Annotated in this window: 44 protein-coding genes and 1 pseudogene (1 of these 45 cut by a window edge); 17 read left to right on the top strand and 28 right to left on the bottom strand. The window is 71.9% G+C overall.

The genetic code is table 11. The features are described 5' to 3' along the window. Window positions 1-73 precede the first annotated feature (73 nt). Window positions 74-2,638 (top strand): annotated as a pseudogene (locus ABTZ99_RS17765) (ATP-binding protein); the annotation flags it as partial. Window positions 2,639-2,698: 60 nt separating this feature from the next. On the opposite strand, the gene ABTZ99_RS17760 reads toward ABTZ99_RS17765, so the two are convergent. The 3 genes from ABTZ99_RS17760 to ABTZ99_RS17750 are packed head-to-tail and all read right to left on the bottom strand — an operon-like array spanning window position 2,699 to window position 5,270. Beyond that, on the bottom strand, window positions 2,699-3,598 hold the full coding sequence (locus ABTZ99_RS17760) for a DUF4097 family beta strand repeat-containing protein (RefSeq protein WP_499612316.1): 900 nt from the start codon (window positions 3,596-3,598) through the stop codon (window positions 2,699-2,701). Next, window positions 3,595-4,317: an ABC transporter permease gene (locus ABTZ99_RS17755; protein WP_498782934.1), complete on the bottom strand. Its 723-nt coding sequence runs from the start codon at window positions 4,315-4,317 to the stop codon at window positions 3,595-3,597. The genes ABTZ99_RS17760 and ABTZ99_RS17755 overlap by 4 nt, the downstream gene beginning before the upstream one ends. A gap of 23 nt (window positions 4,318-4,340) precedes the next feature. Next, window positions 4,341-5,270 (bottom strand): ATP-binding cassette domain-containing protein, encoded by a 930-nt coding sequence (locus ABTZ99_RS17750; protein ID WP_499612314.1) that lies wholly within the window; start codon window positions 5,268-5,270, stop codon window positions 4,341-4,343. Between the two features lie 190 nt (window positions 5,271-5,460). Here ABTZ99_RS17750 and ABTZ99_RS17745 point away from each other — a divergent pair, with 190 nt between their 5' ends. The 6 genes from ABTZ99_RS17745 (at window position 5,461) to ABTZ99_RS17720 (ending at window position 9,853) form a co-directional block, all read left to right on the top strand. Continuing rightward, the gene (locus ABTZ99_RS17745; RefSeq protein WP_498782923.1) at window positions 5,461-6,573 is read left to right on the top strand and encodes a transporter substrate-binding domain-containing protein; all 1,113 of its coding nucleotides are present in this window, start codon (window positions 5,461-5,463) and stop codon (window positions 6,571-6,573) included. A 50-nt stretch (window positions 6,574-6,623) separates the two neighbouring features. After that, window positions 6,624-6,746, top strand: coding sequence for a hypothetical protein (locus ABTZ99_RS17740; RefSeq protein WP_499612312.1), 123 nt, complete (start codon window positions 6,624-6,626; stop codon window positions 6,744-6,746). Then, entirely contained in the window at window positions 6,743-7,963 is a 1,221-nt protein-coding gene (locus ABTZ99_RS17735; protein ID WP_499612311.1) for an ISL3 family transposase, read from the top strand. Before ABTZ99_RS17740 ends, ABTZ99_RS17735 begins: the two co-directional genes overlap by 4 nt. Further along, entirely contained in the window at window positions 7,885-8,325 is a 441-nt protein-coding gene (locus ABTZ99_RS17730; protein WP_499612320.1) for an ISL3 family transposase, read from the top strand. The genes ABTZ99_RS17735 and ABTZ99_RS17730 overlap by 79 nt, the downstream gene beginning before the upstream one ends. Window positions 8,326-8,396: 71 nt before the next feature. Further along, complete coding sequence (locus ABTZ99_RS17725) at window positions 8,397-9,104, top strand: GNAT family N-acetyltransferase (protein WP_499612309.1); 708 nt, start codon at window positions 8,397-8,399, stop codon at window positions 9,102-9,104. After that, window positions 9,053-9,853 (top strand): hypothetical protein, encoded by an 801-nt coding sequence (locus ABTZ99_RS17720; protein WP_499612307.1) that lies wholly within the window; start codon window positions 9,053-9,055, stop codon window positions 9,851-9,853. The genes ABTZ99_RS17725 and ABTZ99_RS17720 overlap by 52 nt, the downstream gene beginning before the upstream one ends. A gap of 55 nt (window positions 9,854-9,908) precedes the next feature. Here the strand turns inward: ABTZ99_RS17720 and ABTZ99_RS17715 are convergent, their stop codons facing one another. Continuing rightward, window positions 9,909-10,517: a TetR/AcrR family transcriptional regulator gene (locus ABTZ99_RS17715; RefSeq protein WP_499612305.1), complete on the bottom strand. Its 609-nt coding sequence runs from the start codon at window positions 10,515-10,517 to the stop codon at window positions 9,909-9,911. 85 nt (window positions 10,518-10,602) lie between these two features. Between ABTZ99_RS17715 and ABTZ99_RS17710 the strand changes: the two genes are divergently transcribed. Together ABTZ99_RS17710 and ABTZ99_RS17705 are read left to right on the top strand one after the other, a co-directional pair. Continuing rightward, the gene (locus tag ABTZ99_RS17710; RefSeq protein ID WP_498782917.1) at window positions 10,603-10,740 is read left to right on the top strand and encodes a hypothetical protein; all 138 of its coding nucleotides are present in this window, start codon (window positions 10,603-10,605) and stop codon (window positions 10,738-10,740) included. Continuing rightward, the gene (locus ABTZ99_RS17705; RefSeq protein ID WP_499612303.1) at window positions 10,737-11,201 is read left to right on the top strand and encodes a DUF2269 domain-containing protein; all 465 of its coding nucleotides are present in this window, start codon (window positions 10,737-10,739) and stop codon (window positions 11,199-11,201) included. The genes ABTZ99_RS17710 and ABTZ99_RS17705 overlap by 4 nt, the downstream gene beginning before the upstream one ends. A 15-nt stretch (window positions 11,202-11,216) precedes the next feature. Here the strand turns inward: ABTZ99_RS17705 and ABTZ99_RS17700 are convergent, their stop codons facing one another. Further along, window positions 11,217-12,320, bottom strand: a complete 1,104-nt coding sequence (locus ABTZ99_RS17700) for a winged helix DNA-binding domain-containing protein (protein WP_499612301.1) — start codon at window positions 12,318-12,320, stop codon at window positions 11,217-11,219. A 64-nt stretch (window positions 12,321-12,384) separates the two neighbouring features. After that, window positions 12,385-12,807, bottom strand: coding sequence for a VOC family protein (locus tag ABTZ99_RS17695; RefSeq protein ID WP_498782911.1), 423 nt, complete (start codon window positions 12,805-12,807; stop codon window positions 12,385-12,387). 96 nt (window positions 12,808-12,903) lie between these two features. Here ABTZ99_RS17695 and ABTZ99_RS17690 point away from each other — a divergent pair, with 96 nt between their 5' ends. Continuing rightward, window positions 12,904-13,875, top strand: a complete 972-nt coding sequence (locus ABTZ99_RS17690) for a helix-turn-helix transcriptional regulator (RefSeq protein ID WP_499612299.1) — start codon at window positions 12,904-12,906, stop codon at window positions 13,873-13,875. Between the two features lie 63 nt (window positions 13,876-13,938). Here the strand turns inward: ABTZ99_RS17690 and ABTZ99_RS17685 are convergent, their stop codons facing one another. The 7 genes from ABTZ99_RS17685 to ABTZ99_RS17655 form a co-directional block, all read right to left on the bottom strand. Beyond that, window positions 13,939-14,814, bottom strand: coding sequence for a hypothetical protein (locus ABTZ99_RS17685; protein ID WP_499612297.1), 876 nt, complete (start codon window positions 14,812-14,814; stop codon window positions 13,939-13,941). A gap of 40 nt (window positions 14,815-14,854) precedes the next feature. Beyond that, window positions 14,855-15,139, bottom strand: coding sequence for a MafI family immunity protein (locus tag ABTZ99_RS17680; protein ID WP_499612295.1), 285 nt, complete (start codon window positions 15,137-15,139; stop codon window positions 14,855-14,857). Window positions 15,140-15,153: 14 nt separating this feature from the next. Then, the gene (locus ABTZ99_RS17675) at window positions 15,154-15,564 is read right to left on the bottom strand and encodes a hypothetical protein (RefSeq protein WP_498782904.1); all 411 of its coding nucleotides are present in this window, start codon (window positions 15,562-15,564) and stop codon (window positions 15,154-15,156) included. A 71-nt stretch (window positions 15,565-15,635) separates the two neighbouring features. Further along, entirely contained in the window at window positions 15,636-16,037 is a 402-nt protein-coding gene (locus tag ABTZ99_RS17670) for a hypothetical protein (RefSeq protein WP_498782902.1), read from the bottom strand. Between the two features lie 269 nt (window positions 16,038-16,306). Then, window positions 16,307-16,585: a DUF6959 family protein gene (locus ABTZ99_RS17665; protein ID WP_498782900.1), complete on the bottom strand. Its 279-nt coding sequence runs from the start codon at window positions 16,583-16,585 to the stop codon at window positions 16,307-16,309. 655 nt (window positions 16,586-17,240) lie between these two features. Beyond that, entirely contained in the window at window positions 17,241-17,609 is a 369-nt protein-coding gene (locus ABTZ99_RS17660; RefSeq protein ID WP_499612293.1) for an immunity protein TriTu family protein, read from the bottom strand. Between the two features lie 11 nt (window positions 17,610-17,620). Next, entirely contained in the window at window positions 17,621-18,463 is an 843-nt protein-coding gene (locus tag ABTZ99_RS17655) for a Hint domain-containing protein (RefSeq protein ID WP_499612291.1), read from the bottom strand. A gap of 516 nt (window positions 18,464-18,979) precedes the next feature. Between ABTZ99_RS17655 and ABTZ99_RS17650 the strand changes: the two genes are divergently transcribed. Both ABTZ99_RS17650 and ABTZ99_RS17645 read left to right on the top strand, forming a co-directional pair. After that, window positions 18,980-20,278 carry a choice-of-anchor B family protein gene (locus ABTZ99_RS17650; RefSeq protein WP_498782894.1) on the top strand — a complete coding sequence of 433 codons (1,299 nt, stop codon included), beginning with the start codon at window positions 18,980-18,982 and terminating at the stop codon, window positions 20,276-20,278. A 121-nt stretch (window positions 20,279-20,399) separates the two neighbouring features. Next, on the top strand, window positions 20,400-21,272 hold the full coding sequence (locus tag ABTZ99_RS17645; RefSeq protein WP_499612289.1) for a DUF8832 domain-containing protein: 873 nt from the start codon (window positions 20,400-20,402) through the stop codon (window positions 21,270-21,272). Between the two features lie 135 nt (window positions 21,273-21,407). Here ABTZ99_RS17645 and ABTZ99_RS17640 read toward each other — a convergent pair whose 3' ends face one another. Next, window positions 21,408-23,168, bottom strand: a complete 1,761-nt coding sequence (locus ABTZ99_RS17640; RefSeq protein ID WP_499612287.1) for a hypothetical protein — start codon at window positions 23,166-23,168, stop codon at window positions 21,408-21,410. A 216-nt stretch (window positions 23,169-23,384) separates the two neighbouring features. Between ABTZ99_RS17640 and ABTZ99_RS17635 the strand changes: the two genes are divergently transcribed. Continuing rightward, entirely contained in the window at window positions 23,385-24,782 is a 1,398-nt protein-coding gene (locus ABTZ99_RS17635) for a DUF4241 domain-containing protein (protein WP_499612285.1), read from the top strand. Between the two features lie 93 nt (window positions 24,783-24,875). Continuing rightward, on the top strand, window positions 24,876-25,898 hold the full coding sequence (locus ABTZ99_RS17630) for an LLM class flavin-dependent oxidoreductase (RefSeq protein ID WP_498782882.1): 1,023 nt from the start codon (window positions 24,876-24,878) through the stop codon (window positions 25,896-25,898). A gap of 9 nt (window positions 25,899-25,907) precedes the next feature. Here ABTZ99_RS17630 and ABTZ99_RS17625 read toward each other — a convergent pair whose 3' ends face one another. Next, window positions 25,908-27,041, bottom strand: a complete 1,134-nt coding sequence (locus tag ABTZ99_RS17625; RefSeq protein ID WP_499612283.1) for an ARPP-2 domain-containing protein — start codon at window positions 27,039-27,041, stop codon at window positions 25,908-25,910. 1 nt (window position 27,042) lies between these two features. Continuing rightward, window positions 27,043-28,446 (bottom strand): hypothetical protein, encoded by a 1,404-nt coding sequence (locus tag ABTZ99_RS17620; RefSeq protein WP_499612281.1) that lies wholly within the window; start codon window positions 28,444-28,446, stop codon window positions 27,043-27,045. Window positions 28,447-28,884: 438 nt separating this feature from the next. Between ABTZ99_RS17620 and ABTZ99_RS17615 the strand changes: the two genes are divergently transcribed. Then, on the top strand, window positions 28,885-32,073 hold the full coding sequence (locus ABTZ99_RS17615) for a S8 family serine peptidase (protein WP_499612279.1): 3,189 nt from the start codon (window positions 28,885-28,887) through the stop codon (window positions 32,071-32,073). Between the two features lie 125 nt (window positions 32,074-32,198). On the opposite strand, the gene ABTZ99_RS17610 is transcribed toward ABTZ99_RS17615, so the two are convergent. Continuing rightward, window positions 32,199-32,786, bottom strand: coding sequence for a TetR/AcrR family transcriptional regulator (locus tag ABTZ99_RS17610; protein WP_498782874.1), 588 nt, complete (start codon window positions 32,784-32,786; stop codon window positions 32,199-32,201). 92 nt (window positions 32,787-32,878) lie between these two features. Between ABTZ99_RS17610 and ABTZ99_RS17605 the strand changes: the two genes are divergently transcribed. Further along, window positions 32,879-33,919 carry an NAD(P)-dependent alcohol dehydrogenase gene (locus ABTZ99_RS17605; RefSeq protein ID WP_498782872.1) on the top strand — a complete coding sequence of 347 codons (1,041 nt, stop codon included), beginning with the start codon at window positions 32,879-32,881 and terminating at the stop codon, window positions 33,917-33,919. 53 nt (window positions 33,920-33,972) lie between these two features. Continuing rightward, a complete protein-coding gene (locus ABTZ99_RS17600) occupies window positions 33,973-35,622 on the top strand; it encodes a serine/threonine-protein kinase (RefSeq protein WP_499612277.1) in 1,650 nt (549 codons plus the stop codon). An 86-nt stretch (window positions 35,623-35,708) separates the two neighbouring features. Here the strand turns inward: ABTZ99_RS17600 and ABTZ99_RS17595 are convergent, their stop codons facing one another. From ABTZ99_RS17595 to ABTZ99_RS17545, 11 genes are all read right to left on the bottom strand, one after another. Further along, window positions 35,709-37,118, bottom strand: coding sequence for an alkaline phosphatase family protein (locus tag ABTZ99_RS17595; protein ID WP_499612275.1), 1,410 nt, complete (start codon window positions 37,116-37,118; stop codon window positions 35,709-35,711). Continuing rightward, window positions 37,115-38,221 carry a metabolite traffic protein EboE gene (eboE, locus tag ABTZ99_RS17590; RefSeq protein ID WP_498782932.1) on the bottom strand — a complete coding sequence of 369 codons (1,107 nt, stop codon included), beginning with the start codon at window positions 38,219-38,221 and terminating at the stop codon, window positions 37,115-37,117. The genes ABTZ99_RS17595 and eboE overlap by 4 nt, the downstream gene beginning before the upstream one ends. Further along, window positions 38,221-39,078, bottom strand: coding sequence for a TatD family hydrolase (locus ABTZ99_RS17585; protein WP_498782867.1), 858 nt, complete (start codon window positions 39,076-39,078; stop codon window positions 38,221-38,223). Before ABTZ99_RS17585 ends, eboE begins: the two co-directional genes overlap by 1 nt. Beyond that, window positions 39,078-40,631: an EboA domain-containing protein gene (locus tag ABTZ99_RS17580; protein WP_499612273.1), complete on the bottom strand. Its 1,554-nt coding sequence runs from the start codon at window positions 40,629-40,631 to the stop codon at window positions 39,078-39,080. The genes ABTZ99_RS17585 and ABTZ99_RS17580 overlap by 1 nt, the downstream gene beginning before the upstream one ends. Beyond that, a complete protein-coding gene (locus ABTZ99_RS17575) occupies window positions 40,628-41,482 on the bottom strand; it encodes an SCO3242 family prenyltransferase (RefSeq protein WP_498782863.1) in 855 nt (284 codons plus the stop codon). The genes ABTZ99_RS17580 and ABTZ99_RS17575 overlap by 4 nt, the downstream gene beginning before the upstream one ends. Further along, window positions 41,479-42,636, bottom strand: coding sequence for an inositol-3-phosphate synthase (locus ABTZ99_RS17570; protein WP_498782861.1), 1,158 nt, complete (start codon window positions 42,634-42,636; stop codon window positions 41,479-41,481). Before ABTZ99_RS17570 ends, ABTZ99_RS17575 begins: the two co-directional genes overlap by 4 nt. Before the next feature lie 146 nt (window positions 42,637-42,782). Next, window positions 42,783-47,603, bottom strand: coding sequence for a ThuA domain-containing protein (locus ABTZ99_RS17565; protein ID WP_499612271.1), 4,821 nt, complete (start codon window positions 47,601-47,603; stop codon window positions 42,783-42,785). A 63-nt stretch (window positions 47,604-47,666) separates the two neighbouring features. Then, window positions 47,667-48,524 carry a sugar phosphate isomerase/epimerase family protein gene (locus tag ABTZ99_RS17560; RefSeq protein ID WP_499612269.1) on the bottom strand — a complete coding sequence of 286 codons (858 nt, stop codon included), beginning with the start codon at window positions 48,522-48,524 and terminating at the stop codon, window positions 47,667-47,669. 29 nt (window positions 48,525-48,553) lie between these two features. Then, a complete protein-coding gene (locus ABTZ99_RS17555; RefSeq protein WP_499612267.1) occupies window positions 48,554-49,735 on the bottom strand; it encodes a substrate-binding domain-containing protein in 1,182 nt (393 codons plus the stop codon). A gap of 23 nt (window positions 49,736-49,758) precedes the next feature. Further along, window positions 49,759-50,766: an ABC transporter permease gene (locus tag ABTZ99_RS17550; protein WP_498782853.1), complete on the bottom strand. Its 1,008-nt coding sequence runs from the start codon at window positions 50,764-50,766 to the stop codon at window positions 49,759-49,761. Next, window positions 50,763-51,123, bottom strand: partial view of an ABC transporter permease gene (locus ABTZ99_RS17545; RefSeq protein WP_499612318.1) — the 3' portion only. Its footprint extends 527 nt past the window's final position; 361 of the gene's 888 nt are visible here — the last part of the coding sequence; the start codon falls outside the window, past its right edge; it ends in the stop codon at window positions 50,763-50,765. The genes ABTZ99_RS17550 and ABTZ99_RS17545 overlap by 4 nt, the downstream gene beginning before the upstream one ends.

The raw sequence follows: 51,123 nt of genomic DNA, 5'->3' as shown, positions 1-51,123 counted from the left end.
CCCGGGCGCGGACCTCGCCCCGTAGCTCACCGCCGGGGCCGCCGCGCACCGGTGGGGGTAAGGTTGCGCGGTCGCGCTGTGGCGGGCGCTCGGCGGGGCCGGCCGCGACACCGAGGCCCTGCTGGTCTACGAGCGCACGCGCGAGGCCCTGGCCGACGCGCTCGGCGTCGACCCCTCGCCGGAGCTGTCCGCGCTGCACGTCGCGCTGCTGCGCGGCGAGGTGGGCCGGCGCGAGGAGGAGAACCGGAAGACCAACCTGCGCGCCGAGCTGACCAGCTTCGTCGGCAAGGACGACGACGTCGCCGTGGTCCGCGGGTTCGTCGCCGACCAGCGGCTCACCACCCTGATCGGGCCGGGCGGCTCGGGCAAGACGCGGCTGGCCGCGGAGACCGCGCGCACGCTGCTCGACGACCTGCCGGACGGCGCCTGGCTGGTGGAGCTCGCGGCGATCGGCGCCGACGGCGACGTGGCCCAGGCGGCGCTCGCCGGGCTCGGCCTCCGGGACGCCCTGCTCGGCGACACCTCGAACGCGGAGCCGACGGACCGGCTCGTCGCCGCGCTGCGCGACCGGGAGGCGCTGCTGGTCCTGGACAACTGCGAGCACGTGATCGAGGCGGCGGCGGCGTTCGCCCACCGGGTGCTCGGCGAGTGCCGGCGGCTGCGGATCCTGGCCACGAGCCGGGAACCGCTCGGCATCACCGGCGAGGCGTTGTGGCTGGTCGAGCCCCTCGGCCTGCCCGAGGAGGGCGCCGGCCCCGACGAGATCGAGGCGTCACCGGCCGTCCGGCTGCTGCGCGACCGGGCGGGCGCGGTGCGCAAGGACCTCGCGGCCGACGCAGGTGCGTCGGCGACGATGGCGCGCGTCTGCCGGGCGCTGGACGGCATGCCGCTGGCGATCGAGCTGGCCGCGGCCCGGTTGCGCACGATGTCGCTGGACCAGTTCGCCAACCGGCTCGACGACCGGTTCCGCCTGCTGACCGGCGGCAGCCGCACCGCGTTGCCGCGGCACCGGACGTTGCGCGCGATGGTCGACTGGAGCTGGGAGCTGCTCACCGACGCGGAGCGGATCGTGCTGCGCAGGCTCTCGGTGTTCTCGGGCGGCGCGAGCCTGGAGGCGGCCGAGCGCGTCTGCGTCGACGACGCGGTCGAGCCGGACGAGGTGCTCGAACTGCTCACCACGCTGGCCGAGAAGTCGTTGCTGGTCGCCGCGGGCGACGGCACGCCGCGCTACCGGATGCTCGGCACGATCAAGGAGTACGCCGCCCAACGCCTCGCGGAGGCGGGGGAAGCGGACCTGGCGCGCCGAGCGCACCTCGCGTACTTCACCGAGCTCGCCGAGACCGCGGAACCGCAGCTCCGGCGTGCCGACCAGCTGACGTGGCTGGCCGTGCTCAAGGCCGAGCACGACAACATCGGCGCCGCGATGCGTGGCGCGCTCGCGGCCGGCGACGCGCGCGGTGCGATGCGGCTCGCGGCGGGCGCCGGCTGGTACTGGTGGCTCGCCGGGCACAAGTCCGAGGGCATGGAGCTGATCCTCGCGGCCACCGGCACGCCCGGCGAGGTGCCCGACGACGTCCGGGCCATGGTGTACAGCCTCATGACGATGTTCCTGAACTCCGGTCTCGGCGACGAGCACCAGGCCGCCGAGTGGATCCACAAGGCGTACGAGGTGAGCGGGCGGCTGGAGCGGGGCAACCCGATCCTGGCGCTGGTCGTCCCGCTGGAACGGATGTTGCGGACGCCGGGCGGGTTCCTGCCCGCGTGGGAACCGTTGCTGGACAACGAGGACCCGTGGGTGCGCGCGCTGGCGCGGCTGCACCTGGGCAAGATGCGGGTCATCCTCGGCCACGGCGGGCGGGAGGCGGACGCGTACCTCGAAACGGCTCTCACTGAGTTCCGGTCCCTCGGCGAGCGGTTCGGGATCTCGTTCGCCCTGACCTCGCTGGCGGACCGCATCGCCACCCGGGGCGAGTTCGCCGCCGCGTGCGAGCACTACGAGCAGGCCGCCGCCGTCGTCACCGAGATCGGCGCGACCGAGGACGTCATCCGGATGCGGTCGCGACAGGCCCAGCTGTACTGGCTGATGGGGGACAAGGACTCCAGCGAGGCCGCCATCGCCGAGGCCGCGCGGTCCGCGGCCCGGGTCACCTGGCCGGACGCGCTGGCCGAGCTGGCGCTCGCGAAGGCGGAGCTCGCGCGGTGGACCGGCGACGTCGAGGAGGCACGCCGGCAGCTCGACATCGCGACGACCTCGTTGGGCGACAACGCGGAACGGCCGTACATCCGCGCGATCACCCACGACCTGCTCGGCTACCTCGCCGATGACCTGGACGAGTCGCGCGAACACCGCGCGGCGGCCTGCCAGGCGGTGTCCGAGGCCGGCCACCCGACCATGGTCGCGCTGGTGCTCGTCGGGGTCGCGGACCTGGCCCTGCGCCGGGGACGGCCCGAGCAGGCCGCCCGGCTGCTCGCGGCGAGCGCCGCCGTGCGCGGGCTCCCGGACCGGGCCCACCCGGACGCGGACCGGATCGAGCAGGGCGCGCGGAGCCACCTCGGCGACGAGCGGTTCGCCGAAGTGGCTCGGGAGGGCGCGGAGACGAGCTGGTCCGAACTGGTGACGGCCGCGCTCGACTCGTGAGCGTGGCCGTCACCAGCGGCTACCCGACGGACGCGACGCCGGCGGCGATCGCGTCGGGGGTCAGCCCGCCGCACGCTGGACGATGATGTCGCCGTGCCGCGTGCGGGCGCGGACGGTGACCTTGTCGTCGAACGCGCCCGCGTCTTCCCTCGGCGCAACGGAGTTGCGCATCGATCCGCGCTTGCTCTCCGCGTCCACCCGGGCCGCGGTGCCCTCGCCGATGCCGACCTCGATGTCGCCCGAGCGGTTCGACAGCTCCGCCTGACCGCGGGTCAGCCGGCCGATCCGGATGACGCCGCTGCCGGTCTTGGCGGTGACGCCGCCGTCGGCGCGGTCGACGTCGAACCCGCCGCTGCCGCTGTTCAGGTCCACGTCGGACGCGGCGTGCCCGATCCACGTCTGACCGCCCGAACTGGACAGTCTGACCGCGCCCACGACCTCCTCGATCCGCGCCGCGACCACGCTGCCGTCGATGTCGACGCGCCCGGCGACGTGGCCGATCGTGATCGCGCCCGCCGCGATGTTCGCCCGCAGCGCGTCCACGCGGTCCAGCTCGACCCGGCTCGACGCCGTGTGCAGCTCGCACTCGCCGAACGAGCCGTCCGCGCGGACGCTCGAATTCGCCAGGTACGTGACCAGGTCGGAGCCGGTGGGCAGGTCGATCGTGATGGCGACCGAGCCGCTCGCGCGCCCGGAGACGGTCGTCTTGACCGAGAGCCGGCCGCCGGCGAAGTCGACCTTGGTCTTGTCCGCCACCTCGACGTCCGACCTGCTCGCCCGGTCGACGGGTTCGACCAGCACCACGGTGTCGGTCCGGTCGCTCGCGGTGACCCGCACCCGGGCGCCGGCGACGACGACGGTGGCGGCGATGGGTCCGGGGGTGGTGAAGGAAGGCATGGCGGTTCTCCTCTGGTTCTCGTGCTCGGTCCGGTGGTGGGCGAGGTGTTCGGCCCGGGTCATGCCCGCTTCTTGAACGTGGAGGACGCCCACAGGTACCCGACCAGGGCGATCCCGGCGCACCAGGCGAGGGCGGCGATCACGTCGCCGGTGGCCGGCGATCCGTTGACGAACCCCCGCAGGGCTTCGATGATCGGCGTGAAGGGCTGGTACTGCGCGAACTGGCGGATGCCCGGACCCATCATCTCGGCGGGCACGATCGCGCTGCTGAAGAACGGCAGCATGATCAGCGGCACGGCGGCGAGCCCCGCCGTCTCCGGCGACTTCGCCGCCAGGCCGAGGGCGACGGTGAACCAGCCGGCCGCGAACGCGAGCAGCACGACGATGCCGACCACGCCCAGCCAGTGGGCGAACCCCGCCGCGGGGTCGAAACCGAGCAGGAAGGCGACCCCGACGAGCGCCGCGATGGCGACCAGGTTGGTGAGCACGCCGGCGACGACGTGACCGGTCAGCACCGCGCCGCGGGGGACGTCCATGACCTTGAACCGGTTGATGATGCCCTTGGTCATGTCCGAGTTCACCGCCGTGGCGGTGGCGCCGAGCCCGTAGCAGACGGCCAGCAGCATCAGGCCCGGTGTCGCGTAGTCGATGTAGTCGACACCGACGTCGAAGGCGTCCCCGAACACGTAGACGAACATCAACATCATCACGACGGGCATCAGGATCGCGTTGAACACCGAGGTCGGGTTCCGGGCGATGTGCTTGAAGTTGCGGCGCAGCATGACGGTGGAAGGGGACTTGGCGCTCACTTGGCGGCCTCCGCGGTGTGGCCCGTCAGGGCGAGGAAAACGTCGTCGAGGTCAGGGGTGTGGACGGAGAGCTCCTCGGCGCTGAGCGAGTTCTCGTCGAGCCGGTCGAGCAGCGCCCGCAGGGACCGGGTCCCCGCGTCGCTCGGCACGCGCAGGGCCAGCGCCTCGTCGTCCCGCGTGGCGCCGGTGAAGAGCCGGGCGCCCGCGTCGAGGTCGGCGGCGGTGGCGAACCGGAGCCGGACGTGCGTGCCGGGGAGGCGGCGCTTGAGCTCGTCGGGAGTGCCCTGGGCGACCAGGCGGCCCTGGTCGAGCACGGCGACCCGGTCGGCGAGCTGATCGGCTTCCTCGAGGTACTGGGTGGTGAGGAAGATGGTCACGCCGTCGGCCACCAGGTCGCGGATGATCGACCACATCGTGCGGCGGCTGCGCGGGTCCAGGCCCGTCGTCGGCTCGTCCAGGAAGATGATCCGGGGGTCGCCGACGAGCGTCATCGCCAGGTCGAGCTTGCGGCGCATGCCGCCGGAGTAGGTCGAGGCGGGCTTGCGCGCCGACTCGACCAGGTCGAACCGCTCCAGCAGGTCCTCGACGACCCGCCGGTCCGCGCCCCCGCGCTTCAGGTCGACCACCAGCTCCAGGTTCTCGTACCCGGTCAGCACCTCGTCCACGGCCGCGAACTGGCCGGTGACGCCGATGGCCGCGCGGACCGCCTTGGCCTCGGTCGCGAGGTCGTGGCCGGCCACCCGCGCCGTCCCGCCGTCGGCCTTCGCCAACGTGGTCAGCAGGTTCACGGTCGTCGTCTTGCCCGCACCGTTGGGACCGAGCAGGGAGAAGATCGTCCCGGCCCGGACGTCGAAATCGACGCCGTCGAGGACGACGTGGTCCCCGTACGACTTCCGCAGTCCTGAAACTTCGATCGCTGAACTCATGTCGGCAACTATCGGCAGGCCGCCTGTCACACGTCTGACACGACCCTGACACCGCCGCTGACACGGACCCGCCCTACGCGGAGCGGTCGTCACGTCACGGTCCGGTCGACCGCTCTCACCCGTCGCGGCGATTTGACAACATGGGGTGAGCACAGGGGTGGCGCGGTGATGAACGCGAGGGGTGCCTGACATGAGTGAAGACGACGACCGCGGGCGCACGGCCCACTTAGCCCCGTTCTCGCTGCGGGGGCAGCTGTACTGGATCCTGCCGATCACCCTGGCCACGATGTCGCTGACCGTGTGGCTGCTGGCGAACCCGCAGTGGGGCGGCGACGTGGCGGCGATCGTGGTGATCCCGATCAACGTCGCGGCCGTGCTGGTGCCGCTGATGATGACCTACGGCGCCCGTGACACCAGGCACGACCCGGACAGCCGGACCAGGATGCGGCGGCTGAAGATCGCGCTCGCGTTCACCTCCGCCGCGCTGCTGGTGGTGAGCCTCGTCTACTGGTTCAGCCGCGAGGAGGACCCGCACGACTACCTGGCCGGGGTGCTGCGGGTGGGCGTGCTGAAGGAGAGCTACCCCGGCTGGAACAACGTGCGGGCCGACGGTTCCCGCGAGGGGTTCGACGTGGCGCTCACGGAGTTCATCGCCAAGCGGTACCGGGCGGTCGAGCGGATCGAGTACGTCGAGCTGACCGAGCGCGACGACCGGATCCGCGCGCTGACCGACGACTTCCCGGGCGGGCCGGTCCACCTGGTGATCGCCAACTTCTCCATCACGCCCGAGCGTGAGAAGCAGATCGACTTCGCCGGCCCCTACTACTACGACCAGCAAGGTTTCTTCACCTGGCAGAAGGTCTCCAACCTGGAGGAGATCCCGCCCGGCGAGGTCTGCACCTCCAGCGGCACCACCGGCAACGCCCGGCTGACCGAGCTGGGTTGGCGGCCCACTTCGGAGCGGTCGCTGGTGGCGTGCATGCGGCAGTTCCTGGAGAACCGGGACAGCGGGCGCGCGGTGTCGACCGACGTGTCGATCCTCCAGGCGTTCGCCGAGGACCGGAAGCAGGACTCCCAGGCTCCGTGGCAGGACGTGAGCACCGTCGTGATCGGCCAGGAGAGCTACGGCGTCGGCATCCCGAACGACCGGCCCCGCCTGTGCGAGGAGTTGAACCGGACGATCACCGAGTTCATCAACGACCACTGGGCGGTCGAGTTCGACAAGCACCTCAAGGGCGTGGCCGACAAGGACAAGCACATCCCGCAGACGACCTCGCCGTGCCAGGGGTCGACGTTGTTCTGACCCGGGGCGACCCGTTCCGGTGCTCGCCGGGCACATCGGGGATCAGAAGCATGCGCTCGGACTGCTGGCACCTCACCGAGGACGTCGACGACTTCCTCGGCCGGGCCGGGGACTTCCTCCGCTCGCGCCCCGCCCTGCACACCACGTCGTTGGTTCTGTCGCTGTTTGAGTGATCAACTTGTTGGGCTGCTCGACGCTGCGTGCCGTGTGCCTGCGATCATGGTCGGGGTGTGATCGCGACTGGTTGGAAGCCCTGCTGCCGCACCTTGCCGGTGTGGTGGTCGAGCGGGTCGAGCGGACCTCCGCAGGTGTGCGGGTCTGGGCGTGCACGACGGTGAAGGCTGCCGCTTGCCCGTCCTGCGGTGTGCGGTCGAGTCGGGTGCACAGCCGCTATGACCGGAAGCTGGACGACACGCCGGTGGCCGGTCGGCCGGTGATGCTGCGATTACGGGTGCGCCGGTTCTTCTGCGACGACCAGGGTTGCGCGGTGGGGACGTTCGCCGAGCAGGTCGACGGTCTGACCGTCGGGCACGCGCGGCGCACCCTGTTGTCGCGCACCGCGTTGGAGCGCATCGGATTGGCGTTGGCGGGTAGGACAGGGGCACGTCTGGCCGTCGGTCTCGGGCTGCCGACGAGTCGAAGCACGCTGCTGCGGTTGGTGCACGACCTGCCCGATCCACCGGTCGGAGCGGTGCAAGTGCTCGGGGTCGACGACTTCGCCCTGCGGCGTGGTCGCCGCTACGCGACCGTATTGATCGACGCGGTCACCCACCGCCGCGTCGATGTGTTGCCCGACCGCAAGGCAGCGACCCTGGCCGCATGGTTGGGCGAACATCCCGGCGTGGGCATGGTCTGCCGGGATGGCTCGGCCACCTACGCCGAGGCTGTCCGCCAGGGCGCTCCGGACGCGGTCCAGATCGGTGACCGATGGCATATCTGGAACAACCTCGTCGCGGCGGTGGAGAAGACCGTGACCGCCCACAGCACGTGCTGGTACGTCGGGCCGCAGCGGCGCACCAAGGTCGCGGAGGAGCGGACCCTGCAGCGGCACGCCGCGGTCCACGACCTGCTCGGCCAAGGCGTCGGACTGCTGGACTGCGCACGACGACTCGGCATATCGCTCAACACGGTCAAGCGCTACGCCCGCGTCGCCTCGGCCGAGGATCTGCGGCGTCCGCCGCCCTACCGGCGCAGCATGATCGACCCCTACCGCGACCACCTGCGCCGTCGTCTGATGCAGCAACCTGACATCCCGGTCACCCACCTGCTCGCCGAGATCCGCACCCTGGGCTACCCGGCAGTGCCAACCTCCTGGTCCGCTACCTCAAACAAGGCCGCGCCGAACCCGAGCGCGTCCCACCCTCCCCGCGACGCCTGGTCACCTGGCTGACGAGCAAACCGGAGAACCTGCCCGAGCATCATCGCCGCCATCTCGACGACCTGATCACCAGCTGCCCGCCGATGACGACGCTCGCCCGGCGGATCCGCGAGTTCGCCGTGCTCCTCACCCGCCGTCGAGGCCAGGGCCTCGATGCCTGGATCGACGCGGTCCTGGCCGACGACCTGCCCGCCCTGCACCGCTTCGTCCACGGTCTGCGCAAGGACAACGACGCCGTGGTCGCGGGACTGACCCTGCCCCACAGCAACGGCCCCACGGAAGGAGTCGTCAACAAGATCAAGCTGCTCAAGCGGCAAACCTACGGAAGGGCGAGCTTCGCCCTGCTGCGCAAGCGAATCCTGCTCAACCAGTAACGCCCTCGGGTCCGTGGCCTTCACCCCAAGTCGTTGATCACGCAATCAGCGACAGAACCACGTCGTTGACGGTGACCGAGAAGCTGCGCGCCGGCGGGGCGGACGGCACCGTGCTCGGCCGGCTGGAGCACGGTGGCGAGGTCCGCGCCGTCTTCTACCGCCGGCCGACCCACCGCCTGAGCCTCACCGTCCTCTCCCCCGAGCAGGCCGACGGCCTCGCCGCCCACCTCGCGGGCCTCGGTCTCCCCCTCACCGGCGTCACCGCGGTGGACGATACCGCCGCCGCTTTCGCCGAGGCGTGGCGGCGGCACGCGGGCGCGGCGCCGGCACCCGGCCAACCGGTCCGCCTCTACCGCCTGGGCACGCTCACCCCGCCGGAGCCGGTCCCGGCGGGCCGGGGGCGCGTCGCGGGCGCGGCCGATCGTGCGCAGGTCATCCGCTGGTGCAGCGAGTTCGTCGCCGCCGTCGGCGAGGCGCCCTCGATGGACGCCGACACCTGGGCGGCCTCGCGGTACGCCGAGAAGCGCTACACGTTCCGGGAGACCCCGGACGGTACTCCCGCGGCCATGGCGGGCTCGACGTCGATGGTCGCCGGCATGGTCCGGGTCGACCCCGTCTACACCCCTGCGCACCAGGGTCCGCAAGGCACGGCGACGTCGGGCGTTCGTCGCGGTCACGTGCGCCGTGCTGGCCCTTGGTGGGCGGAGCGCTGGTGGCGAGGCCGTCGATGCCCGACTTCCGACCCGCGGGCCCGGAGCCGTTCCCCGAGTACCTGTTGACCTCGCGCGTCCTCGCGCAGTCCTGGAGCCGCACACCCGAGCCGGTCGTGATCAGGTTCACGCCCACCGTCGCTCCCGACGAGATCACGCTGATCTTCAGTTGCGCCATCGGCGACGAGCGCGCCAACGGGGACGAGGAGGCCGCCCTCAGCGTGTCGCTCACGATCGACGGGAAGGAGGTGGAGCAGACCGTGTGCCAGGACGGTGCGACCTCGATCGATGACGAGGAAGTAGCGAGGAACCTGAGCACGGGGCGGGAGTCCGTCGTGCGGATGACCGTGCTCGGGCACATGTCGGAGCTGCCGGGCGGGACGACGACACCCGCGGTGGGCCAGGCCCCGGACGGGGTCGCGGTCCGCCTGGCCGTCGGGCAGCACGTGCCGGTCACCGAGTACCCGCTGCCGCCACCGCCGGAGAAGCCGGTGCGGGTGGACCAGCTCGTGCGCGACGACGCCGACATCGTCCTGCGTGCCGACCCGGCCGACCCGAACAAGCCGCAGAAGGTCGTCGTCCCGTGGCGCGGCCTGTCCTCGATGCACCTGTGGAACGGCTCACCCGGCCGCCTCCGCGTGCTGGTCGGCGACGACACCATCGCCGATGCCAGCAACTACGGGTACGGGTTCAGCGGCATCACCGGCGGCGCCGGTCACGACGGGGCCGGCCTCGTCCTGGGACAGCCGGTCGAGATCAGCGTCGTGCCGGAAGGAGCGCACGGCGACTGGATCGTGATGCTGATGGAGGAGGACTGATCGCGAACCCGACATCGCGAGGTGCCCGGTCGATCACTGTGGCGCTCGTGTTCGCCTACTCGTCCGGTGACGTGGTCGACGTCGTCCGAGGAGCGGGTCGCAGGCCGGAGAGCGTGACCACGACCAGCCGGCGGACCGCGTCCTCGGACGGCAGGCGGCTCGCGGCCGTGAGGGCGTGCAGGCAGTAGTCGGCGAGCTCGTCCGGCGACACGTCGTCCCGGATCCGGCCCGCACGCGCGCCCTCGGCCACCAGCTCCGCGACCAGTTCGTGCAAGTGCCGTTGGGCCCGCAGGACGTGCTCGTCCTGGTGCAGGAACGACACGAGCTCCGGGTCGTCGTGCGGGCGTGCCTCGTGGGAGATCCGGGCGAACGCCTCCAACACCGCTTCGAGCCGCTCGTCAGCGCTCGGCGCACCGTCCCGGGCACTAGTGAGCCGACCGAGGTGCGCGGCGATCTGCCGCTCGTGCCAGGCGCCCAGGATCGCTTTCACGTCCGAGAAGTACTTGTAGAGCGTCGCGCGCCCGATGCCGGCGTGCTCGGCGATGCGCGACATGGTCACGCCCAGCAGCCCGTGCTCGGCCACCAGCGCCGCCGTCGCGTCCAGGATCGCGGCGTGCACCTCGCGGCGGTGCGTGTCGATCGTCTCGCTCCGCAGCCTGGGCACGCCGGGAGCATACCGACCTGTGGACAGATCGTCGTTTGCCGGACATAGTGTCTCGCAAAAGCCCGGACGGCACTTCGGAGGAGACATGACCGAGTCACCCGGCGAGGACGACGTGGCCGCACCGCTGTGGGTGCGGATCTCGGGGGTGGTCGTCATCGCCCTCGTGCTGGCGCTCGTGGTCGTCCACCTGACGGGCAACGGCTTCGGCGGCCACACGCCGTGAACCCGACCCTGCGGAAGTCGGCGCTCACCGCGCACGTCACGTCGTCGGTGGGCTGGCTCGGGGCCGTCGCGTGCTTCCTCGTGCTCGCCACCACCGGGATGTCCACCGCCGATGACCGGCTCGCCCGTGCCGCGTACGTCGTCCTGGAGCCGATCGGCTGGGCGGTCATCGTCCCGCTGAGCTTCGCCTCGCTGGTCACCGGCCTGATCCAGGCGTGGGGCACGCCGTGGGGCCTGTTCCGGCACTACTGGGTGGTGGCGAAGCTGCTCATCAACGTGCTGGCCACCGCGGCGCTCCTGGTGCACATGCGGCCGATCGGCCACCTGGCCGAGGCGGTCGCGCTCACCGACGACCTGGCCGGGATGCGGTGGCAGGTGACGGTCGACGCGGCCGCCGCCGTCCTCGTGCTGCTCGTGGCGACCGCGCTGTCGGTGTTCAAGCCGAAGGGCAGGATCCGGTGACGACGCGCCCCCGCGTCAGCGGCCGATTCGGCAGTCGCCGTTGCCGTTGCCGCCGTCGTCGTCGGAGAGGAATGACGCCAGTTCCCGTCCTTCCTCGGTGACGGCGTCGTGCTCGGCCGGCGAGAGGTGGCGCAGCGGGGTCACGGCCACCGTGCCCGCCTCGACCGTCCACGTGGCGGCGACCCGACCGTCGACCAGGACGACGCGCGCGCCGGTGACCGACAAGCCGCGGTGGGCGTCGTCGATGATCCGGCGGCGGTCCTGGTAGCCGAGGATCGCGTTGTCGAACGCGGGCAGGAACCGCACCGGGGCGGGGGTGTCGGGGTCGGGGCGCGGCGCGTCCGGCAGGTCCAGCAGTTCGCGGCCGTGCTCGTCGCGGAAGGCGATCAGCCTCTCGCGGATCGCGGCCACCGCGCGCGGGAGCCCGGAGAGGCCGGACCAGGCGCGCAGGTCGGCCACCGTAGCGGGCCCGAATGCGGCCAGGTAGCGCAGCGCCAACGCCTCCCCCACCGGGTCGGAGCCGTCCGGTGCGGGTGGGTCGACGTCGCGTCCCAGCCACGATTCGAGCAGAACCGTGCGTGCACCGGCCTTCCTGCGCCACAAGCCGCGCGGTGGCAGCTGGACCGTCGGGAGGAGGGCGGCGATCCCCATCTCGCCCAGCGCCCGCGGTCCGACAGCCGGCCACCGTGCGGCGAGCGTCCGGCCGAGTTCGGGCATCGTGCGCGGCTCGCCGTCGGCCAGCGCGGCCCGTGCCGCGGTGGTGAGTTCTGCCAGGTCCACGCCCTCGAACTCGCGGCGGTAGACCCCGAGCACCCGTTGGCGCAGCATGGGGCCGTGCCGGGCGCGCCACGCCAGCGCGTCGTCGGCGGTGACGAGGTGGACGGTGCGGCGCATGAGGTGGGTCCGGACCACGCGGCGTCCGGTCACCAGGTCGTCGAGCGCGGTCGGGTCGAAGGCGCGCAGCCGTGACCACAGGCCGACGAACGGCTCCTGCGGTTCCTGCGCCTGCATGCCGCACAGGTGCGCCACGGCGTCGGACACCGGTAGGTCGGCGCGGGCCAGCAGCAGTTGCCGGGCGAGCGTCGCGCGGTTGAGCGCCTTGGTCTCCAGCACCGTCATCGTGGTGGTGTCCTGTCGGGTTCGGTCACGGGGTGGGCGGTCGCGTGCCCACCCCGTGTTCGGGTTACGCGTTGTGCTCGGTGACGACGTCGACGACCCAGACGACGCCGAAGCGGTCCCGCAGCATGCCGTAGGCGGGAGCCCAGCCCGCCGGGCCCATCGGGATCACGACGGTCGACCCGTCGGAGAGCTGGTCCCAGTAACCGGTGACCTCTTCGACGGACTCGCCGCGCACGGAGACGAAGAACGAGTTCTCGCCCTGCTCGTAGGCCAGCCGCGAGGGCACGTCGTAGGCCATCACGTGGAAGCCGTTCTCGCCGAGCACCTGGCCCCACATCACGTGGTCGGCCTCGGCCTCGTCCTGGACGTTGCCGGCGTCCTTGTAGGTGACGACGGCGAGTTGGCCGCCGAAGACGGATCGGTAGAACTCCAGGGCGGCGCGGGCGTCACCGCGGAAGTTCAGGTGGGCGGTGGTGGTGACGGACAAGGTCGTTCCTCATTTCGACTTGAAGCCGGATGTGGGGCAACAGTCGCAGGGGTAGAGGCCAGGTTGTGTCCTCTACTGTCGGGCAGAATGGCAGACATGCCGAAGACCTCAGCCCGACTGCTGTCGCTGCTGTCGCTGTTGCAGGCGCGTCGGGACTGGCCGGGGGCGCTGTTGGCGGAGCGGTTGCGGGTCAGCCCGCGCACCGTGCGGCGGGACGTCGACCGGCTGCGCGAGCTCGGCTACCCCATCGTGACCGCCAAGGGTCCGGACGGTGGTTACCGGCTCGGCGTCGGCTCGCAGCTGCCGCCGTTGCTGTTCGACGACGAGCAGGCCGTCGCGCTGTCGGTGGCACTGCGGATCGCCACGACCACAGGCGTCGGCATCGAGGAGGCGGCGGCACGGGCGCTGAACACCGTCCGGCAGGTCATGCCCGCACGGCTGCGCCACCGCATCGACACCCTCCAGGTCACGGCGGTGGAGCGGGTCGCGGCTCCGCAGGTCGACAGCGACGTGCTGATGACGATCAGCGGCGCCATCCACGCCCGCGAGGTGCTGCGCTTCGACTACGCCACCCCACCCGGCACCGCCCCCGACCTCACCGCACCTCCACCACGCCGCGTCGAGCCGCACCACCTCGTCACGCGTGGCGGCCGCTGGTACCTGGTCGCCTGGGACCTCGACCGCGACGACTGGCGCACGTTCCGCGCCGACCGGATCACCCCGCGCACCCCCACCGGCCCCCGCTTCACCCCGCGTGACCTGCCCGCCGAGAACGTGGCCTCGTTCGTCGCCGCCAGGTTCTCGGGCTCCGACGGCTCGGGCGGCTGGCCGTGCCACGGCGAGGTGATCCTCGACCTGCCCGCCACCGAGGTGTCACCGTTCGTCCACGACGGCGTGGTCGAAGACCTCACCCCGAACCGCTGCCGCGTCACCCTGGGCTCGTGGTCGTGGCCCGCCCTGGCCGCCGCCATCGGCCGGTTCGACGCCGACATCGAGGTCGTGGGGCCGCCCGAGCTGAAGGACGCCTTCGCCCACCTGGCCCGCCGCTACGCCAAGGCGGCAACCTGAAGCCTGGCCCACAGGCGCACAACACACCTGGCGGGGCTTCAGTTCAGCGGCTCCGCTGTCGGACTACGGTCCCGCCCGGCTCTCCCACCGCGCCCTGTTCACGCCGTCCGAGTCCGGCACCACGGCGCACCAGTCCCCCATCACCCGGTCCGCCACCATGAGCGAGAAACCCTCGCCCGTGACCTCGGAGAGCGTATCGGCCCCACCGGGATAGGCCCGGTAGGTCAACTCGCCGGCGGGTAGTGGAGCCGTGAAGGCGGTGAAGTCGTCTTCCAGGATTTCGGGCCTGGGTTGCAACTCCGGCTCGACTGCCACGCAGACCAGAGAACGTGGTCGTACCAGGCGGGCCAGTTCGGCCGCGTTCTCCCGAGTCACGCGGAACCACCTGCACCCGTAAGCGCCGTACGCCCAACGTTCGCACAACAAGGTGAAGCGATCACCGGCCTCCGCCACTGACGCCCAGAAACCCTCATCCGCGACCGCGTCGACGGGCTTCGAGATCTCCACGGGCTCAGGAGCCGCGTCGCGCCACTGGAGAACCGCGGCCTGGCCGTGCAGCCCGGCCAGATCCGCGGCTACCGCTCGTGTCGTGTAGAGGTGGACGGCCCCATCCCACCCCGACTCGATCTGAAGCCGCCCCGGGGCAACGAGCTGACAATACGGCCCGCGCCCGGCAACCATTTCCTCGACCAGGTGAACCGCTGGCGAGGTCTCGACCTTCGCACCGTTGCGAAGGCCGAGGTACTCGACGGGAAGCGGTTCAGCCACCAGCAACTCGCCGACCTCCAGCACGTCGGCGCCGCTCCGCTCGACCACCACCCCGAGCACCTGGCGCAGTTCCGCCGCATACGAGCTCCAACCGGCCGCGTCGGCCAACTCCTCGCGCAAACGCTCGCCGCGAGGGCTGATGATCAGCTCCTTGCTCAGCCCTTCAGCCATACGAGCCCTCGCAGCTTCCGGTCGCAGTTATGCACCCACACTAGTGGGAAATGAGCTCGGCCATGTTCAAGACAAGATCACGGGAGTCCAGTTCTTCCGACAGCCGAACCAGCCTCCGATGGAATTCCGCGCTGATCGGCAGTTCATCCTCGTAAATCCACGAGCACATCAGGTGGAACGCCAGGCCGTACTCGCCGACCTTCAGGAAATCGCGCACGTCGACGATGACCGAAGGCGTACTGACAGGCGACTCCTCGAGCAGCTTCGTGATCTCTACGACGTACTCCCCGACCTGCACCGCACCTCCAACGATCACCGCCGGCACCCCGGCACCGCCTCCTACAGGTTAACCGGATAAAGCTTCAGTTCCCGAACCCTCAACTCGACATACGTGCCCTCCACAGCGCCGGCGAGCGGCCCGACCCCTTCGAGCAGGACGATGTCATCACCTACTCGAGCTGAGATGACACCGTCCACATCGACTCTCTCAACGCACCCGACGATGACCACCACATCACCGTCCTCCGCCACCGCGTGCCGCACCGGACCCGAGACCGGACGGACCGAGATGATCCCCTCCTCGGGGACTTCCAACTCGACGTGCAGATCCCGCCCGACCGGAACCTCTCCAGGTCCGACCCAACACCCCCTCGCGGACGTGCCACCGGATCGGAAGCGGACCCAGCCGGATTCCGCGTCGAGCACTTCCTCAATCCGAATTTCCAACACAATCCCTTCAACGAGGTTCACACGACCACCGAGAGCAGCGAGGTCGCCAACCACTGCTCATCGACCACCAGGAAGGCCGGCTTCGCGACGCCCTACGGGTCGATCACAAGTCGTTGAGCAGCTTCCCGGACTTCTTTTTCGTCGTAACCCGTACGAAGGTAGAGCTCCCAGGGCCCCAGTGAGGCGATAACCGCCTCGACAAGGGCGTGCCACCTCCCCGCCAGAGAAGCAGGCACCATCCCCTGAATCTCCCGCACCGACGTTGCACCTTCGGTGACCGTGACCGTTTTGGCCGCCACCTCCGGCGAAACGCCCTCCCCCAACCATATGCAGACCGCTGGAGCTTCATCCAGGCGCACTCTGATCGACCGGGCCGCCTGCCGCAGCCGAAGAGCATCGTCCAACCCCAACCCGATCCGGACCAGACGCTCTTCGGGCACGCTATGGAGATCCTTGGTGACCTGGTACACCACCTCGAACTCTTCGACGGTCATCCGAATAGCCTGGCGCGGACCACGTTCGGGCATATCACCGGGATCACTTGAGCTCCTAATCACAGCAATCCTTCCCCTCCTTCGGGCGAACACCGTCTCGAACGCAACAGTCCAGCCTCGACGAAAGCGCGAAAATGCGCGATCACTTCGGCCAGGTTCCCAGCGCCACCGACAGACCTGACCGTCCGGCCGTCCGACCACGCCTCAGTCCAGTCCGCGGTTGCGGACGCGGGGCGGGGCCGATCGTTTCGACCGACCCCACCCCGTCCCTACACGCGATAGGGAAGCGTGAACCCGACGTCGCGTGAAGCGTCCTCGTACGTCGAGACCATCTCCGAGATGATGTTTGCGACCTCGTCCAAGGCGAACCGGGCGTCGTCGAGGTCACCGGAATCCAGGTTCTCGGCCAACTCCTTCAGCGTGTCCTGCAGGACCTTCAACGAGTCCCCCTGAACCGCCACCGCGGGGAAGTTCCTGCTCGGCACCTGCACCACCGCGAAGTTGCCGGCGATCGCCAGGATCGCGGCGCTCGTCGCTTGTTCGTTCATCGACCACCTCGGGGCTGGAAGAGGATGTACGGCTCGTGCTCGATCAGAGGCCCGGTGAAGATAAGGCACACAACCCCCGTCGGTCCGCCACCCCAAGATCAATCGTCCATTCGTCGACCAGTCTCCGATCGAAATACTTCCAGCGCGCCTGGAACCAACCCGGAAAGCGAATCATGGTGGTCCGGATCTCCAATGAGACTCGGATGCCCCCAGAGTGCCTTGACCATGTCTGCGGGGTCTCCGAGGCCAAACTCCCATTGAGCCGAGACTCGTCGGTCGATGATTGTAAACAACTCGATCGGTTGCCATCGGGGCAGATCCGTGTCGTCGACGACCAAGATGACCAGGCCGGACTCCCACAACGCCATGGCGTGCACATCGTACTCCACACCGACCGTGAGGTGAAACTCCGTCGCCGGGGAGTAACCTGCATCGAACCGTGACCGCGCAAGGTCCGATCCTTTATCGAAGGTGCAAACGACTCGCATCCGTCAACCCTTGAACTTGAAGTCACCGATTTGACCGGTCAGGCGATTCATCACGTAGTGAATCTCATTCCCGTTCACCTTCGGCGTCACCTTCACCTACCCGTCCAACCCGGCCGGCGGGGATCGTCCACACCCCTCCACCGAGGCGCGACCTGCCCAGTCACAGGTCAGTCCAGGTGGCCGACTTCGACACCCCCCGGCTCGCACGCCTCCGTTTGGTCGAGTGCAGACCGACACCACGCGGCTACCTCGGCAGACAGGCTTGCCAAGGCGCAGCGGTGCCGTTCAGGAACTGCGCACGACCCAATCGCGAGCAGAACCGAGTAGGGATTCGAGCCGGTCTCCACATCGGCAAGGTCCGACTCGAACTCACCACTCTCCCAGAGCACCACCTGCGCCATGAAACCACCACCGTCCAGGATCCAGCTGACGGATATGGGGTCGTGCCCGTCACGGGATACTTCGACATTCGAAGTGGCCGGCAAGCTCTCAAGTTTGGGAGCTTCCAAGGAAATCCATGTCAGGGCGCTCTCCACCAGCCCGCCCCCTACGGACGTCCCCATCCTCCGAGCTTGATTTTCTTCGCCTCCGGCAATTGCGGCACCGGGTTTCCCTTCTTCGCAGCCAACCGACCATACATTGTGTCGGAATCCGCCATCTTGAAGTCGCCCGGCCGACCACCCGAAATAAGCGATGACCTCGATACGTCGAATTCGACGTCCACCGAGCCCGGCCATGCGGAAATGTATGCGTCCCTACTCGCCGGTTGTACGATGTAGGTGAACCCGCCGCCGCGTTGAACCATTCCCGTATCCACCATCGCCCGGCGCTCTCCCGGTGACCTCCAGCGGCCAACCGTCACTATGTCGTCGTCAGACGAGCGTCCCATATTGTTGACAAGCATCGGCGTCTGACCTGCGAGTACATAGTACGTGTGGACGGTGCGACGGTGAGGTCGTAGACGGTTTTCCTGGCAGGCGTGGACCTCAACGGCGGTGATGATCGGTGAGGAGCCGTCGGCGGCGGTCAGGTGTTGGCCGGGCTTCAGGTCGCCCAGGTTGACGAACGTCTGTTCCTCGACAAGCCACACCGGGTGCCAGGACGTGCCCTCCACGGTGCCCTGTGAGCCGTCCTGCGCGGTGACGGTCAGCTTGACCAGGGCGTTGCCCTCGTCGCCGTGCGCGAACGTCGCGGTGACCTCGCGCTCGGTGGTTTCGCCCGTTTCCCGGTCCGTGGCCTTCACCCGGTCGCCGATCCGCACCTCGGAGATCGGCTTGGTGGAGCCGTCCGCCATCAGCACCGACGTCTCGCCGACGAAGCTGTGGCACGCCTTCACCGCCGACTGCAGGGCCCCGCCGGCGATCTTGACGCCCTTGAGGATCTTGCCCACGGGCAGGATGCCGGCGAGCCCGATGGCGCAACCGCCGGCGCTGGCGCCGGACCCCACGCACCCGGTCGGGTCGAAGATCAGTTTGCCCAGTTCCGCGAACGCCTCACCGGCGTTCGGCCCGCCCTGCGGGACGAACCCGAGGTCTGGTCGTGCTTACCGCACCGGTACTTGGTCGCCGTGACCGCGACGACCTCCTCCCACCCGATCAGGGGGTCGCCGCCCTTGTCGAAGCAAGCAGCAGGGGCGCTGAAGCAGGTGAAGTGTCTGTGCGGAACCCCGTGCTCGGCAAGCATTCGCACTTCGCACGGCTAAGACGAGCGTCACACCGGGCACGGCCGCGAAACCCGCGTGCGGCCGGGCAGAACGTCGTCAGACGACGCGCTGACGCCGTGCCGGAGTACAGACGATCGGAGGTTTTCCCGGTGCGCCGAACCTCCTAACGTCGGAGGTGATCGGAAAACCCTGCTCCCGGCCGCGTGCCAGCGGTCCGGGATTTCCGGGAGGAGTGCTACTCCGATGAAGATCCTGCGCATGACGGGTCTGGCGGTGCTGATCACGTCCATGGTCGCGTTGTCCATGACGGCGGCTTCCGCGCACGACCCCGACACCCCTGAAGGACAGGCGGCGGTCCGCGCCTTCCTCACCGACCACCTGCCTGCCGACCGGCACGCCGTCGTCGGCACCGCGGCCGGCGTGCCGTGCGCGAACGGCAAGGCCGACATCTACCCCTGCAAGAACGTGGACCTGCTCAGCGTGCTGCCGCTCGCCTCCATCGGTGGCGGCAACGGCAACGACATCTGGGGCTGGACCGACCCGTCCTCCGGCAAGGAGTACGCGATCGTCGGCCGCACCAACGGCACCGCGTTCGTCGACGTGAGCACGCCCACCTCGCCCCGGTACCTGGGCAACCTGCCGTCCAACGGCGGCAGCAGCAGTTGGCGCGACATGAAGGTGTACCGCGACCACGCGTTCATCGTGGCCGACGCCATCAGCGGCCACGGGATGCAGGTCTTCGACCTGACCAGGCTCCGGACCGTCACCACGCCGCAGACGTTCACCGCGGACGCGCTGTACAGGGGCTTCGGCCCGGCGCACAACATCGCCATCAACGAGGAGACCGGCTACGCCTACGCGATCGGTTCCAACACGTGCCGCGGCGGGCCGCACATCGTCGACATCCGGACGCCGAAGTCGCCGACCCAGGCCGGGTGCGTGTCGCAGGACGGCTACACCCACGACACCCAGTGCGTCGTCTACCGCGGCCCGGACCAGGCCCACCGCGGCCGGGAGATCTGCTTCAACTCCAACGAGGACACGCTGACCATCGTCGACGTGACCACCAAGTCCTCGCCGGTGCAGCTCGCCCGCACCGCCTACTCCGGCGCGCAGTACTCGCACCAGGGCTGGCTGACCGAGGACCAGCGGTACTTCCTGCTGGACGACGAGCTGGACGAGTCCCGCAGCACCGACAAGCGCACCAAGACCTACATCTGGGACCTGGCGAAGCTCTCCTCGCCCGTGCACACGGGCACCTACAGCTCGCCGGCCACCGCGATCGACCACAACCAGTACGTCAAGGGCCGGTACTCCTACCAGGCCAACTACCAGGCGGGTCTGCGCATCCTGGACGTCAGCCAGGTCGCCTCGGCCCGGCTGACCGAGGTCGGCTACTTCGACATCTACCCGGCCGGTGACGCGGCGCGGTTCAACGGGGCGTGGAGCAACTACCCCTACTTCGCCAGCGGCATCGTCCTGGTCAACGGCATCGAGCAGGGCTTGGTCGTGGTCAAGCCCAACCTCGGCGTCGTCAGGTGACGGCGGAGGACGGCGTCGGCCCGCTCGACGCCCGGCGCCTCCAGCTCTGACGTGCCCTTCCCCGTGCGCGGCCACCCGTCCGCGCACGGGGCCGCCGTCCTGCCGGACGTGAGGAGTGATGATGCGCAACCTGCGCCTCACCGACTGGGTGTTCGTCGTCCTGGCCGTCGCGATCGTGCTGGCCGGCGCGCTGGCGCTGTTCCGGACCCCGGCAAGCCCCGCGCACTCGACGCACCAACGGGCGGCCGACCTGGTGCCCGCCGCGCACAGCGACGGCCTGTCGGAAGCCGAGAGCGGCTACCGGTTCGAGCGGGTCACCGTGCCGTCGACGCGCGGCCCGGCCGTGCCGGTCGCGTTCCGGATCCTCGGCCCGGACGGGCTGCCGCGCACGCGCTTCCTGGACAACCAGACCAAGCAGCTGCACTTCTTCGTGATCCGCGACGACATGCACGTCTTCCAGCACGTGCACCCGACCCTGGTCGGCGACACGTGGCACGTCGACGTCCGGCTGGACGACGGCGGCGCGTACCGCATGTTCGCCGAGTTCGTCCCGCTCGACACCCAAGACCCCCGGCACCCGGTGGTGCTCGGCGTCCCGTTCAGCGTGCCGGGTGACACCACCCTGGTCCCGGTGCCCGCGCCCGCCGCGGAAGCGGTGACCGCGACCGGGTTCACCGTGACGCTGGTGGACGAGCCGACCCGACCCGCCCCGATGCGGCCGCAGGAGCTGCGCTTCGCCATCCGCGCACCCGACGGCTCGCTCGTCCGCGCGCTCGAACCCCACCTGGGCTCCTACGGGCACATGACCGGCTTCCACACGATGCTGCTGTCGGCCACCCACCTGCACCCGGTCCAGCCCCTGGGCGTGCCGCTGGTCGACGGCGAGCTGACGTTCCAGGCCACGTTCGCCGACCGCGGCGAGTACCGGCTGTTCCTGGAGTTCGCCCACGGCGGGACCGTGCACACCGCCGCGATCACGGTGGCCGTGGCCTGATCCGGGCCCCGGATCCCGCCGGCGGGACAGCGCGGGCCTTCACGCCAGGTGCCGCGCACACCGCCGAGAGCCGACTGTCCGATGTGGACGTGATTATCCACACCGGACAGTCGACTTCCGGCGGAGGTGCCTTGCCTACGCGCGCTGGGGCCCGTTCAGCGGTTCCGCCTTCGGGGCCGCCACCTGCCCCTGGGCGACGTGCCCGCGGGTGGAAGCGGAAGCGGTCGACGGCGGCGGGTCGTGGTAGAAGGTGCCCACGACGTCGACCAGGACGTGGCTCGAGCCCTGGTTGTTGTAGACGTGGAACCCGCACTCGGGGCCGATCATCGTCTGCACGGCGTTGGGCACGATCGCACCGGCGGACGGGTTGAGGTTGGACGTGTTGGGACGGCCGACGCCGCTGTAGCCCGCCGGCCACACCGTCAGGAACGTGGGGGCGGTCGGCTGGACGGCGGTGACGTTGGTGGCCAACGCCCAGACGTCCGGACCCGTGAGCGGCTCCGGCGCGACGACGGTCGCGGTGGTGGCCGGGCCGAGCGCGGACGGCCGGCCCTGACCCGCGCGGGTGTCGGCGATCCGGTTGGGCACGACGGGCTCGAAGCGCAGCCCGCCCTCCAGCGAGCTGTCGTCGTAGAAGCTGACGATGTCCACGATGACGTGGCTGTCCTGGCTGGTGTACACCCCGATCGACGGCGCACCCGTGCCACTGCCGCAGTCGGAGCACGGGATGGCGGTCACGACCGCGAAGTTCGTCACGGTGCTGTCGGACCCGTAGTTCAGCGAGGAGGCGGTCGGGCGGGTGAGACCCGTCGGGTACAGGGAGACGTAGCCCGGGCCGGAGGGCTCGGTGACGGTCACGTTCAGCACGACGGTCGACGCCTCGACCGGCACCCCGCCCTGGCCGGTCAGCTGCAGGCGCACCGTCTGGCCCGAGTCGACCGTGGCGCGCGGCGCGCCCTGGCCGGAGCGGGTGTCCAGCACGCGGTAGGGCGTGAGCGGGTAGAACGTGCCCCGGTCGCCGCGCGCGTCGAAGCCCTCCAACGACAGCAGGCGCCTGACCTTGCCCGCGACGGAGTCCTCCAGGAGGGTCAGCGACGCCGTCTGCGCGCCGACCGCGGTGGCCGTCGGCGTGACGGTCAACGCGCACGTCCGACCGTGGGAGAGGGTGTTCCCCGAGCAGGTGTTCGCCGTGATCCGGAAGGCGGTGGGGTTCGGGCCCGTCAGCGACGCCGCGCCGAAGGTCGTGGGGACGGTGCCGTTCACCTCGACCGGCACCTGCATCGACGTGCCCTGCTCACCCCACGGCTGCCGCCCGAACTGCAAGCGGTAGTCCGGGCTGTCCGTGGCCCGGTAGCCGACGCCGGACTGGAACCGGATCTCGCCCCTGGCGGTGCGGGTCGTGCCGTCGCAGTGCATCAGGTAGTCGGCCGCGAACGCGGTGAACCGGCCCGTGGCCTCGTCGTAGGCGGCCTCGTGCACGTTGACCGTGCCGGAGGTCGCCGCCGCTCCCTCGCACCCCTGCCCGTCGCCGCCGACGTTGAACACCGTGATCGAGTCGGACGTGTAGAAGCCGGTCTTCGCCGGGTACGACCGGCCGGCCTCGAACCGCGTCCCGTTCGGCGGCGACAGGTCGAAGCTGTGGTGGTGGCCGGTGGTGGACGCCATCATCGTCAACGCGTAGCCGTTGGCGTTCTGCTGGAAGGCCCGGATCGTGCTGCGGGACGCCTCGTAGGAGAAGCTCCCGTCGATGTAGCCGAAGCCCTCGAAGTGCGTCGTGAAGGCCGTGTACGGCGCGGCGGGCGGCTCCGCGGCCGCGGCGGCGGGCGCACCGGCCACCAGTGTCGTCGCGACGAGCAGCGCGGCGGCGCAGGCTCCAGCGCCACGGAAAGTCCGCAAACCATCCCCCAGGTCAAAGTGGAGCGACAGCAGGAATCCCCGTGTCCCGCGCAGGACAAGCAGCCGAGCCGGCGCTGGGCAACGAACTTCGGCATTGCGGGGCACCGCCGCCGGGCACGGGCGCGGAATGGACACGGGACGTCCACGAAATGCGCGCATTCGCATCGGCGCCGGCTGGGTCATCGTTACCGGGGCCGTCCAGTAAGGTCGCGATCCGTGAACCCGCCGACGCAAGGGGACGGGACGGGCACGCGCCTCTCCCGACGAACGGTGCTCCTGGCCGGCGGCCTCGTGGTCATGACGGCGGGCGGGTTCCTGGCGCTGGCGAACGTCCGCGAGCCGGGCGACCGACCGCTGGGCGTCGGGCCCGACCTGGACGACCTGCCGGTGGCGGAGGTGCCCGCGCCGACGGACCGGCCGGTGGAGGTCGTGTACTGCGCGGGGTGGGACGCCGGCGCGCGTGCCCCGGTGTCGCCGATGTCCGAGTCGGTCGCACGCGCCCAGGACGCCTCGGGCGGCCAGTACGCCGTGGTCCTGCTCGTCGACGGGACGGCGCGGGCGGTGGTGGAGGTGTGCTGGGCGGAGCACCACGCCGAGCTGTGGCACGTCGACGCCGACGGCCGCAGGTACCGGGGCGTCGCGTACCGGCGCTGGCCGGACGGGCGGTTGCGGCTGTTCGAGGTCCGCAGCTGGAACTACGCCGGGTCGCACGCGCCGGAGTTCGACGGCGACCAGCCGACGTTCCGGGCCCGGGTCCGCCGTGACGCGACCGCGGCGATCAAAACCATCGGGATCACCGCCGTGCAGTCGGACGGCAGCACGCTGCAGACCTCGCGCGACTGGTCGGACGGGTCGAACTGGCCGGAGTCGGCGCCGCCGCCGGAGGACGTCGCCGTGCCCGCGGTCGACGGCTGGCCGGGCCTCGCCGGGATGACCGGCCCCGCGACCGCCCGCCCCGGGCCCGCGGTCGTGCCCACCCACTTCCCGTGGCGCCCACCGCGACCGCTGCGACCGCGCCACATCGCCGAGACCGTCACCGAGGGCGCGCGGTTCCGCACGGACGACGGCCGTGCCCTGACCGTCCGGCGGCTCCCGGTCGGCACGATCAGGTTGCCCAGCGGCAGGGTGGTCGTCGCGGACCCCGCCTGGCTCGACGACGGCTCCACCCCGCTGGCCACGACGGCGCCGCCCGGCGAGTACCCGGTGGACGTGTTCCAGGTGGTGGAGGACGGCACGGGCACGACCACGACCGCCGCGTGCCGGGTGACGATCACGGACGCGCCCGTCACCTCGTGGCACCTGGCCCTGCTCGAAGGTGACCACGAACTGGCGCTGGGCGACGGCGAGTTCTTCGGCAACCCGGTCGACACGGCCACCCTCGCGCTGGTCGACCACACCGGCGTGGCGGCGTACCAGGAGGCCGAGATCGAGACGGCCATGAGCGGCGACGGCCCGTACCGCACCCTGTCCGCCGAGGGCACCGACCTGATCATCGTGAAGGGCTGGAGCGACGGCGCGAACCCGGTGTGGCTCGGCCGCGCCGAAGACGGCTCGCTCGGCTGTTACGTCCTCGACTTCCTCGCGCCCGACCTGGCCACCGCCCAACCTGCTTGAGACCCGCGCCACGGCGGTTGCCGCACTTCGTGCCGGGTCGGTCGCCACGAGTAGTTGAGGAATCAATCAGCTCGCCGAGGCGTTCCACGGGGCGTGAAGAAAATCGGATTCCTGTCCTTCGGGCACTGGTCCGACGGGCCGCACTCGCGCACCAGGTCGGCGTCGGACGCGCTCCTGCAGGCCGTCGACCTCGCCGTGGCCGCGGAGGAGCTCGGCGTGGACGGCGCCTACTTCCGGGTGCACCACTTCGCCCGGCAGCTCGCCTCGCCGTTCCCGCTGCTGGCCGCGATCGGCGCCAGGACCGAGCGCATCGAGATCGGCACCGGCGTGATCGACATGCGCTACGAGAACCCGATGTACATGGCCGAGGACGCCGGGTCGGCGGACCTCCTCGCCGGCGGCAGGCTCCAGCTCGGCATCTCCCGGGGATCGCCGGAGCAGGTGATCGACGGGTGGCGCTACTTCGGCTACCGCCCCGCCGAGGGCGACACGGAGGCCGACATGGCCCGCAAGCACGCCGAGGTGCTGCTGACCGTGCTGGAGGGCGACGGCTTCGCCCAGCCCAACCCGCGCCCGATGTTCCCCAACCCGCCGGGCCTGCTGCGCGTCGAACCGCACTCGCCGGGCCTGCGCGAGCGGATCTGGTGGGGCGCGGGCTCCAACGGCACCGCGGTCTGGGCGGCGGAGCAGGGCATGAACCTGATGAGCTCGACCCTGAAGAACGACGAGGGCGGCGCGCCGTTCCACGTCCAGCAGGCCGAGCAGATCCGGGCGTTCCGCAAGGCCTGGTCGGAGGCCGGGTGGTCGCGCGAGCCGCGCGTCTCGGTCTCGCGCAGCATCTTCGCGATCACCACCGACCTCGACCGCGCCTACTTCGGCGACGACGGCGGCAGCACCGACAAGATCGGCTACCTCGACGCCGACACCCGGGCGGTCTTCGGTCGCACGTACGCCGCCGAACCCGACGCCCTCGTCGAGCAGCTGGTCGGGGACGAGGCCATCGCCGAGGCGGACACGCTGCTGCTGACCGTGCCCAACCAGCTCGGCGTCGACTACAACACCCACCTGCTCGACGACGTCCTCACCCACGTCGCCCCGGCGCTGGGCTGGCGCTGACCCCGGCGGTCAGCCCGCGCGGTAGCGGGCCAGGACGTCCTCGCGGAGCAGCGCGCCGAACCCGGCCGCCTGCAGGCGCAGGCCCAACTGCGGCTCGGTGACGCGCAGCGCGTTCGCGGCGGTCGGGAGGTGCCAGTCGTGGGCCGCCAGGGTGGTCAGCAGGTGGCCGCGGCGGATCTGGGCCTCCGAGAGGCGGAAGGTCTTCAGGTACGCCGTCCGACCGTCGCGAGCGGTGATCAGCTCGCCGATGTGGTTCTCCTCCTTGAGGCGGAAGGTCGGCAGGAAGCGGGACAGCGTGTAGTCGCCCATCCGGTACACGCGGTTCGTCGCGTAGCTCTCGCCCAGCAGCCCGGCGGCCATCGCCAGGTCGTGGAAGCGGGCCCACTCGGCCTGCTCCCGGGCCGCCGCCGCGCGCAGGTCGGCCAACGACGCCACGTCGTCCGGCAGCCGCACGTCGAACCGGGGCGCGGGCGTGGCCAGGGTCGCGTAGTAGTGGATCAGCTCGCCGTACATGTCCTGCACGAGGGTGGCGTGCAGCGCCCGGTAGTCGTCCGGGTGCGGGACGACGAACGCCGCCGCCAGCGCGTCGGCCACGTACACCAGCACGCCGCACTGGCCCGGGTGGATCTCGAAGTGCTTCAGCGCGTCCGCCAGGCCCTCGACCTCGGCGCCCGAGTAGGCCTCCTCCACGCGCGGCGAGAGGCCGCGGCGGATCGCGCGCTGCGACCACTCCTCCCACACCACCTCCGGGCCGCCGAAGTGCAGCGCCAGGTACCCCTCGACGGCCACGTGCAGGGGCAGGAACCGCAAGCGGTTGCGCTCGACCCGGCGTGCCATCCGGCGGTGGATGCGCAGCCGCATCCCGTGCGGCGGCGGCCCCGTGGCGGCGGCGCCCCGCTTCAGCTGCGTGCCGTACGTCGCGACCGGGGTGTCGTCGTCGGTCCACGTCGCCACGAAACCGTGCGGGATGTAGGACGCGTAGTGCGTGCGCGGGCCCACTTCGACGATCGCCGGGTCGTCCCCGTAGACGCGGTCGTGCAGCCGCAGGCCGGTGATCGGCTCGTCCCGCGTCAACGGCACGAGCCGGACGCCGCCCCACACCTGAGCCGCACGCGTGGTCAGCCCCGTCAGGTCGAGCTGCACGTCACCCCTCCTGCAGGAACTTGGCCACCCGGGCGTCGAAGTGCGCCCGCAGGTCGGCGAACCCGGTCCGGCCCTCGGTGAACCGGGCGAACTCGACCAGGGCGGGCACGTCCTCCGCGTCGCGCAGGCCGACGGTCGGCACCGACCGGGAGAGCCGCTTCACGTCGAAGTCGCCCGCGTCGTACACGGGGTTGAGGTGCACCGCGACCACCCGGCGCTCCGGGTCGAGCTTCGCCCGCCACAACCGCAACACCTCCGACGCGAGCCCGTACGGCGCGTTGTCCCAGCCGTCGGACACGATCAGCAGCCGGTCCGGCGCGTGCTCCAGCGCGTCGAGCACCCGCTCGCCCAGCGGCGTCATGCCGTGCGGGCGGGCCAGCAGGGCGTCGGCGCGCCCCGACGTCCACAACGGGACGTACTCCGCCGCCAACTCCGCCAGCAGGTAGTGGCACGCCAGCGCGACCGCCAACGGCCGGCGGCGCTTCTGCGTGGAGCCGGACGCGGAGAAGCTGTCGTCCAGCACGGCCGCGACCCGACCCCACCCGCCCGCGGCCGGCCCGGCGGCCCGGACCGCCGCCGCGCGCAGCGCCCCGGTCAGCTCGCCCCGCCGTTCGACCCGCACGGGCACCGGCAGGGACAGGACGTAGGAGGCCAGGCGGGTCAGCGGCATCGACGCGAGGTCGACCGCCACGGCGGCCTTGTCCCGCCGTGCGGACTCCTGCAACCGGAACCGTTCGAGCCTGGTCATCCGGGGCTCGATGCGCTTGAGGAACGTCGCCCGGTCGATCCCGTGCTTCGCGGCGAAGCCCTCGGCCACCGTGTACGGCAGCTCGTACACCGACGCCTGCTCGTAGTGCGCGCGCCGCCACGTCTCCAGCAGCGGGGTGCGGTACCGGGGGTGGTGGCCGGACGTGAACAGGAACGGGCCCAGTTCGCCGTCCGGCGCGACGTGCGCGTGCCGCAGCGCGCCCTTCAGGGCGGTGCGGTACTTGACCGCGTCGAACGTCGGGTCCGGGCGGGCCGCGACCCACTCGCGGATGATCGCGCGGGTGCGCCGGTTGTTCACCCGTGCCCGGCGCAACGCGCGGAACAGGTCGTACACGCGCTGGGGCGGCAGGGTGCGCAGCCGTCGGGCGATCAGCCCGCCCTCGACCCGCCGCTGGCCGGCGGTGGCGTCGCCGGTGGTCTCCAGCAGCTTGCGGACGATCAGCGCGGCGTTGTGGTCGTTGATGTCCAGCGCGAGGGCCGCCGCGTACAGGTCGCGGTAGTTGCCGATCACGTAGTCGTGCAGGAAGTCCAGCGACAGCCGCTGGTCGTCGGCGCCGCCGTGGAACTCGCGTTGGGACGTGGACGTCGTCGCCGCGTTGATGAACATCATCATGTCGTCGGCGGTGAGGGCGTCCATGCGTCTGCTCCGGGAGTGGTGTCGGGGCCGGCCGGGGAATGGGGGCACGAGCAGCGAATCATCGCTTCAGAGGCGGGTTCCGGAAGTCGCACCGAAGTCCCGCGGCCGGCCGGCGAACTGTAGCAACCGGGTGGCCGCCTCCGCCGGGAATATCACCGGCCGCCCCGGCGAACGGTTCGGCCCACCGGCCGTCACGCTGCGGCGTCGGCGCGCAGCCACAGCACGAGGGACCGAGGCGCGCAGCCGTCACGCGGCGGGGTCGAGGGCGGTGGTGCCCGTCGACGACCTCGGCGTGCCGGCCGGCATCCCGGATGCGATGGGCGACTCGCCGCCGAACCGGTTCCGGCCGGCGTGCAGCAGAACGGGGGTCTGCCGCGTTTGGGCATGGACCGGAAGTGTCGACCGGCGACGTGTCGTCGGGTCCAAGCTGGAGGGCTGATGATCTACAGACGGGCTCTGCTCGCCGCGGCGGTCGCCGCCGGTGTGGTGGCGCCGGCGGCGACCGTGAACGCGCCGGGTGCGGTCGCGGCGCCTGGCGCGTTCACGCCGGTGGGGCCGACCGTGACGCTGCTGACCGGTGACGAGGTCGCGCTCGGCGGCCCGGACGGGGCGAAGGTGCGTCCCGCCGAGGGCCGCGAGCACCTCACCTTCCACCTCCGCACGGACGTGCAAGGCGACATCCACGTGATCCCCGAGGACGCCGCGCTCGCGCTGGCGCGCGGGACGCTCGACCCGCGGTTGTTCGACGTCACCGAGCTGGCCCGCACCGGCTACGACGACGCCTCCCGCGACCGGCTGCCGCTGATCGTGGACTACCCGGGCGCCACCCCGCGCGCGGCGGGCGCCCAGGTCAGCCGCGAGCTGCCGGCCATGGGCGCCGCCGCCGTCTCGGTCGAGCGGTCGCCCGCCTACTGGGCCACCGCGCGCCAGGCCGAGCGGGTCTGGCTCGACGGGCCGGTCCGCGCGAGCGTCGAGCACTCGGCGCCGCAGATCGGCGCGCCGGACGCGTGGGCCGCCGGCCACACCGGGCAGGGCACGACGGTCGCCGTGCTCGACACCGGGATCGACGCCACCCACCCGGACCTGTCGGACGCGGTCGTGGGCGAGCGGAACTTCACCGACAGCGACACCGCCGACGACCGGCAGGGCCACGGCACGCACGTCGCCTCGACCATCACCGGCAACGGCGTGAGGCACCGTGGCGTGGCGCCGGACGCCAATCTGCTCAACGGGAAGGTCCTCGACGACTACGGCAGCGGCCTGGAGTCCTGGATCATCGCGGGCATGGAGTGGGCCGCGGGCAGCGGCGCCGACGTGGTGAACCTGAGCCTGGGCAGCAGCTCGCCGAGCGACGGCACCGACCCGATGTCCCGGGCGCTCGACCGGATCTCGGCCGAGACGGGCGTGCTGTTCGTGGTCGCCGCCGGCAACGACGGCCCCGCCGCCGGGACGATCGGCAGCCCCGGCGCGGCCGACGCCGCGCTGACCGTGGGCGCGGTCGACCGGGACGACCGGCTCGCCGACTTCTCCGGTCGCGGTCCCCGACTGCGGGACGGCGCGGTCAAACCCGAGATCACCGCCCCCGGTGTGGGCATCGTCGCGGCCAAGGCCAAGAACGGCCGCATCGGCGTCCCCGCCGGTGACGGCTACGTCGCCCTGTCCGGCACGTCGATGGCCACGCCGCACGTCGCGGGCGCCGCCGCCGTCCTCGCGGGCCGGCACCCCGACTGGCGAGCGGAGCAGCTCAAGGCCGGGCTCGTCGGCAGCGCCAGGCCGAACGACACGTCGACCGTCGCGGAGCAGGGCGCGGGCCGGGTCGACGTCGCCGCCGCCACCACGGCCGCGGTGTCCGCGACGCCGGCGAGCATCACCAACGGCATCGCCCAGTGGCCGCACGACGACGACCAGCCGGTCAGGACGACCCTGACCTACACCAACACCGGCGCCGAGCCGGTCAGGCTCGACCTCACGACCACCGGAGCGCCGTTCGCGGTCGAACCCGCTCGGCTGACCGTGCCGGCCGGCGGTCGGGCCGGCGCGACCGTCACCACCGACACCAGGGACGGCTCGGAGGAGAAGGTCCACAGTGGACTGGTCATCGCCACCGGCAACGGGCGGTCGGTGCGCACGCCGATCTCGGTGAACCGCGAACCGGAGAGCTACGACGTGACCGTGAAGTTCGTCGGGTTCGACGGCGCGCCGACCGACTTCCACACGGCGCGGCTCATCGACGTCGACCGCCCGCGGGAGTTCCCGCTGTACGACTCGTCCGGCACCGCCAGGATGCGGCTGCCGAAGGGCGAGTACTACTTCGACGCCACGATCGCGTTGCCGATCCCGGAGCTGCGCGACTTCCGCACCGCCGAGTTCGTCGAGCCGGCGCTGGACCTGACCCGGGACGTCGAGCTCGTCCTCGACGCGCGCGAGGCCGAGCCGGTCGGCTTCGACCTGGACAACCCGAAGGCGAAGCCCGGCAACGGCAAGGTGGTGTTCCAACGCGAGACCGCGTGGGGCGGCATCAAGGCGACGCAGTACCTGATGCGCGTCGGCGGCCGTGAGATGGGCGCGGTGAAGCCGGCCACCACCAGGAGCGACGCGTTCACGTTCACCGTGGAGCAGCGCCTGGCCGAGCGTGACGGCGAGTCGTTCACGGGCTCGTCGCTCTACCACGTCCGGCACGCGGAGAAGGGCACCGTGCCGGAGACGCTGCGGTGGCGCTACCGGGACCGGCAGTTCGCGAAGGTGCGTTCGGAGCACGCGGTCGCCACGTCCGGCCGGACCGGTCTGCGGGAGTCGTTCCTCCCCCTGCCGCTGCCCGGCGCGCTGACCGAGTACTACACGCCGGACGTGCCGTGGGACGGCGACTTCACCGAGATCGACGAGTCGGGTCAAGCGGTGTCGGGCACGTACCAGGTCGAGCCGAGGAGCTTCCCGCTCGACCGCACGACCGCGGAGCGCTGGAACGTCGGCGTGTTCGGGCCGTCGCTGCCACGAGGGCTGCACGGCCCGGCCGACTTCGCCGCCCGGATCGGCGACCGCTTCAGCTTCGCCGTGCCGACGGCCACCGACCAGGGCCGGGGCCGGATGAACTTCAGCTTCGACGTGGCCGGCACGACGACGCTCCTGCGTGACGGCCGGGTGATCGCCGAGCACCCGTACGACGGCATGGGCTGGTTCGACGCCGTGCCGGAGCGGGCGTCCTACACCCTGCGCACCACCACGACCCGGCCGTCGGACCGGTTGTCCACCGCGATCAGCGCGGAGTGGACGTTCACGTCCGAGCACAGCGGCGCGGAGGCGGTCGCGCTACCGCTGGTGGGGGTGAGGTTCGCACCGAACCTCGACCACCACAACGCGGCGCCGGCCGGGAAGCGGTTCACCATCCCGGTGTACGTCCAGCGCAACGGGAGCAGCGCGATCGGCACGGTCTCAGCACCGGTCGTAGAGGTGTCCTACGACGACGGCGCGACCTGGCGGCCGGCGGCGGTGTGGCGTGATCACGGTGGCTGGAAGGCGGCCGTCGACCACCCGGCGGGTGCGCGGTTCGTGTCGCTGCGGTCGAGCATCACCGATCCTGACGGCAACGGCCAGCGCCAGACGATCACCAGGGCGTACGCGCTGAAGTAGGAACCGCCACGCCACCGTGCCGGCCCCGCGCACTCGCGATACCGGGGCCGGCACGGCGGTCGCCCTGGAAGGGACCGAGTTCGAACGCGCGCCTCGCCGGGCCTGACGAGCGGTCACGTGACCGGTCAGCCGGGCGCGACCGCGCGGCGGACGCTGTCGCGCAGCAGGGCCCGGCGGCGGTCGTGGGTGGCGGCCGGTTCGTCGGCGGTGGCCGCGTAGACGTTGCTGACCGGCGACCAGGCCATCGACAGGGCGATGACCAGGGCCATCAGGTCGAACGGGTCGCCTGCCCGGACCAGCCCCGCCTCCTGCGCCTCGGCGATGGCCCGGAGCTTGCCGTCGTCGAGGCGGTCGGCGTCGTCGACGAGGTGGCCGGTGGGCCGGCGTTCCAGGCGGGCCCACGTGGCGAGCCGGATGAGGTCGGGCCGCCGCAGGTACTCGTCGTAGAGCCGCACGGCCCAGTCCGCCAGGTCGGCGGCGTCGATGGGCACGACGTTGACGATCCGCTCCAGCGAACCGGAGAAGATCGCGTCGAACAGCCCTTCCTTGCTGCCGAAGTAGGCGTAGAGCTGGGCCTTGTTGGTGCGTGCCGCGGCGATGATCCGCTCGATGCGGGCGCCGGCGATGCCGTGTTCGGCGAACTCGCGGGTGGCGACGTCGAGGATGCGCTGCCGCGTGGCCGCGCCGCGGGCGGTCAGCTGCTGGTCGGACATGGCCGAACTCTACAGACAGACCAGTTGGTTTGCTTTTCGCCCGATGCCTGCCTACCGTGAAACAGACCGAACAGTCTGTTTAAAGGAGCGTCATGAGGAGCACCACCGGCTGGCAGGCGCACGGCTCGACGGGCACGTTGCGCCGGGTCACGATCCCCCGGCGGGACCTCCGCCGCGACGACGTGGCGGTGCGCGTGGACTACTGCGGCGTCTGCCACACCGACCTGCACGCCGTCCGCGCGCACCGCGACGGGGACGTGCCGGCGCTCGTGCCGGGCCACGAGTTCACCGGCGTGGTGACCGAGACCGGTCCGGACGTGACCCGCTTCCGCGTCGGCGACCCCGTCGCCGTGGGCAACATCGTCGACTCCTGCGGAGCGTGCGCCATGTGCGCGGCGGGCCAGGAGAACTTCTGCCGCGAGTTCCCGACCCTGACCTACGGCGGCGTCGACCGCCACGACGGGTCCACCACGCTGGGCGGCTTCTCCCGCGAGTACGTCCTGCGCGACCGGTTCGCCTACCCGCTGCCCGCCGGACTGGACCCGGCCGCGGCGGCGCCACTGATGTGCGCCGGGATCACCGTGTGGGAACCGCTGCGGGCCCTCGGTGTCGGACCGGGCGCCCGCGTCGCGGTGAGCGGATTGGGCGGGCTGGGCCACCTCGCGGTCAAGTTCGCGGTGGCGCTCGGCGCCGAGGTCGCGGTCGTCAGCCGGTCGGCGGACCGCGCGGCCGAGGCGGCCCGGCTCGGCGCGCACGACCTCGTCGTCTCCACCGACCCCGACCGGATGGCCGCGGCCCGCGACCGGTTCGACGTCTTGATCGACACCATTCCCGTGCCCCACGACCTCGGCCCGTACCTGGGACTTCTCGCCCTGGACGGCACGCTCAGCCAGGTCGGCCACCTCGGGCCCGTCACCGTCCAGGCGCTCGACCTGCTCATCGGCCGCAAGAAGCTCGGCTCCGCCGGCAGCGGGGGCCGTCCGGCGACCGCGGCCATGCTCGACTTCTGCGCCGCCAACGACATCGCCGCCGACGTCGAACCGCTCCCGTCGGCCCGCGTCGCGGAGGCCCTCGACCGCCTGGGCCGCAACGACGTCCGCTACCGGTTCGTCCTCGACCTGTCCGACCTCTGAACTCGGGAGTGCCGGTTCTCCGTCCTCCGGTCGCCGGTTGCTAGCGTGACGCGGTGTCTGAGCGAGAGCACACCGGGCGGATCCTCGACGGCCGGTTCGAGCTGCTGGAGAGGCTGGGCAGCGGTGGGATGGGCACGGTCTGGCGCGCCCTCGACCTGGGGCTGCACCGCGAGGTGGCCATCAAGGAGGTCCGCCCGGCCGACGCCGACCAGGTCGACAGCGATCCCGCGACGGCCGCCCAGCTGCGGGAGCGCGTGCTGCGCGAGTCCCGCGCGCTCGCCCGTTTGCAGCACCCGAACGTCGTGTCGATCTACCAGATCATCGAGTCGGCCGACTCGCCGTACCCGTGGATCGTCATGGAGCTGGTCCGCGGCACGTCGCTCGACGCGCGCCTGAGCGACGGCGTGCTCAGCCCGAGCGACGCGGCGAGGATCGGGCGGGACGTGCTCGCGGCGCTGCGCTCGGCCCACTCCGCGGGCGTGATGCACCGCGACGTCAAGCCGGGCAACGTGCTGCTGCGGACGGACGGCAGCGCCGTGCTCACCGACTTCGGCATCGCCGCCCTCCAGGGCTCGACCCAGCTCACCGCGACCGGCGACGTGATCGGGTCGCCGGAGTACATCGCGCCGGAGCGGCTGCGCGGCGACGAGACGCACACCGCGTCGGACTTCTGGTCGCTCGCGATGCTGCTGTACGTGGCCGTCGAGGGCTACCACCCGATGCGCCGCGCGTCCACGATGGCGACCCTCGCCGCCGTGATGACCGAGCCGGTGCCGCCGCCGCGCCGGGCGGGCGCCCTCGCACCCGCGCTCAACGCGGCCCTGCGCAACGACCCGGCCGAACGGCCGACCGGCGAGGTGCTGGACCAGATGTTCGCCGCGGCCGAGCGCGACTCGCCTCCGCCGCTGGGCCCCCCGACGCCGGTGGGGTTCGCCGTCCCGGGGCCGCCGAGCGGTCCCCAGGCCCAGTACCCCCACTGGCCGACGCCGACGCCGACGCCGATGCCCGTCAGCGGGCCCCAGCCCCACGGCTACCCGCAGTCCTACCCCACCCCGCTGCCCAAGGCCCGCAAGCGGACGGGCGCCGTGGTGCTCTCCCTGGTCGGGGTGGCGCTGGTCGTCGCGACCGTGGTGCTGGTGAACCACCTCCGGGACGCGGACAACTCGGCGAAATCCCCCACGGGCACGACGACGACCGCGGCCACACAGCGGGATGTCGGCCTGCCCGGCGACCAGCCGACCACCGCGGGCACCGCGGCGAAGGTCGACCTGCTCACGCCGGCCGGCGCGCGGGAAGCGGTCGCCGCCCTCGGCGGGGTGATGGGCGGCACGATGGTGTCCGAGCTGACGCTGTGGCCGGACCACGCCACGGCCGTCGCACCGACCGCGGCGGTCGCGAACGGCTTCGACGACTTCGAGTACCGGGGCGGCAAGGCGACCAGGAAGGGCGCGGACGGGGTGGACGCCGACCGGCCGGTGATCGACCTGAACCAGGTGAACTGGGACGCCGTGCCCGCGCTGTTCGAGCAGGCGAACAAGGAGCTCGGCGTCCCGCAGCCGACCCTGCGGTACCTGATCGTCGACAGCGACATCATCGACGAGACGCCGTCGATCAAGGTGTACCTGATCGACGAGTACGGCGGCGCGTTCCTCCAGGCGAACCTGAAGGGCGAGGTGCAGAAGACCTACCCGCGCGGCAAGTGATCCCCCGTCGCGGGTCGGCTCCGGACGGAGCTGCCCCGCGAGTGGACGCCGGTGGGCTCGCCGCGCGGGCGAGCCCGCCGGTCGGTTCAGCGGTCGGTTCCCCTCACGGGTGCGGACAGGCCTTGCAGGTCGAGCAGGAGGTCCCGGACGTCGGTGGCGGCGATCCGGCCGTTCCGCTCGACCGAGTCCGGCGCGGCGGGGTCGGAGCACAGCAGCACCGGGCCGTCCTCGGCGCGGTCGGGGAGCCTGCCGTGCGTGCCCCGCACGCACGACGGGTCGAGCGGCACCACGTTCATCGCGTAGCGCAGGCCGAGCTTCTTGCGCGCGAGGTTGAGCCCGGCCTTGGCCTTGACGAGCGGGTCGTGCGGGTCGAAGAACAGCTCGGCCGGGTCGTAGCCCGGTTTGCGGTGGATCTCCACGCCACGCGCGAAGTCCGGCGCGCGGTCGTCGTCGGTCCAGTAGTAGTAGGTGAACCAGGCGTCCGGCTCGGCCACCGCGACCAGCTCGCCCGACCGCTCGTGGTCGAGGTGGACGCCGGCCTGCGCCGCGCGGTCGAGCACGGTGTCCACGCCGGGCAGCTCCGCCAGCACGGCTCGGGCGCGGGGCACGTCGGCCGGGTCGGCGACGTAGACGTGGGCGATCTGGTGGTCGGCCACCGCGAACGCCCGTGACGCCCACGGGTCCAGCAGCTCCATGCCGGCCTGGGTGTAGACCTCCAGCAGCCCGGCCCGGCGCAACGCCCGGTTGACGTCGACGGGCCGGCGCGCGGCCGTGAGGCCGTACTCCGACAGCGCCACGACGGTCGCGCCGGCTGCCTCGGCGTCGGCGAGCAGCGGTGCGAGCGCGGCGTCCACCTCGGCCGCCGCACGCGCGGCCTCGGGGCCCTCGGGTCCGAACCGCTGGAGGTCGTAGTCCAGGTGGGGCACGTAGACGAGCAGCAGGTCCGGGCGCTGCGACGCCAGCACGCGGCGGGCCGCGCCGACGATCCACTCGCTGGACTTCAAGGTCGCGGTCGGTCCCCAGTACTGGAACAGCGGGAACTCGCCCAGCTCGCCGACCAGCTCGTCGTGCAGCGCCGGCGGGCGGACGTAGGCGTCGGGCGACTTGCGGCCGTCGGCGTGGTAGATCGGCCGCGGGGTGATGGTGACGTCGGTCGACGCGCCCATGGCGTACCACCAGCAGACGTTCGCGGCGGTGTAGCCGGGATGGGCGCGGCGGGCGGTCTCCCAGAGCTTCTCGCCCTGGACGAGCCGGTTGTGCTGGCGCCACAGGTGGACCTCGCCGAGGTCGCGGAAGTACCAGCCGTTGCCGACGATGCCGTGCTGGGCCGGGGTGAGCCCGGTCAGCAGCGTCGACTGGGCGCTGCACGTCACAGCGGGCAGCACGGTGCCCAGCTCGGCCTGCCAGCCACGCCGGCCGAGCCGGGCGAGGTTGGGCATGTGCGGCAGCAACGCCGGCGTCAGGCCGACGACGTCGATGACCACCAGCGGTTTCATGGGGCGCCTCCGTCTCCGAGGTGGTCCGCCGCCCAGCGCAGTTCGGCGGCGATACCGGCGGCCAGGTCGTCGCCCGCGCCGGGCAGGACGGTCCACGTGTAGGTCTCGACCTCGACGTGCGGCATGGTGTCCGCGGTCGACCGGACCGCCTCCACCGCCGTCAGCAGCACGTCCGTGGTGGAGGTGAGCGGTGCGGTCGGTTGGTCGTGCAGGGGCACGTGGAAGTGCACCCGCCACGGGTGCGCGGCGGGCAGGTCGGTCAGCGCCTCGGGCAGGTCGTCGGCCGCGAGCACGCCGGTGGGCGCGTTCTCCCGGACCTGGTGCAGGTAGCGCGGCTCGACGAACGCCGCGATGGCCCGCCTGCCCTCCTCCGTGCCGGGCTCGGCGACCTCCAGCGCCGCCGACGCCTGCACCTTGACCACCGACAGGCCCGTCCCGCGGATGGCCTTGACCGCTTCGGCCGGGTCGGCGAAGGACACGGCCAGGTGGCAGGTGTCCAGGCAGATCCCGACGTGGTCGTGGTCGACGCGGTCGGCCAGCCACGCGACGGCGTCGGCGACGGTGTCGAGCACGCAGCCCGGCTCCGGTTCGACGGCCAGCCTGATCGGCCTGCCGTGCCGGGCCGCCTCGGCGCGCAGGCCACGCGCGACGGTGTCGAGCGCGGCCTGGGCGCGCACGTCGTCGTCGCCGGTCCACGGCTCGCGCCAGGCCAGCGGCAACGTGGAGATGCTGCCGTAGGAGGCGGAATCGGGCAGCAGGTCCGCGAGCACGGTCGCGCACGCGAGGGTGTACGAGGCGCGTCGCGGGTCGGTCCACGTCGGGTGGTAGACGGAGTGCTTGACGACCTCGTGGTGGAACCCGCCGTACGGGAACGCGTTGAGGGTGCTCACCTCCAGTCCCCTGGCCCGCAGGTCCGCCGCCAGGCGCCGGCGGGCCGCGCCGTCCTCCGCGAGGCCGCGCGCGACCGGTTCGGCCAGCCACAGCCCCAGCGCGAGGGCGTCGGCGCCGAGCGCTTCGCGCACCGGGACGGCGTAGCGGTCCAACTGGGCGACGACGCCGGCCAGGTCCTCGGCCGGGTGGACGTTGGTGCAGTACGCCGGGATCACGAGCCACCCCGCAGGATCGAGTTGCCCGCGAACGTCGGCGACGCGGCCGGCTCGTCCGGCTCGTCGAGCGCCAGCCGCCCGCTCTGGCCGTAGAACTCGACCGGGTTGCGCCACAGCACCTTGTCCACGTCGGACTCGTCGAACCCGGCCGCCAGCATCGCCAACCCGGTCTTGTGCGTCTTGAGCGGGTCGGACCGGCCCCAGTCGGCGGCGGAGTTCACCAGCACCCGGTCCGTGCCGTGCTCGACCAGCAGCGCCACCATCCTGGTCTCGTCCATCTTCGTGTCCGGGTAGATCGAGAAGCCCATCCAGCACCCGGAGTCGGCCACCGCGCGCACGGTCATCTCGTTCAGGTGGTCCACGAGCACCCGTTCCGGGGGCAGGCCCGATTCCCGGACGAGGTCGAGGGTGCGCGCCGTGCCGGCGGCCTTGTCCCGGTGGGGTGTGTGCACCAGCGCGGGCAGGTCGTGCTGCCGGGCCAGTTCCAGCTGCCGGGCGAACGCCTCGTCCTCCTCCGGGGTCATCGAGTCGTAGCCGATCTCGCCGACCGCGACCACGCCGTCCTTGGCGAGGTAGCGCGGCAGCACGTCGAGCACGGGGGTGCAGCGGGGATCGTTGGCTTCCTTGGGGTTCAGCGCGATGGCGCAGTGGTGCCGGATGCCGAACTGCGCCGCCCGGAACCTCTCCCAGCCGATCAGGGCGTCGAAGTAGTCGGTGAACGAGCCGACGTTCGTGCGCGGCTGACCCAGCCAGAACGCGGGCTCGACCACCGCCCGCACGCCGGCGGCGTGCATCGCCTCGTAGTCGTCCGTCGTCCGTGAGGTCATGTGGATGTGCGGGTCGAAGATGCGCATCAGGTCTGGCTCCTCAGCAGTTCGAGCGCGTCGCCGGGCACGGTGCGGCCCGCGGCCCGGCGTTCGTCGGCGAACGCGGCGACCATCCGCCGCAGCTCGGCGTCCGCGCGCCGGTCCAACCCGGCCACGGCGGCGAGGGGTATGTCCAGGAACAGGCACTTGAGCACGCCGTGCCGCCACGAGTGCGCGTCGAGGTGATCGGCGGCGAACGGACCGAGCGCCGCGGCGACGAGCCTGGTGTCGTTGGTGCGCAACGCGTCCTTGACGAGCTCGACACCGGCCGCGGGCGCCTCGTCCCCGACGGCGGCGAGCCCGCGCAGCACGCCACGGCGTTCCGCGTCGTCACCGAAGCGGTAGAGCGAGAGCAGCTCGGCCGCCAGCTCCTGCGGGCCGGTCGCCGACGCGAGCGCGGTCAGCAGTCGGGTGCGGGCCGCGTCGTCGACGGTCCCGTGCACGACGCCGAGCGGGTCGGCCTCGCCGCGCAACGCCTGCCTGCCGACGGCCCGGCCGACCGCGGGGAAGATCGACCGGATCGCCGTGGGATCGGCCCGCACCGCGCGCTCGGCCTCGGCCAGCCACGGGTGCTCCGGACCGGCCGACGCCTCGCTCGACGCACTCCCGGCCACCGCCCCAGGTCCAGGCGACGCCTCGTGTAGCCCGCTCCCGGCCATCGACCTCCCGGCCGACGCCTCGCTCGACGCGCTCCCGGCCACCGCCCCCAGCCCGGACGACGCCTCGCGCAGCGCGCTCATCGCGCGGCGCGCCACGTCCGGCGCGGCGTGGCTGTGGCGGGGCAGCTCGACACCGGCCAGCCCGGTGTAACCGATCTCGTCCAGCGCGGCGAGGGTGGCGGCCAGGTCCAGGTCGCCCTCCCCGAACTCCAGGTGCTCGTGCACGCCCGGCAGCATGTCGTCCAGCTGCACGTTGAGCAGCAGGTCGCCCGCGCGCCGGACGCACGCGGGCGCGTCCTCGGGTTCGACCGCGACGCAGTGCCCCACGTCGAGGGTGATCCCGAGCAGGGCGGGCGAACCGAGGTCGGCGCGCAGCCGCAGCGCCTGGTCGAGCCGTTCGACCAGCATCCCGGGTTCGGGTTCCAGCGCGAGCGGCACGCCGTGCCGGGCCGCGCCGTCGAGCACCGCCGAGACGCCCGACCTCATCCGCCGCCACGCCTCCTCGTCGTCCACGTCCGGTGGCACGATGCCGGACCAGAACGACACGCAGTCGGCACCGAGGTCGGCCGCGATCTCCACCGCGCGCGACAGGAAGTCCACCCGGACCTCCTGCTCGTCGCTCACCAGCGTCGGGTGGTGCTTGCGCCGCCGATCGAGCAGGAACCGCGCGCCGGTCTCCACCACGACACCGAGACCGAGCCGGTCCAGCCGCGCCGCCACCTTCTTGACCTGCTGCGCGAGGTCGGGTGCGAACGGGTCGAGGTGGTGGTGGTCGAGCGTGAGCGCCACCCCGGTGTAGCCGAGGTCGGCGATCACCGCGAGCGCGTCGTCCAGCCGGTGGTTGGCGAACCCGTTGGTGCCGTAGCCCAGGTGGTAGGTCATGTCGGCCCCACCTTCCGACCCAGCTTGCGGGCCAGCGGCAGCACCAGGGCGAGACCGGCGGCGACGGCCGGCGACCCGCTGCGCGCCACGAGGGCGCACTGCAGCGGCACCATGCCGTGGATGCCGTTCTTCGTGGCCGACCGGACGGTGCTCGCACCGGGGTCGCGCACCGCCGCCAACTGCGCACGGCCCACCGTGACCGCGTACGTGGCCGCGCCGGCGAGGGCGCCGAGCCGGTGCCGCCACGTCCGCCCCGGCCGGGCGATCGCCGCGACCGCCGTCGCCACCGTGCCGCCGAGCACCGCCTTCGCCGCACCGGCGGACGCGCCCCGCACCTCGCCGCGCGACAGCGCCGTCACGCCGAGCGTGTGCCCGGCCAGGACGGCGGCCGCCGGCAGGGCGCTCGCCGCCCGTTCCCGGCCCGCGCCGAGCGCCACGTCCAGACCTCGGCACGCGGCCATCGCCAGCGGTCCCGCCGCGGTGTCCTTCAGCACCGTGTCGTAGGACCACACCGCCACCGCCAACGGCACCGCGACCGCCACCGAGTCACGCCCACCGGCCAGCGCGGCGAGGCCGAGCCCGGTCGCGCTGAGGGCCACCGCGAAGGTCAATGCGGCACGAGGGCTGACGCGGCCGGACGGGATGGGCCGCTCCGGGCGTTCCACGGCGTCGAGCTCGCGGTCGGCCCAGTCGTTGAGCGCCATCCCGGACCAGTACAGCGCCACCGACGACAGCGGCAGCAGCAAGCGCCTGCCCCGCAACGGCACACCGGCCGCCGCCGCGCCCGCCAGGGTGTCACCGAGCACGGTCAGCGCGGCCGGCGCGCGGACCAGCTCCGCGTACGCCCTCACGCCAGCTCACCCGCCCACCGGTACAGCTCACGGGTCTGCTCGGCGAACCGGTGCTCGTCGCTGCCCAGCGGGTCCTTGAAGAAGAACCCGAGCGCGCCCAGCGCACCCACCTCGCCGGCCGCGTGCGCCGCCGCCACCAGCCGGGTCAGGTCCAGCACGAGCGGCGCGGCCAGCGAGGAGTCGAGCCCCGTCCAGGTCAGCTGCAGCGACATCCGCACGCCGAGGAACCCCTCGAACGACACGTGGTCCCACGCCGTCTTCTGCTCGCCCAGGTCGGGCACGTTGTCGATGTGCAGCGGCGCGGTGACGTCCTCACCCAGCAACGCCGCCAGCCCGCGTCCCTTCGACTCCAGCTTGCTGTCGGCGTGCGCCGGGTCCTCCAGCGTCGCGCCGTCGCCGCCGCCGAGCAGGTTCGTGCCCGCCCACGACCGCACCCGCAACGCCCGCGCGGTGAACATCGGCGCGAGCACCGTGCGCAGCAACGTCTCCCCCGTCTTGCCGTCGCGCCCCGCGTACGGCAGCCGTTCGCGGTGGGCCAGCTCGTCCAGCGCGGGCAGCGCGATCCCGGTGGACGGGGTGAAGTCCACGAACGGGCAACCCGCGCGCAACGCCGCGTACGCCGCCACCGAACTGGGCGGCAGCACCGCGCGCGCCGGGTCGGCCAGCGCTTCCTCCAACAACGCCAGGTCGCCGTGCTCGGGCGCGGCGGGCACGGGCGGTTCGGTCGAGGACACGTTCACCACCACGACCCGCGCGAGACCGCGCCGCTCGCGGAAGTCGGTGATGTCGGCGGCCAGCCGGCGGGCCGCCTCCGCCTGGCTGCCCCGGTGCGTCACCGGGTGGTAGCCGGGCCGGACCTCGGCGTCGGCCGCGTGCAGGCCGTCCGCGATCGCGCCGAGCAGGCGGTGCGGCAGCACGCCGCTGTCCACCAGCTGCTCGGCGCGCTTGACCAGGGGTGTGTCGACGACGTCGTGCCCGCCGACGACCAGGTCGTGCCAGCCCGGCATGGGGACACCGGCCAGCTCTGGTCGTCCGGTCACGCAGCCGGTCGGCGGCGCCAGGCCGGCGCGCAGCGCCAGCAGCCCGCTCATCGCCGTCGTCGCGACCGATCCGCGTGCCCCGATCAGCCACAGCCCGGTGGGTTCGTCCGTCATTGGCCACCCTCCTTCGCCCGCTCACTCAACATCCGGTCACCGAACGGTGCCGGGACGCGGACGTCCCGGCACCGGTCGGGTGGGTGCGGTCCGGCAACCGCCCCACGCGCTGGTGGCCGGAGCACGGTGGCTCCGGCCATTGCCCATCAGCTACCGCCCGCCTGCCCCCGCAGCGCCGCGATCACCACGTCGGCGTCGGCGACGAGCAGGTCGCGCACGGCGCGATCGGTCACCTTGCGGGACACCGCGTCGCGGAAGCCCTCCAGCTTCTCGATCGCCTTGGCGGGCTTGCCGTCGAACAGCAGCCGCCGCGCCTCGTCCAGGTCGCGGTCCAGCCCGCGCGCGACGGACGACGTGATGCGCCGCTCCGCCGCGAACCGGTCGACCATGGCCTGCAGGTCGGGCAACGAGGTCGTGACGGTGAACGTCACCACCACGTCCCGCTCGTTGCCCGCCTTGTCGGTCGCGGTCAGCGCCAAGGTGTGCGCGCCGAGCGCGAGCGCGTGCATGGAGACGGTCGTGCCGGACGTCACCGGGCGGCCGTCGAGCGTGGCGGTGACCGTGCCGACCCCGGACGTGGCGTCCTCGCCCTGCCAGGTGACCACCTTGTCCTCGGCGTGGCCGTAGCTCACGCCGTCGTGCAGCCCGGTGAGCCTCACGGTCGGCGCGCTCGCGTCGACCTTGACCGCCACCGAACCGGGTTCGGACCGGTTGCCCCGCACGTCGGTCGCCCGGTACTGCACCGCGTGGGCGCCGTCACCGGTCACCGGGAACGGCGCGGTGTAGGGCTTCCAGTCGCCGCCGTCGATCCGGTACTCGACGCCGGCCACGCCGGAACCGGCGTCCACCGCGGTGACCGCCACGGTCGGCGCGCTGGTCCACCAGCCGTCCCCGCCGTTCGGCGCGGCCGGGTCGACGGTCGCCGTGACCTCCGGCGCGGTGGTGTCCACACCGGACACCCGGAACCAGTCGAAGTCGACCGTCACCGGGCCCATGGTCTGCGACGGGCCGATCGCCATCAGGCCGAACTTCGCGTTCGGCACGTCGTTGGTCACCGGGGCGCCCATGGACGTCCAGGTGGTGCCGCCGTCGCTGATCTCGCCGCTGTAGGTGTTGCCCACCTTCTTCAGCCGCAGGTGCCACCACCCGCTCTCCGGCGTGCCGATGGCGAGGCCGCGGTTGCCGCCGTCGCCGAACGAGCCGTTGTTCTCGGAGACGAGCTCCGCGCCCAGCGTCACGGCCTGGCCCGGCGCGTTGCGCGCGACGACGTCGAACTTCACGTAGTCGTCGTCGTTGGCGTACACCATGAAGCCGGCGAGCTGCCACTGCTCGACCACGGGCGCGGCCAACCTCGTCTCCACCGTCCAGTCGCCCGTGGGCGCGTTCTGGAGGACGAAGTTGCGCGGGTCGTCGTTGTTGCCGCCGTTGATGTCGCCGGGCAGCGTGTCGATGCTCAGCACACCGTCACCCATGCGCATGGACTCCAGGTCCGGTCGCAGGACGGCGTTCCAGCGGCACCCGTCGAGCCGGTCGCCGTCGAACTCGTCGCTCGGCGCGACGGCCGGGTCCGGCGTGGCGCAGGTGATGGGCGGCATCGGCGGGTCGCGCACCACCACCGGCGTGGACACCTTCTTGGTCCGCCCGGCCGCGTCGGTGACCGTCACGGACGCGTGGTACGTGCCGTCGTCGGCGTAGGTGTGCCGCACCACGGCGCCCGACGCCGACGTGCCGTCGCCGAGGTCCCACGCGTAGGTGAACGGCGCGTCGTTCTCCGCGTCGGTCGCCGTCGCGGTGAGCTCGGTGGTGAACGGCGCGGCGCCGGTCGCCGGGTCCGCCGTGACGACCACGTGCGGCGCGGCGTTGACCGACACGCCCTTGCCGATGAACGTGAACGAGTCGAGCGTGAACTGGTTGGCCGGGCCGCGGAACACCGCGACCAGCTTCATCGTGCCGCCCGGGTCGGTGACCGCCACGTCGGGTGCCGTCGCGTACCGGCCGGTGCCGCCGGTCTCGGGCACCGCGATGGTGGCGAGGAGGTCGCCGGTGGGCGAACCCCGGCGCAGTTCGATCGACCCGCCGGTGCTCGCGGACGCCACGCGTGCGGTGACGCGGTCGATGCGGTGCAGGTTCACCGGGTCGAACGCGATCCAGTCGCCGTCACCGAGGTCCCCGACCCGCTTGCCCGACTCGGCGGCCGGGTCGGCGGAGACCAGGACGCCCGAGGACTCCTGGTGGAACTCGGCCTGCTTGTGCTTGGGCTGGATCACCGCGAGGTCGCGGCCGACCAGCGGCGGCAGCGCGCCCGCGCCGCGGTCGGTGTAGGACGCGTCCACGGAGTAGAAGATGTCCGCGTCGGCGTGGCCGTCGTCCACCAGCGTGGTGAACTCGCCCTCGCACGCGTTGATCTGGTCGATCGGGTGCGCGTGCGCCTCGTGGCCGAGGGCGGGCTGGAGGACCGCCTTGGCGCAGTCCGGTTGGCCGTCCTCCGGGTCGGTGATGTCGAGGTCGAACGCGACCTTGTCGCCGAAGTCGAAGAACCCGCCGTCGACCGGGGACGTCATGGTCACCGACGGTGCGGTGTTGCCGACCGTCACCTGGACGTTGGTCACGCCGCTCTTGCCCGACGGGTCGGTCACGGTCAGCTGCGCGTTGAAGACGCCGTCGGCGGTGTAGGTGTGGGTGGGCTCGGCCTCGGTGGACGTGCCGCCGTCGCCGAAGGTCCACGCGTAGGTCAGCGCGGCGCCCTCGGGGTCGGAGGACTGCGTGGCGGAGAACTTCACCGGCAGCGGGGCCCGGCCCGAGGACGGCGTCGCCGTCGCCTTCGCGGTCGGCCGCCGGTTGCCCTGCGTGTAGTCGATCCGGTAGACGCCGGAGTCCGGGTTGTCGCGGCCGTAGCCACCGCCCCACTCCACGACGTACATCGCGCCGTCCGGACCGAACTTCATGTCCATCGGCGCCAGCGGCGCGGCGCTCTTGAACCACTCGTTGATCTTGAGCAGGCCGCCCTGGTCGTCCTGCGAGAACGTCCAGAACTTGTTGCGCGCCCAGTCGTAGAAGAACGGCTTGCCGTCGTAGTACTCGGGGAACTTGACGTCCGAGGCCAGGTTGGGGTCGAACTCGTAGCGCGGCCCGGCCATCGGGGCCTCGCCGCCGGTGCCCATCTCGGGGAACTCGTCGCCCTCGGCGCCGTTGCCGTACCAGACGTCGGCGGCCTTGGCCGCGGGCAGCGCGGTCAGGCCGGTGTTGTTCGGCGAGTCGTTCACCGGGTTGGCGCAGTCGAACTTCGCCTTGGACGTGTTGGTGGCGAAGTCGAAGTCGTTGAACGGGGTGTTGTCGCCGACGCAGTACGGCCAGCCGTAGTTGCCGGGTTCCTTGATGACGTTCCACTCGACCAGCCCGCCGGGGCCGCGCGACGGGTTGTCGCCGCCCGCGTCCGGGCCGTAGTCGGCCATGAACACCGTGCCGTCGGAGGCGACGTTGAAGCGGAACGGGTTGCGGAAGCCCATGGCGTAGATCTCGGGCCTGGTCTTGGCCGTGCCCGGCGCGAACATGTTGCCCGGCGGGACGGTGTAGGTGCCGTCGGGCTCCGGGTGCACGCGCAGGATCTTGCCGCGCAGGTCGTTCGTGTTCGCCGAGGTCTTCTGCGCGTCGAACAGGTCGCGGCCGGGCCGCTCGTCCACCGGGGCGTACCCGCTGGACTGGAAGGGGTTGGTGTCGTCGCCGACGCCGATGTACAGGTTCCCGTTCGGCCCGAACTCCAGGTACCCGCCGGTGTGGCCGGGCTCCTCGCGGCGCGACGCCGGGATCTCCAGCAGGACCTTCTCGCTGTCCGGCCGGATCACGTTGCGCTCGGCGGTGAACCGCGAGACCCGGTTGACCTCGGCCGTGCCCGCCGGCGAGTAGTACACGTACAGGTGGTTGCTGGTGGCGAAGTCCGGCGCCAGGGCCAACGACACCAGGCCGTCCTCGCCGCCGCTGTAGACCGGCAGCGTCAACGCCGTGGAGGTGGCGTCGGAGGCGGGGTCGTGCACGCGGATCTGGCCGAGCAGCTCGGTGTAGAACACGCGGCCGTCCGGCGCGATGTCCAGCGTGGTCGGCGCGTGGGTGGCGTCGTCCAGCGTCACCTTCTCGAAGTTGGCGTCCACCGTGGCGCCGCAGTCCGCGGGCACGACGCCGGCGGCGGTGCGGATGCCGCCCAGCACGTGCGCGACGAAGGTCGGCTCGGTGTAGTCGGCGGCGTTGTGGCCCATGCCGGTCGCCCAGACCCGGCCGCCCTCGGCGTCACGGCACCAGCTGATCGGGTGGTCGTGGCCCATGGCCTCGGAGCCCGGGTTGTACGTCTTCTCGTCCACCTCGACCAGCGGGTGCACCTTGCCGCGCATGCTGGGCTTGAAGTTGTACCACTCCTCGGCCTTCTGCCAGCGGTCCGGCAGGTGCCTGGTCGACTCGTGCACCTCGTCGACCTGGTAGGAGGTGGCGGTGAGGCCGTTGGCGGAGTGCGCGGTCATGTGCGCGCCGCCGTTGACGAAGTCGTCCCACCACGGGAACGACGACTCGATGTTCATGTCCGTCGCGTTGTGGATGGCGACGATGCCGCCACCGTTGTTGACGAACGTCCTCACGGCCGCGCGCTGGGCGTCGGTGTCCCAGACCATGCCGCCGTTCTGGAGCATGATGACGACGTCGAAGCCGGCCAGGTTCGCGTCGGTGAACTGGGTGGCGTCCTCGCTGTGCACCACCTCGAAGTGGTGGTCCGCGGCGAGCTTCTCGACCATCGCCACACCGGCCGGGATCGAGTCGTGGCGGTAGGCGCCCGCGGCGGTCTTGGTGAACAGCAGGGCTCGGAACTCGGCCGGCGCGTCGTGGCCGGGGTGCGCCGCGGCGGTCGCCGGCAGCAAACCGGCCACGACGAGGAAGGTCAGCAGGAGAGCGAAGACGGTGCGCAAGCGGGACACAGGGGTTCTCACGATCCTCCACACGCTTTCTGTTCCGCCCGGCGTGCCGGCGCCGGTGAGTGGTGGTGACGCCGGTCAGCTGGTGCCGATCACCTCCCTGAGGAACGCCAGCCCGTCAATGGCGAGCGCGTCCTGGCTCGCGGCGAGCGGGCGCCAGATGGACGCGGCGGTCGCGATGCTCGCGTTCTCGCCGGTGAACGACTCGATGCACAGCGGCCCGGAGTAGCCGGCCTCGGCGAGCGCGGCGACGACGTCGGGCCAGTCGAGGTGGTCCTCGCCCGGCGTGCCGCGGTCGTTGCCGCACACCTGGACGTGCGCGATCCGACCGGCGGCCGACCGGATCGCGGCGCCGACGTGCTTCTCCTCGATGTTCTGGTGGTAGACGTCGACCGCCACGCCGCACCCGTCGACCGGCAGCCCGTCCAGCGCTTCCAAGGTCTGCCCGATCGTGTTGAGCAGGCTGGTCTCGTAGCGGTTGAGCGGTTCGACGGCGACCCGCACGCCCGCCGACCGGGCGTGCTCCACCACCGGCGCGAGGTTGTCGCGCAGCTCGGCGATCCGGTCGCGCCGCTCCCCCGCCGACATCCGCCACGTGCGGCCGACCGACGCGTAGGCCGGGCCCGCGATGACGGGCGAGCCGACCTGCGCCGCGACGTCCACGACCCGCCGCAGGTAGTCCTGGGTGGCCGTGACGGTGGCGGGCTCGGCCGCCACCAGTTCCCGGCCCGGCGGCATCACCAGGCACACGGTCGCGGCGAGGCCGTGGTCGGCCAGCACCCGCGCGGCGCGCGCCGGGTCCCAGTCGCCGAGCTCCTCCACCGGCAGTTCGAGCACGTCGAACCCCCAGCCGGCCACCCGCGCGGCCAGCTCGGCGAGTGCCGCGTCGCGCAGCGGCGACGTCCAGACCCACGTGCTCACACCGATCGCGTGCACTGCTCCTCCGTCCGGGCCGGGTCGGGTGGTCACTTCCAGGGCGCGGGGTAGCCGGGCATCGACTCGCACCCGCACATCGCGTAGTGCAGCGGCGGCATGTCCTGCTTGAGGAAGCTCTGGAGCGTGTCCTGGGTGACCTTCGGCTGCGGCAGCACCCACTCCTTGGGCACCTGCTGACCGTTGAGGATCTTCAGCGCGGCGATGACCGGGGTGCGCCACTGGTAGGTCGGGTAGGTCGGCGCGACGGCGGTCATCTTCTCGTCGGCCCACATCCGCAGGAAGTCCTGCTGGTCCTCGCCGACGAACGCCGGGATCTGCACGCCCGCGTCCTGGAACGCCTCGACCGCGGCCACGGCGGTGGCGCCCGCGTCCATCCACACGCCGTCGATCTGGCCCTCGCGCTGGATGTAGTCGTTGACGATGGTCTTGGTCTTGGCCGCGTCACCGTCGGTGAACTCGACGCCGACGATCTTCAGGTCGCTGCCGGAGAAGATCTCGTTCGCCGCGGCCCACCGCTGCTCCAGCACGTCGACGCCGGGCAGGATGCGCAGGGCCAGCACCTTGCCGCCCGCCTTCACCTTCTCCTTCAGGAACTCCGCGCCGTCCGCCCCGAAGGCGAACCCGCCGATCGGGTGGATGAACGTCACCGGGCAGGCGGTGTTGACGCCGCGGTCGAACACGATCACCGGGACGTTCGTCTTGCACGCCGCCTCGATGGCCGGCGTCAACGTGGCGGTCGTGTTCGGCGACACGATGAGCGCGCTGCACCCCTGCGAGGCGAACGACTGGATGTCGCTGATCTGCTTGTCGTCCTTGGCCTCCGCGTCGAGCACGGTGAACTTGGTGATCTCCGGGTGCAGCTTCACCTCCTCCTTCATGGTCTTGAACCCGACCTGCCGCCACGGGTTGTCGACCGAGGCGTTGGAGAAGCACAGGTGGTAGTCGCCACCCGGCTTGGCGAGCTTCGCCGTGTCGACCATCGCGGGCGAGATCATCTGCTCCCAGGGCTTCTCGGCCGGCCCTTCGGGGGTGGTCGACCGGAACTTGAGCTGGCTCTCGTACCGCGCCTGGTCGAAGAACTCCGACTTCGCGCCGGCGTCCTTCGTCGCACCCGTCGTGCCGGACGTCCCGGTGTCGACGGGCAGGTCGCTGCTGCAGCCGGCCATGGCCAGCAGGCCCGCGACGGCCACGACGGACCACTTCCTGTTCATCGGATCTCCTTGTGCGGCGGTGACTAGCGGCGGGCGGGCTCGGGTGTGCCCGCGCGGTGGCGGAACCGGAGCCGCGGGGTGAGGCCGAGGGCGGCGTAGGCGACGGCGGCGATGATGATCACGCCCTGCACGGCGGACTCCAGCGCGCCGGAGACGCCGAGCAGGTTGAGCAGCGAGAAGAGGGCTTCGAGGGTGAGCGCGCCGGCGGCCGCGGCGACGACGGAACCCCGCCCGCCGCCGAGCAGGACGCCGCCGAGCACGACGGCGGTGATGGCGCGGAACTCCAGCCCCTCGCCGACCTGCGCCGACACGCCCGCGAACCCGCCGAGCAGGATCGCGGCCAGCGCCGCGAGCAGACCGGACAGCCCGAACGCCAGCACCTTCAGGTGATCGACCCGACCGCCGGCCAGCCGCACCGCGTTCTCGTTGTCCCCCACCGCGACCAGCGTGCGGCCGGTGCCGCTGCGCATGAACAGCACGGCGGCGACCAGGACGGCCAGCAGGATCACCACCGACCACGGCAGGTGGCCGAGCACCGGCAGGTCGACGCCACCGCGGCCGAACACGCGGAACGACGGTGACAGCGCGCCGCGGGGTGCGCCCCCGGTCCACAGGAACACCGCGCCGTCGAGGATGAGCAGCATGCCCAGGGTCACGATGAACGACGGCACCAGCAGCTTGGTCGTGACCAGCCCGTTGACCAGGCCGACCAGCAGGCCGAAGCCGAGCAGCAGCACGATCACCCAGCCGGTCGCCGACTCCTGGCCGTCGATCAGCCGGGCCGCGATCACCACCTCGGCGGTGACCAGCGAGCCCACCGACAGGTCGAACCCGCCGGAGACGATGACGAAGTACTGGCCGATGGCCAGGAGCACCAGCGGCGCGGCGCGCTTGAGCAGCGCCAGGTACCCGGCCGGTTCCGCGTAGGCGGGGCCGGTGAAGGCCAGCGCCACCAGCAGCACGGCGAGCACCACCAGCACGGGCGCGGTGCCGTCCGCCAGCCGGGGACGCCACGTGGTCGGCGCGCTCACGCGGACCTCCTGGAGAGCTTGCGGCGCGCGTAGAGCGCCACCGCGACGATGAGGACGATGCCGCGCACCACGTCCTTGAAGAACGGGTCGACCGCGAGGTCGTCGAAGACGGTGTCGAGGGTGGCCAGGATGAGGACGCCGCCGATCGTGCCGACGACGCCGCCGCGACCGCCCGCGAGGGCCGCGCCGCCGAGCACGACGGCCGCGATGGACTCCAGGTCGTACCCGGCGTCCGTGCCGACGTACGGCGCGCCGGACCCGAGCCGGCTGGCCAGGAACACCCCGGCGAGACCGGCCGCGACCGCGCACAGCACGTGGGCGATGACGATCGTGCGGCCGGTGCGCACACCGGACAGC

The organism is Actinosynnema sp. NPDC002837 (assembly GCF_040295345.1).
GTDB lineage: Bacteria > Actinomycetota > Actinomycetes > Mycobacteriales > Pseudonocardiaceae > Actinosynnema.
Note: the sequence above shows the minus strand (reverse complement) of the source record. Positions and strands in the feature narration are given on the sequence as shown.

Coding starts and splice junctions, on each gene's coding strand:
- ABTZ99_RS17665 (WP_498782900.1), bottom strand. CDS start 16,585: ATGAACGAACAAGCGACGAGCGCCGCGATCCTGGCGATCGCCGGCAAC.
- ABTZ99_RS17690 (WP_499612299.1), top strand. CDS start 12,904: ATGCCGAAGACCTCAGCCCGACTGCTGTCGCTGCTGTCGCTGTTGCAG.
- ABTZ99_RS17740 (WP_499612312.1), top strand. CDS start 6,624: ATGCGCTCGGACTGCTGGCACCTCACCGAGGACGTCGACGACTTCCTC.
- ABTZ99_RS17650 (WP_498782894.1), top strand. CDS start 18,980: ATGAAGATCCTGCGCATGACGGGTCTGGCGGTGCTGATCACGTCCATG.
- ABTZ99_RS17720 (WP_499612307.1), top strand. CDS start 9,053: ATGCCCGACTTCCGACCCGCGGGCCCGGAGCCGTTCCCCGAGTACCTG.
- ABTZ99_RS17610 (WP_498782874.1), bottom strand. CDS start 32,786: ATGTCCGACCAGCAGCTGACCGCCCGCGGCGCGGCCACGCGGCAGCGC.
- ABTZ99_RS17645 (WP_499612289.1), top strand. CDS start 20,400: ATGCGCAACCTGCGCCTCACCGACTGGGTGTTCGTCGTCCTGGCCGTC.
- ABTZ99_RS17750 (WP_499612314.1), bottom strand. CDS start 5,270: ATGAGTTCAGCGATCGAAGTTTCAGGACTGCGGAAGTCGTACGGGGAC.
- ABTZ99_RS17585 (WP_498782867.1), bottom strand. CDS start 39,078: ATGCGCATCTTCGACCCGCACATCCACATGACCTCACGGACGACGGAC.
- ABTZ99_RS17710 (WP_498782917.1), top strand. CDS start 10,603: ATGACCGAGTCACCCGGCGAGGACGACGTGGCCGCACCGCTGTGGGTG.
- ABTZ99_RS17570 (WP_498782861.1), bottom strand. CDS start 42,636: ATGACGGACGAACCCACCGGGCTGTGGCTGATCGGGGCACGCGGATCG.
- ABTZ99_RS17685 (WP_499612297.1), bottom strand. CDS start 14,814: ATGGCTGAAGGGCTGAGCAAGGAGCTGATCATCAGCCCTCGCGGCGAG.
- ABTZ99_RS17555 (WP_499612267.1), bottom strand. CDS start 49,735: ATGAACAGGAAGTGGTCCGTCGTGGCCGTCGCGGGCCTGCTGGCCATG.
- ABTZ99_RS17615 (WP_499612279.1), top strand. CDS start 28,885: ATGATCTACAGACGGGCTCTGCTCGCCGCGGCGGTCGCCGCCGGTGTG.
- ABTZ99_RS17580 (WP_499612273.1), bottom strand. CDS start 40,631: ATGACCTACCACCTGGGCTACGGCACCAACGGGTTCGCCAACCACCGG.
- ABTZ99_RS17605 (WP_498782872.1), top strand. CDS start 32,879: ATGAGGAGCACCACCGGCTGGCAGGCGCACGGCTCGACGGGCACGTTG.
- ABTZ99_RS17670 (WP_498782902.1), bottom strand. CDS start 16,037: ATGACCGTCGAAGAGTTCGAGGTGGTGTACCAGGTCACCAAGGATCTC.
- ABTZ99_RS17755 (WP_498782934.1), bottom strand. CDS start 4,317: ATGCTGCGCCGCAACTTCAAGCACATCGCCCGGAACCCGACCTCGGTG.
- ABTZ99_RS17620 (WP_499612281.1), bottom strand. CDS start 28,446: ATGGACGCCCTCACCGCCGACGACATGATGATGTTCATCAACGCGGCG.
- ABTZ99_RS17595 (WP_499612275.1), bottom strand. CDS start 37,118: ATGAAACCGCTGGTGGTCATCGACGTCGTCGGCCTGACGCCGGCGTTG.
- ABTZ99_RS17700 (WP_499612301.1), bottom strand. CDS start 12,320: ATGACGGTGCTGGAGACCAAGGCGCTCAACCGCGCGACGCTCGCCCGG.
- ABTZ99_RS17760 (WP_499612316.1), bottom strand. CDS start 3,598: ATGACCCGGGCCGAACACCTCGCCCACCACCGGACCGAGCACGAGAAC.
- ABTZ99_RS17745 (WP_498782923.1), top strand. CDS start 5,461: ATGAGTGAAGACGACGACCGCGGGCGCACGGCCCACTTAGCCCCGTTC.